Genomic DNA, 56,141 nt, shown 5'->3' on the forward strand with positions numbered 1-56,141 from the left:
CCCACCAGCCACAACACAACGACAGGGAACATAACCCCGCCGTCCGCCTAATGCCGCTTATCGTGAAGTCTCGGTGCCGAGGGCGCGCCCCGGTCCCGATACCGGCGTTGTTGACGAGCTTCCGGAACGTCTGGCTGACGACGGTGTAGCAGAGCCGTTTGTGTGTCAGGGACATGAAGAAGCTTGGTTCCTTCGGTCGCGGTTGCAGATTATCGCGCAGTGCAGCGTATGCGCTCAGTGCCTGCATGGCGGTGCTGTGAAGCGGAACGAGGCGGGACTTGCCGAACTTGGACTCGCGGATCAGCAGCACGTTCCCGGACCAGTCAACGTCGCTGCGGTCGAGCTTGATGGCCTCGCCGATCCGCAGACCTCCCGAGGCCAGCAGCCCGATCAGTGTCTCGTAGGTCGCGGCCCGCAGCGGGGAGGTGATCGATTGGTGGGCCTGGTTCATCAGTGCCTCGATGTCGGCGGTGGAGTAGATGAATGGTTGACGCCATCGTTGCCGGTGTGGCATCAGACCCGACGGCGGGATCTCCGTGCCGGGGTAAATGCCGGCCAGGTAGCGGGCGAAGCCCCGGGCTGCCGTCATCCGTCGCGGCCCTACGGTCGTCACCTGGCCTGTCGGGGATTGCTGCGCCCATTCCAGCGCTGCTTGGATCGTCACGGTTGGCGATCCGTGAGCGTCGAGGTAAGCCACGAAGCCTGGCAGCAGCCAGCGGGCCTCGGCCAGTTCGTGTCCGAGCGATCGGCGCAGCTGCAGGTAGTCCGCGAGATCCTGCTCCAGCGCACTCACCGCACGGCCCCCGGCCACGGCTGGGCCACCCGGCGCAGCGCTACCAGGTCAACCTTGGCGTAGAGGGCGGTGGTGGCCAGATCCTGATGGCGAAGGACCTGGCTGATCGCTACCAGGCCGGCGCCCCTGCGGAGCAGTTCACCGGCCAGCGCGTGCCTGAGCCCGTGCGGTCCGACCTTGGGCAGGCCTGCGCGTTTGCAGGCCCGCTCGACAACATCACCGACCAGATCGGCGCGGATCGGTCCGCGGGGAGCCCGGCAGGTCAGGAACACATGACGGGCAGCAGCAGGGTTCCGTTCACAGGACAGATAGGCTGCCAGGGCTTCGCCGACCTCGGCTGGCAACGGCAACCGGTCTTGCCGGCGCGCCTTGCCGCGGACCATGAGTTCCCCGGACCGCCAGTCCACGTCACGCAGTTCCATCCGGGCGACCTCGATGGACCGTAACCCCAACCGCGACACCAGCATGACTATCGCGAAGTCCCTGACACCGACCAGCGTGCTGCGGTCGAAGCTGTCGAGCAAAAGCTGCACATCCTCCGCGGACATCCCTGGTGGCGGAAGGGTCGCGAAACGCCATCCACCCACCGCAGGAACGGATGCCCCCAGACTCAACCCGGTGATGCCGTCCAGGTAAAGAAAGCGCAGGACTGAACGCAGCTCGGCCACCCGGCCCTTCGCCGAACCGGCAGACACCCTGGCGAATTCCCGCAGCAGGAACGCATTGATGTTCGCCCCGGTCAAAGCCTCCGGAGCGAACACACCACCGGCCGAGGACTCCTCAAGGAAGCGCCGGGCGGTGTTCTCATACCGCAGCACCGTGCTCGAGGCCAGGCCCCGCTCATGAACCAGCCACGACCGGTACTGAATAAGCAGCGCACCCAACTGCGTCACCAACGGCGTGGCCTCAGGGGCGATGCCCGTCTCCCGCAAATAGCTCAACAGCGGCACCAACGCGCGGGGACCCGGGCTCCTGCTCCGGCCAGCCCTTCGCCGGGCAGACTGGAACGCTGCCAACCGTTCCTCGTTCAGATCCTCTGTCCTCAGCCGTTCAGCAAAAAGCCACAGGCCGACCTGGCCCAAATCCTTCAGCATGTTCACGATCGTGCCCGGTGTGTAGCCCCGCTGCGCCAACCAGGCCCGATAGCCCTCGACCTGCGGCCCGAGCTGACCGGCCTTCCTTCTCGTTCCCGACACTGCACTTCGCCTCCTTCACGCAAGCACGGTTGCTCCCATGATCAGGCTCCACCCCCAGGAACTATGCCGACACGAGAACGCCCGCCCCGACGAGAAAACCCAGCGCCCGCACCCGATTTACCAACCGCCCCCGGATTGCCTCGGCATAGTCACGGGCTCGGCATAGGTCGACCACCAGGAGGCTGTAGCGGCGGAGTTTGACTAGTTCCTGGGCGAGTTTCCCGCGGGAGCGGGCTTCCTGGAGCCGGGCCACCCAGCCGGTCGCGGAGTCGAAGAGAACCCTGTGACCGGCTTTGGCTGCCTTGATGCCGATGCCGACCGCGAGGTGGGTTTTGCCGGTGCCGGGTGGCCCGAGGAGGACCACGTTTTTGGCTTCGGAGAGGAACACCCCGGTTCCCAGGTGCGCGATGAGGTTCCGGTCCGCGGAGGGCTGGTGGTCGAAGTTGAACTTCTCAAGGTCCTTGTGGGCCGGGAATCTCGCGGCCTTGATCCGGGTCGCGGCTCCGGAGGCTTCGCGTTCGGAGACTTCTCGGGAGAGGACGGCGGCCAGGTACTCCTCATGGGACCAGCCGGCGTCTCTGGCCTGGTCCCCGAGACGGCGGAAGCCGTCGCTGATCCGTGGTGCGCGCAGGGCCCGGGCGTAGTACTCGATCTGTGACGGTGTCCCGGTCATGAAGCCGCTTCCAGAAGGGCCGGGTGCTGGCCGAGGTCGATGCCGAAGATCTCGTCGTAGGCGGCCAGATCCCGCACCTGTACCGCTTCTTCGGGTTCGGGGCGGTGCACCCGCTGGGTTCGGAAGTCCCGGCGCATCACCGCTGCGCGGGCCACGTGGGCGGGATCGGTCAGGACCAGGTGCCGGGCCCAGACCCGGACGTTGGTGGCGATGATGACGCCGTCATTGGTGACCCAGACGGTATCCAGATCGGCGGTGATATCCACGATCCGCCCAATGAACGACGGGTCCACGGAATAGTCGTTGGAGAACACCCGCACGTAGTAATCGCGTGGCAGCTGAGTATTTGAAGGTTTGGAAGCCACCCGATATTGCCTTTTGGGGCCATTGATATTGCCGGTGGGGCCAGCGGCCGGGGTTGTGGGGGCCACCGGCTCCCACCGACGTTTGGGCATGCCACGAACAGATAAACGGTCCTGGCCTTGCCCGTGACCGGATCGGCCAACTGCATCGTTGGCCCTGACCAGTCGACCTTGACCGTCTGCCCGGCCTTGTGTCCGACACGGGATGCCACCCCCGTGACCAACACGTGGCGTTGGTAGGTCCGGCAGAACCGGTCATAACCCATCGCCGGCTCACCGGTAGCAGTGCATGAATCGGCGTACTCGTTATGCAGCAGCTTCAGCGTCACCCCGACCCGGGCCATCTTCCGGTGGACCTGGTCCCAGTCCGGCTGCGCGAACACGCTTTGATGCTCACCGCGCCCCGGGAACAACCGGGCATACACCTCGCGGTCCGTGCTGTCGGCGATATCGTCCCACACCATACCGGTCGCGTCGGCAGCATCCAGCACCGCCGTGATGCTCTTCCGGGACATTCCCTGCGATGCCGCAATTGCCCAATTGCCCGGCCTGACAGGCCCTCGGCGCGCAACTGCAACACGAGCTTCGCTCTGATCTTCCGTACCATTGATGATTACTCCTTCCGCCGTGCGCCCTATACACACGACGGAAGGAGCCTAAACTGGGTGGCCCCCACACACGCCACTACCGGCACCCAAGACCGCTACTGCGCGCTCTGCCAACCGGCCCCCAAACACACGACAGATGGACCCCAAAAGCGCAAATATTCAGGCAGCCGCACGGCGTTGCCGAAGACGGCTTCCGGGGTCACCGGCGGCAGTTCCCGCATCTTCTCCCGGTCCGGGACGATCAGCTCGTCCGGGCGGCCGTGGCGGGACCGCGAGTACCGGTGATTGGCCTTGGGCAGCCAGTCCTCCAGCTGGCCGTTGAAATCCGCTGGTGACCGGAAGTCCCGGCCCGGCATGAAGCGTTGCCCGAAGAACCTGTTTATCCGCTCGACCATGCCCTTGGACTCCGGAGCCCGCGGCGGAAGCAGCTTGATCTCCAATCCCAGGGACCCGGCGAACGCGGCCACCGGCTCCGTGGGCCGGCGCCTACCGATGCCGGACTCGTTGTCCCACAAGCCTGGACGGAACCGCCTGCGCGTCCTGCAACAGAGTCCACATTCCGGGCCCTTCGCATTTAGGCATGGTTGGTCGATTTGGTCCGGTAGGGCCGGTGGCCGCCGGCGGCGAGTAGGCATCTGAGTCTGTAGTTGGTGAAGTTGCGGAAGCCGCGGGCGATGCGGCGGGTGGTTTCGATGACGCCGTTGATTGCTTCGGTGGGCCCGTTGGAGGCGCCGTTGGTGTCGAAGTAGGCGAGGACCGCGGTCTTCCATTGTTTGAGTGTCCGGCCGAGCCGGGCCACTTCCGGGATCGGGCACGTCGGGAATGAGGAGATCACTTCGGTCACGAGTTCCCGTCCCCGCGACGGAAGGGCATGGTAGATGTTGCGGACCTTCTGGTAGCACTGCCAGGCCAGAGTGACTTCGTGGTCCGGATCCCCGGCGGTGAGTTTGGCATCGAGTCTTGCGGTTTGTTTGTCGGTGAGGTGTTCGGCGCCTATCTGCAGGGTCCGACGGATCCCGTAGAGCGGGTCCCCCTTGCGTCCGCGGTGCCCGAGGGTGTCCTGCTGGACCCGGCGGCGGACCTCATCGACCATGGCCGTCCCGAGCTTGACGACGTGGAACGCGTCCAGGACGGTGATGGCTTCGGGTAGTTCGTCGCGGATCGCATTCGCGTAGCCGCGGAACGGGTCCAACGCAGCGGTCTTGATACCGGCAGTGAACTCCTCGCCGCGCGCTCTGAGCCAGTCAGCGTAGGCCTTCCCGGACCGTCCCGGCACGAGGTCGAGAAGCCGTGCATGGACAGTGCCGTTGGCGTCGCGGGTGTGGTCCACGATGCCGGTGACCATGCCCGATCCGGGCGGGCCAGTGTGGGACCAGACATGCTCGTCGACGCCAAGCGCGTCCACGCCGGCGAGCCGGTCCGTGATTCCGATGCGTCTGGTGGCCTCTGCCTTGACGGCGTCCCAGACGGTGTGCCAGGAGACGCCGAGCTGGTGGGCCAGGGCTGAGACTGAGGTGTCGAACCGGGCCAGCGCGTCGGTCGCCCATGCCACTGCTCGGGCGGTGAGTTTCGCCCGCGGCCCTGCCAGTGGGTGTTCCTCGGTGAAGGTGTTCCCCGGACAGTCTGGGTCCGGGCAGCGCCAGACCCGCTTTGCCCACAGCAGCCGCACCGGCCTGCCGAAACAGGGAATGTCATGAAGCTGGACCTGCCGGCGTCCGTGGCCGATCGCGATGACGCCGCAGTCCGGGCAGCCGCTGAGGGTTTCCCCGGTTTCGACGCGCAGAACCAGGCCGTTCTCGGTTGCCGTGACGGAGCTGATGTGGATGCCCTCGACACCGAGCAGAGCATCAGCGCGCGTGCACCAGCGGCCACCGGAACAAGACATAGAGTTATTCATGTCAGGGTCTCTTTTGGGTATTGGTTTGCTTGGTCGCTACCAATTCAAAGAGGCCCTGACCTCTTTCCAGCCGCACCACGCCGCACCGCTCCGCACCATGCCACGCGGCGGTGCTCTCAGCCAGCCCTAACCATGCCTAAATGCGAAGGGCCACATTCCGCCCAGAAGGTCCGGCGTCGTCCGCGACGGCAGCACCCGCGCCTGGATGAAACCGGAGAACGCCGAGGGATTCCCCTGCACCGGTGGCGTGTCAGTCTGGCCCGCACCAACGGGCAGCGGCTCGTGCGGGAACCAGAGATCGCACTGGACCTGGAACCCCGGCTCGTGGACCAAACGGTCAGCCGGGTCAGCCGGCGCGTATTCAGGCCGGATCACGGCGACCTTCGCCCGGAACAACGACGCGGAACCGGACCAGCCCACCCGCTCCGCCAGCGTCGCGGCCGGCATCGTCGGCGTCTTCACCAACAAACTCCCGCACCCTGGGAGCAAAGTCATTAAAACTCGATACCCGGATGCCCGCTGATACTTCGGCGCCCGGTCCGACGCCAGCGCCCGGTCCACCGTTCCGGGGGAAACACCCACGATCCTGCCGATCGCACGCTTCGAGTGCTTACCCGTCGAAAACAGGTGGCGTATCTCCGCCCAATCATCCAAATTGACCACCTTCCATAATGGTCGGTGGCCCTATTTTCAGTTGGCGTTCCTGGCCCTATTTTCGGTTGGCGTTAACAGTCTCCCTGTCTCCCTGCGGACCGGCCGCCGGCCACGTCGTCGGAAGGAGCAACGCACCAAGCGCTTCCCGGACATGGTCATGATCCGGGACTGCCCCGCGGAAGTGATCGGGAGATTGGGACCAGGGCACTGGGTATCTCAATCGACGCGCCTACCAGTCCAACACCTCAACTCCGAAGATCAAGTAACGCTTCCCCAATGGGCCTTGCATTCCGGACGGTGCCTGCCCCGTCCAGGGCGTGCCTACCCTACAAACACCAAGTAAACCTATGCCACCCAACGGCGAGTCATCTCGCGCCTACCGGCACACGGGGAGCTATCCCCGGCTTTGCCTTTTTGTAGAGCACATACCACACGATAATTGCCGTCATCGATGGAACCACGACGTTTGTCATGTCACCTCGCAGCAGGTTCAGGCCGCGAATCAATAGAATTATCCCAACCATCCACAAGATGTCATCTCGAGACGCCAAAAATCTCGAGCACAAGAGCAAGAAGATGATCATTAACCCAGCAGCAATCATGGGTGCCATCCAGCCGACATTAATGAACGCTTCGCCCAACAGACCAGCGGTCGTTTCTGCCCCCGTTAGGAAATATCGATCGGGTGTCAGCACCATGCTGCTGACAACATTGCCCGGCAACGGCTTTTCTGCCCAAAGACTCCTAGGTACAGCAGAAGTTATGGAAGCCAGGTAGGTCGACCCGCCGGCTACTCCGCCAGCATCGGATGCAATTAGGTCCACGAATACATCCGCTTGACTTACATCTGTTCCATTCAGGAAGGAGGCGCTTTCGACCAGGCCGCGGGTGTTTGCCAAGTAAACGCCACCGCCGAGTACCGGAACTGCAATAAGTGCTGCCACCAGGAAGACGCGTTGCAAGTCCCGTTTTACCGATCGCGCGGAAGCTGCGATCTTTTTCCAATAGAGAGCGAGGACTGGAATGACTGCGCCTAAAAATAGCCCCGAACGACTGCCAGTGAGGGCGGTGACACCTAAGAGACCTGCCAGCGAAATCCACATAATCAGAGCCCGAGCGCCCCGAATTTGTACAGCGCGCGTGAGTCCGAGAGAGACCAAAACCGGCAATACGAAATAGCCTAAAAGGATCAAAAAATTATCGGAAAATACTGATTGACGAAGCTCAAGGGTCTGAGCGATACCAACACTCAGAATTTTAGAGAGAACGGCGCCTCCGAAAGTCCCGGAAAGTGCGAGAAATCCAAAAAGACTAAAATTTCGATCGATTAGAACTAAACTATCAATGCGCTGACTCTTCCATCTAGCCGAGATGATCTCGACTCCAAAGGAATACAATATCCAGGTAGTGACGAGGAAAAAAATGGCAACTGAAATGGCTTCCGAGCTTGCAGATCTGGCGCCTATTGAAGCGGCAATATAAGTTACCCCGCTAAATGAAATATTCAGGATATCGCAAAGATACACCACGACATAGGCGGCACCGAATACTGCAGCGGCATACTCGGCGCGATGGACCCAGGTCACGATCTGAACCAGTGCGGCAATTATTGTAAGGATAAGTATTAGTTGAAGGAATTCCATTGCCGCCTCCGGAAAATAAGAATCAGCAAGATTATTATCGAACCGATAACCACGTTTTCGAGCACTATTACCATTCGGGCATCAACATGCAGAACCAAAGCGAGTGACAGTGTTCCAGCGCCCAAGACACCCGCGAGGTAAGGGGCCCAACTTATCTCCACTACGTGGGAAAGTCCGGATAGTATGCCGACTATTCCCGCCAACAAAGCGCTTCCAAGTACGGACTGGATTATCGGAAGTGCGGGAAGTAACAAGATAGCAACAGCTACGAGAATCGCCCATACTAATGCGAACCTGAAACCGAATCTAAGGCACCAACCCTGAACGCGAATTTTCCACTTCTGCCTGTGCGAGAAAAAGAGCTGAACAACTAAGAAACCCACTATTCCCTGCACGGCGCTGTACGCTATAAGTCCGTAATGCCAAACAATGAAGTCATCAGAATCAGCCAAAGCTGTCCGAACCCAATTGACGTCATTCCGGTAGAACAGAGAAGCCAGGAGACCCATCGTCACCGAAAGGCCTGTGCCCCTCGTCAGCGGTTCTGGTTTGGAATATCCCATTCGCCGCCTCCCCACCCGAGGCCGGAAAATAGCAAGGAGGCCGACAGTAAGTGTTGCGACCAAGGGTCCGAATCCAGGCAACACTCTATCTGCCAGGGCAGCCGCACATGCCGCGGCCACAAATCCTAATGCTTTCATCGCCTGGAAGGCTTGGAAGGCCGTGCCTCCCTTGCCGCCCAGCACTAGCAGACCTGCACGTCCGAGGAGGAGCCCGAGGAACGATCCCGACACTGTCGACAGAACAGCGTCAACCACCGGATCCGTTGCCGTTAGCATCTCCAGAACCCCGAATATCGCAGCGGGAATCGCGAGCAGCCAAGGCCGGCCACAAAGCGCGGAATCTAGACTCCGTCCAACCTGAATAACGCTTGACTGCGCTGCTTGGACACCGACCACGAGTGCCGCAATGTGGAGTAGGAGGTTAGTGTCTGCCCCAATAAGTGCGGGAACCACCAGCACTAATGACACGCAAACAAACGTCGTTCCCGCGAAGGCCAATCCACGGGCCGCTCGTGCCAGCCTAGGGAGATCGAATGACATCAGAACCAGACACGGACCTCGTCACCACGCAATTCGCGCCTATGACGGCTCCCGGGCCGATCACTAAATCGCCCGCCACTACAGCTCCGCTGTAAAGCGTCACCCCGTTCCCAACAGCGGGATATTCTCCCTTTCTCGAGGAACCGATCGTAACGTTCTGGAAGATGCGGACGTTCGAGCCAACACGCGCTCCCCGCCCAATGACGATACCTGTTGGGTGCGGGAACTCCACGGCTCCCTCAAACACTGCACCAGTCGAAATATCGCTCGCGAAGACAGATAAACAGAGCCATCTGCAAAAACTATGGGCCAGGCCGGAAGTGGAAGCAGTCAACCTGAAAAGGCAGGCTGCCAGCAACGAGGGGTTAGCGAGCGAAACGCATGCTCTCACACCATTAGGCGGTGTGCGGTCCGAATTGCGATAGTGAAAATCTCGGTCCAGATTCCAATCGGCCAAGCTTGAGGCAAAGGACTTCATTACGCGACTCTCAATACTTCGCGATACGCAGCATCCAATTCCACTGAGCATTCACCCCAATCACGATTCGCGGCACCGGATACTTTGGTGGCCACGTCAAACAACTCCAAGAGTCGGTCACTTGCCCCACTCCCCAGAAGGCCAATAGGGTCAAAGCGCTGTACCTCAGTTCCAAGTGCGTCCTCCAGATAGCTGTGACGCGTGGACACGATTCGGAGACCCATACAGGCAGCCTCGACGTCGGCCTGGGAAACGACTTCGAACCATGCGGGGTTGATGTAGACGTCGCAGCGCTGGAGAATTCCCATAATTTCGTTATGATCTTTTGAGCCGAGATATTCCAGATTTTCGTGCTCCGCGATCTGCTGCAAAAAATTGTCAGCATAAGCTTTGTGATTGGTATTCAGCGAGCCCACGAAGGCTGTCCGGAGACCCGTTCCCGCGGCCGCTTGCGCCAACATCAGAGAGTTCTTTCTCGGTTCAATTCGACCGACACTTACCAAATCAAAATCGGTCACCGGCCTCGAATCCGATCCGGCTGTGGGTGAAAAAGAGAAACCGTTGCGAATGATCTTCTGTTTCGTTCCCGCGTCGAGGTCACTGCGGATGGCGTTCGCTTCGCCAGTGGCCATGGGGAAGACGATCGATGCCTTTTTGACGAGTTGCCTCTGCAGCGACCGATATGTGCCACGGATCAAGGCCGCAGGAACATTCTTCTGTTTCAGAAGTTTGACTTGTTCCCTAAATCCGATGCCGGTTTCTGCTTCAATCCCCAGCCGACCTAGTTGCCTGTAGAAGCGGTCATGTCCAAATTCGTACATTGACAACATGCCGTCGAAAGGATGTCTGATCGTCGAGATCACGAAGGGACGCCCTGAACGCTCCGCAATACTTGCATAGTGCATGTTCTCGCGTGGTGTATCGAGATTCATCAAGTGAACGATGTCGGACGGAGTCGCCAACAACTCACGAGCCGAAGTAACGACCTCTGATTCCCAGCCTAGAAGGTTCAGTCCAGTCCGGTACCGTTCAACCTTCTTGCTGTCGCCGCCAGGTTTCGTAAACGCGTCGGCACGAAGTGCAAATACTACTTTCACTTGACTTCTTCCTTTACGACAAATGTTAACCCGCTTTGGTCAAAGGCTGTTTGGTTCGGTTTGCTCGGCGACGAGGTGAATAGAAGTCGCGGCTCCCGACGGTAGAAGGTGAAAGCCGAAGAAATCTCGCGTTTCCAAGGCGCCCACGCGAAATGCTTCGTTGCGCGGGCCCACGAGTGCGTCCACAACGTATTCCCGTCAAGAAGGACGGGTACACCCTCGCGCCATGCACGAAGGGACAGGTCTTTATCTTCGTAGTAAAGAAAATAGCTCTCGTCCCAGCCGCCAAGCCTCCGGAAGGTCTCTGCCCGCCCTGCGACAACTGCCCCGATGAGCCAGGCCACGTACCTTACTTGGCCCTGTTCGGCAATCACTTGGTACGTAGACGCATTGGCACGCCCAAGTCGATTCCGTACTTTGCTCATCAAGCTCGGCGCTCCACGTCCGTTAGGCTGCCGCGATCCGTCGGGGTTTAGGAGCTGGGGGAAACAATCGCACCGCTCGCATCGATGAGTGTCTCAAGCTGGACCAAGCTGTCCCACTGGACAAATACATCCGGGTTCACGAAGCCGATGTACTGCCCAGTTGCAGATGCCATACCCGAGTTATTAGCTGCCGAAAATCCTGCGTTTCGGCCGAGCTCGATGACCTTGGCTCCCAACTCCCGCGCTGTTTGGACGCTGGAGTCAGCGGAGTTGTTGTCTACTACAATCCACTCCACATCGTCTGGAATCGGCGAGCTCCAGTGACGACGTAGTACGTCTGCACTGTTGTACGCCACAGTGATGATGGACCAACGTATATCTCGGTCTCCCTGGTTGACCATGGCAAATACCCCTCTACTCCCGGAACTCGATGACGCAATTAGCGCAGCACGCGAATGGGGTCACGTCAGAGCAGCTGCAACGACAGTCGATTAGTCCCCCGCGATCGTTCTTGCTGCACGCTTAGTGTACCCACTGACAAAGGAATGAAGGTCAAGACCGTAACAGGCCGGCGGTTGACCACAAGAATTCGCTACTTCTGAAAAGCCAGAACTGTCTCCGCGCAGATGCCCTCCGCCATCGCGGAGGGCATCTCCGGATGAAGCAGACAACCCTCTCACTTCTCCGTAAAAGAGACGCCCCCCTATGCGCCATTGCAACGGCGTCCTGGAATTTATCGGCCGGCGCTGTGAGCTCGGGCACTTTCGTGAGGGCAACTCCGAAGCGGCAGCTGTCCAGGCAGCCGAACGGTCTTCAAACCAGGACGTAATGTACGCCCCGCTGATTGTATGTTTCGAGAGCTTGGGCAATCTGACGGTAAGATAACCGCCAGACACGATGACCGTACCTGAAGTGCGATCGGTCTCTCTAAGTCTTTTTCGCAATTTTTGGGGGCACATTGACTACACACGAATTCGAAGTGGGTATTCTGAGCGTGGCGGTACTTCATCTGCCAACTATCTTTCGATTGAAACTTTCCGGCTCCGGCGCCCGCGAGAAGGGCGACACCGTGCGCTCCCACCCGCTGCCGTCGTGGTCGAATCTGATCATCGAGCAGTATGTCTCGCAACGGATGCCGCGTTGACTCGGATGTTGGCCCCAACTTTCAAGGAACCGTTCTGCCCTTCTATTCCGAGCCACACTGCACTCTTGGATGCATGTCGCGGAATTACCTGGACATGCAGGGCGGCATATACAACAATCATGGCGCATTTATAGCAGGGGTGGGAGTAACTGTGGGGGCAAATGAACGAGTGCAAGTCAGCCCGGAGAAAATTGGCGGGCACCCATGGAGCGGAAATTGGCGCAGAAGATACTCAATGCGCCTGCGGATCGTCGACGCACTAGTCGTTCTCTGGGCTATGGCTGGGGCGTTCGGGGTCCGTTTTGGTTTCTCGGACCTCAGTAACGGTGGTGTTAAGGACGTTGACTACCTGGCGTTAGCAGCCGTGCTTGGTATTAGCTGGTGGTTCATGCTTCAAATATGGGGCTCACGAGAGGCAAAGGTTCTCGGTTCAGGCTCGGAGGAATACAAGCGCGTGATCGCCGCTTCCGCCTGGCTCTTCGGCTTTGTGGCAATATTTTCCTATGCGCTGAGGATCGACACAGCGCGAGGATTCGTTGGACTGGCATTTCCGGCTGGCGCGTTGGGGCTCTTAGCCGGCCGATGGCTCGTGCGGCAGCATCTAAGTCTCGAGCGAGCGCACGGCAAGAGCAGTCTGCGTGTACTTATCATCGGCGGCCCCTACTCCGCAGCCCACTTGACACTCTCGCTTCAGAGCGCTCCGGCGGCAGGCTACTTGCCGGTTGCGGCGCACTTACCTGGCGCAGCCGCGGGCTGGGACAAAGTCCCAGGGTTGTCCGTACCTGTGACTGGAGTCCAGTCCGACTTCGAGTCAATCTTCGACATCATTCTTAAAACGAAAGTTGACGCCGTTGCAGTTTCGGCCGGAGTTAACATGCACCCCAAAGACCTTCGCCGACTGGGGTGGGAATTGGCGGCCAGGGACATAGGCATGATCCTTGCCCCTGCTCTTACTGATATCGCAGGACCTCGAATTCATACACAACCGGTGGCCGGTTTGCCACTAATTCATGTGTCGACACCCAAGCTAACTGGGGTAAGAAAGTCGCCAAGAGGGCTTTCGATATCATCGGCGCCGGCCTGCTGGTCTCAATTCTTTCACCCGTCTTTGTGATTCTAGCCCTGTTAGTCCGCATCACGGATCCCGGTCCGATTTTCTATCGGCAGGAAAGAATTGGTTTGCGCGGAACAACGTTCAACATGTTGAAATTCCGTTCAATGAGAGTAAATGCCGACGCTGAGCTCCAGGCTTTACTAGAGGCTCAAGGCTCCGGTGAGACGCCATTATTCAAAGTCGAAAATGATCCACGAATAACACGCATCGGACGAGTTCTGCGGAAATACTCTTTGGACGAACTTCCGCAACTTTTGAATGTATTGGGCGGCAGCATGAGCCTAGTTGGGCCTCGACCACAACGTGAAGGCGAAGTCGCGCTTTACGATGACGCCGCTCACCGCCGGCTATACGTGAGTCCTGGAATGAGCGGGCTATGGCAGGTAAGCGGACGATCGAACCTTAGTTGGGAAGAAAGTATCCGACTCGACCTCTACTACGTAGAGAATTGGTCAATGATGGGTGATGTTGTGATTCTTTTCAAGACTTTCAAGGCTGTATTCGCCAGCACCGGGGCATTCTAACCACTATTAGCACGGCTTAATTCTGGCGGCATTTTGTCGTCGAACTTTTCTGGGGAAGGTAATAACAATGAGAATCTCGGTTATCGGATGTGGATACCTCGGGGCCGTGCACGCTGCGTGCATGGCAAAACTTGGCCATGAGGTTGTCGGTATTGACGTTGACGACCTAAAAATTGCGGATCTTTCAAACGCAACAGCGCCTTTCTACGAGCCTGGTCTGGAAGCTCTTCTTAGAGACGTGCAAGACACTGGTCGCCTCTCCTTCACAACAGACATGGCTGCGGCCGCAGGCAGCGACGTTCACTTTATTTGCGTGGGAACACCACAGAAAAAAGGCGAAAATGGCGCAGACATGACATATGTCGATGCCGCCCTTCACACCCTGTTGCCGTACTTGGCTCCGGGAAATATCGTGGTAGGAAAATCGACAGTTCCAGTCGGAACTGCTGCCCGGCTGGCGCAACTTGTCGAGTCACGGGAGCCGTCGGCTCACCTAGTTTGGAATCCTGAGTTTCTTCGAGAAGGGCATGCACTCGCTGACACACTGAACCCAGACCGTTTGGTGTACGGCGTAAGCGACGGTCTCGAGGATCACCCGGCAGTAGCTGTGCTGGACGACGTTTACGCGGGCTCTTTGGCCAGTGGGACGCCGCGTCTGGTAACGGACCATCCGACGGCAGAACTCGTCAAAACGGCAGCTAATTCCTTCCTTGCAACCAAAATTTCCTTCATCAATGCAATGGCAGAAGTTTGCGAGGCCGCTGGCGCCGATGTCACGCGTCTGGCCGATGCCATCGGTCTTGACGACAGAATCGGTCGCAAATTTCTTCACGCCGGTATCGGCTTTGGCGGCGGATGTCTCCCCAAAGACATCCGCGCATTCATGGCTAGAGCTGGCGAGCTCGGCGCCGACCAAGCCCTGACCTTCCTCAGGGAGGTGGATGCGATCAACATGCGGCGTCGGACACGTGTGGTGGAGCTCACTCGGGAGCTGTGCGGCGGGATGCTCCTTGGGAAACGGATAACAGTCTTGGGCGCGGCATTCAAGCCGGAAAGTGATGACGTCCGAGACTCCCCTGCCCTCAGCATTGCAGCACAGCTCCAACTGCAAGGTGCAGTCGTGACGGTAACCGATCCGAAAGCACTGGCGAATGCGGCCCGAAGGTTCCCGGAACTCCAATATGTACCCGATCTTGACGCGGCGATAGCGAACGCTGACGCATTGCTGCTACTTACAGAATGGCAGCAATACCGCGCCATTGACCCCTACGAAATAGGGGCACAGGTTTCCAGTTTGCGCATTCTCGACGGCCGAAACGTGCTCGATGCCGCCAAGTGGCGGGCGGCTGGCTGGACCTATCGCGGTTTGGGACGACCCTGAGTATGGGAATTCCGGGCAGCGAAGCAAAGGCGTCTGGGGACGAGTCAGCCCCAGCCAAAGTACAAATGTCCAGCAAACGAGGGCCTCGTCGGCATTCCATTACGTGGGCCCTCGTTGCGATTTTTGTTGCCGTCATAGCGGTGGCGTCTGCCGGATGGCTGGCGGTCAAGGCCAGTGTCGTCAAGAACGAGCTCACTGCAGCCAAACAACTCATCCCTACGCTTCAGCTAAACCTGTCCCAGGATCAGCCGCAAGAAGCAGCCACGACCGTTGAGCAAATCCAGGTGCATACTGGCGCAGCCCGCCAAGCGACAGACGATCCACTTTGGACGCTGGCGTCAGCTTTTCCCGGACTCGGACCGAATTTTAGTGCAGTAGCGGAGGTTGCACGATCGGCTGACGACGTATCAACGCTGGCGGCTGTACCGCTGGTCGAGGTGTTCCAGTCCCTTAACTGGAACACGCTCATGCCGGGCAGCGAAGCAACGGACCTTGGTCCTCTCCAGGGCGCTGCGCCGCGCGTTGCGTCCGCTGCCCACGCCGTACGAGTCTCGGCGGAGCGACTTGGCACCATAGATTCGAGCAATCTCTTGCCGCAGGTAGCAGAGCCCTTGGCAGCGGCACAGGCACAGTTGACCTCGGTAGCTGGGGTCATAAGCATGTCGGCCGACGCCTCACGACTTGTTCCAGCCATGCTCGGCGCAGACGAGCCACGCAATTACCTCATAATGGTCCAGAACAACGCGGAGGCCCGAGCGTCTGGAGGCATACCCGGCGCCTTGGCGGTCGTCACCGCAAAGCACGGCAAGTTGACTTTGGGCGCCCAGAGCAGCGCCGTAGACGTGGGCATCATGTCACCGGTTCTCCCCGTGGACGCGCAACAACAGCAGATTTACTCTGGGCGGCTCGGCAAGTACATGCAGGATGTAAACCTGACGCCTGACTTTCCGACTGCTGCAAGCACGGCTCAGGCAATGTGGGAAAAGAAAACGGGACAACTCGTTGATGGCGTAATTTCCGTGGATCCTATTGCGCTTAGTTACATCTTGAACGCCACCGGGCCAGTCAAAGTTGGCAGCGCCGACCCTGCCACTGTGGCGGTTGCTGGACTTCCGACAGAGCTCAGTAGTAAGAACGTCGTATCAACCCTCCTTTCAGACGTCTATTCCAAGATCGAACAGCCGAAACTTCAGGACGCATACTTTGCAAGCGCTGCACGGGAGATCTTTTCGGCATTGTCCAGCGACAAAGCAGATGCCAAGGGACTCGTCGAGAGCATAACGCGAGCCACATCCGAGAGCCGGATCCTAGTTTGGTCTGCTAAGCCAGACGAACAATCCGTCTTGGCAACGTATCCGTGGAGCGGCTCAATTGATGGCACTAGCGTCGCGCCGGCGCAGTTTGGCGTCTACTTCAACGACGGAACTGGCGCGAAAATGGATTACTACATGAAGCGCACTGTGCAACTCGTGAAGGAGTGCACCGGGGATGAGTACGGGCAGGTGAAGGTCCGCATCACCAGCACTAATACGGCTCCCAGAGACTCAGCAACATCGCTGCCCGAGTACGTCACAGGCGGTGGGAACTTCGGCGTGCCGGAGGGAACTGTGCAGACAAACGTCATCGCGTACGGCCCGGTTCAATCAAATGTTGAAACGGCGATTATAGACGGCAAAAAGACCGATTTTGCTGCTCACCGACACGGCAACAGACCCGTGGGCTCCGTGACGGTTACCTTGGCACCCGGACAAAGCAGCACAGTCGACCTGACTTTTGGCAAGATTGTGCAGCACACCGAACCTAACTTGGTTGTCACACCCACCGTCCAGCCGGTAAAAGACGTGGCTCTCGCAACGGAACCCGCCGAATGCATTCCGAGCAAGTAGACATCGCGTTAACAGTATGTAAAGCGACTTGATTCACTTTGGTAACACCCGTCACGGAGTGCTATCTTCTACTTGGGCAGCAAATGAGATTTCAACCTACGGTCACTCGGGGGATCGGAAATCTCCACCTAATGCGTGACAAAAATCGTAATACGGTCTCAGGGGGACTCATGAAGAAATCAATCGCGGCACTCGCACTTGCGGGAACCATCGCACTCATCGGCGCAGCTCCTTCCATGGCTGCCACTTACCCGGCACCGCCGGCCAACGCCGCAGTTTCTGACGGCACTGTTGGCCCCGGCGAGCAGTTCGTCTTCCGCGGCAACGGCTTCCTTGCTGGCGAAGGCCTGTCTATCACCGTGACTCCGGGAAACCCGCCCGCAGCCAACGGCTCCAGCGTTTCCAACGGTAGCCGCACGGTTCCGACCAAGATCACCCTGCCGCTGGCAACCCAGACGTTCTCCGCAACGGCTGACGCCAACGGCTCCTTCGCCGTCCCGCTGACCATCAGCGAGGCCGGCACCTACACCATCACGGCAACCGGCCTGACCTCAGGCAAGACCGCAACCTCAGTAGTAACCGTGGCCGGCACCGGCCTGGCCAACACCGGCGGTGCCCCGCTGGCTAACACCGGTGCCGGCCTGGCCAACACCGGTGCAGACGCAAGCCTCGTCCTGTGGTCCCTGGTGGGCGCAGGCGCACTGGCCGCCGGCGCAACCTCGGTAGTTGTGGTTCGCCGCCGCGCCAAGGCTGAGGCCGCAGCGTAAGGCTAAACCAACAAGCACCAAAGAAGGTGGGTGGTTCTCCGGGAAACCGGAGAACCACCCACCTTCTGTCTTAACAAGAACCGCAGTGCAAACCTGTGACCTTGTGGTATTCATTAGAGCTATGGGGAGACATTGGCGCACACCTCGCTGGCATTTCGACTTTTCCGTGCCGTTACCGCCGCTCCATTCGCTCCCGTACATCTTCCTGACGCTGCTGGCGATCGCTGCCATCTCAGTGTCCGTCCTGGCCATTCTGAAGACGTCCTGAGGTCTGCTTGAAGCGCCTGGAACAGCCACGCCTGTGGCGAGCAATCCTCATAGCCATGCTGGTTCCGCTGGCGTTGATTGCCTTTTGGCCCACCCCCGTGGACGAGCCCGTCAGCGGTGAACTCGCCGCCTTCCTGAAAGCCATCCATTCGCTGGGATTTCCGCGCTGGATCAACTACGCCTTTGTGGAAGCAACGGCAAATGTTGTGCTTTTCGTTCCCCTCGGCTGTGTTGCCGCGCTGGCGTTCCCAAGCAAGCGATGGTGGCAGGTGGCAGCCTTCGGGCTATTGGTGTCTGGCTGCATTGAATTAGGGCAGGAACTGTTCCTGCATGATCGTTTCGCCAGCCCTTCAGACGTTGTCACAAACACGGCTGGCTGTGTCATTGGCGTGTTCGCAATCCGGGCCATAGTCCGGCACCTTAAACGGCGACAGGCCCAACGCCAGCCAGCGATGAACCTGTCAAAAAACGGACAGTGAACGGAGTTATTCGTTCACGAATTCCTTCATCCAGGCCTTCAGGTCTTCGCCGAAATCCACGCGCTCCGAAGCGATGGAAATAACCGCCTTGATGTAGCTGAGTTTGTCTCCGGTGTCATACCGGCGCCCACGGAACACCACGCCGTACACGCCGCTTCCCTCGCCGTCAGACGTCGCGAGCGTCTGCAAGGCGTCCGTCAGCTGGATCTCGCCGCCACGGCCGGGCTCTGTCTCCTCCAGCACGTCGAACACAGCGGGGTGCAGCACGTACCTGCCAATGACGGCCAAGTTGGACGGAGCCTCGTCCACGGAGGGTTTCTCCACCAGGCGGTTCACCCGGAAGTAGTTCTCCCCGTCCACCGGCGAGATGTCGGCGCAACCGTAGGCACTGATCTGGGACGGCTCCACTTCGATCAGGGCAATGACAGAACCGCCCGTCTTGGCCTGGACATCGATCATGGTGCTGAGCAGCTCATCACGCTCGTCGATGAGGTCATCGCCCAGCAGGACAGCAAACGGCTCGTCCCCCACGTGCTGGCGGGCACACAGCACTGCGTGGCCCAGGCCCTTGGGGTCACCCTGCCGCAGGTAATGCAGCGGCGCAAGGCTGGAAGCGTGACGGACGGCCTCCAGACGGTCCAGGTCGCCCTTGAGCTCCAAGGTGCGCTCCAGGGCCGGTGCGCGGTCAAAGTGGTCCTCCAGGGCCCGTTTCTGGCGTCCCGTGATCATGAGGAGGTCCGTCAGCCCGGCCTTGACGGCTTCTTCCACCACGTACTGGATTGCGGGCTGGTCAACAACCGGCAACATTTCCTTCGGCATTGCCTTGGTGGCGGGCAGGAAGCGAGTTCCCAATCCGGCAGCAGGAATGACGGCTTTTCTTACTCTTTTCCCCAAAGTCATAGCTGAACCATACAAATCGTTTTAGGAATCTGGCAATTGGTGGCAGAGATTACGCGCCAGATGGGCAGCCCTGCCCATCGCGGGCCTTCCGTGTTCCGGACATACTTCGAGGTGCAGCTTTCACAAATATTGGGGGAACATCTTGAACAATGACCAGCAGCCCGGTGTGCCGCAAGAGCCGGACCTCCAGGGCTGGCAGCAGCCAGGCCGGCGCCCCGGTGACGGTGGTGACCGGGCGCCGACTCGCTCTACACCAAGGCTCCGGAAGGCCGACGGCAACGTGATCGAACTCCAGGAGGCCGAGCTGCGCTTCAAGAACAGGAGCGACGTGGACCTGGTTTACCGGATGGCGGTGCGTTCCATGCCCGCCGGAGATGGACTGATGGAACTCACCCTTGCCTGCCCCGCGAACATGCCGACAGAATCGGACCTCTGGACCGAACTGACGGACAGTGTGATCCTGGCTGACGATCCGGCTGCCTGATTTCGACGGTCTCGACAAGCTCGACCAGCGCTACGCGCCCTTGAACTCCGGCGAGCGCTTCTCCTGGAACGCGCGGAAACCCTCCGCGTAGTCCTCGCTCTTGCACAGCCGGGCCTGCTCCGCGTTTTCCTCCTCCATGGCCTCCCAGAGGCCAAGGCGCTGGTCGCGGATGTGGGCCACCAACTCCTTGCTGGCGTTGAAGGCACCCGTGGCGCCCGTGGCAACCTCGGCCACGATGCCGCGGGTGCTTTCCAGCAGTTCGCCCTTGGACATGGCACGGCTGAACATACCCTGCGCCACGGCCTCGGCGCCGGTCATCAGCTCGGCCGTGTAGATCAGGTCCAGCGTGCGGTGCATGCCCAGCCGCTCGGTGAAGTACCAGTGGCCGCCGGAGTCCAGCGTGGCTCCCAGCTTGGCGAACGGCGAGCCGAACTTGGCGTCCTCCGCGACGTACACCACGTCCGTGGCCAGCAGCAGGCCCAGCCCCACACCCAGGCAGGCGCCCTGCGCCGCCGCGAACGTCGGAGCGGGGAAGGCCGTCATCTTCTTGAGCAGCGGCTGCAGCAGCCCGCCCAGGTATCCCTGGACATCGTCCGTTTCCGGCGTCACGCCGGCGATGTCCCGGCCCGCGCAAAAGGCGCGGCCCTCTCCCCTGAGCAGCAGCGCCCGCACCTCACCGCGCGAGGCGGCGTCAGCGGCGTCGTCGTACGCCTGTGTTAAATCCTTCAGCGCCTGCTCGTCCAGTGAATTCAGCTTGTGCGGGGCGTTGAGGACAACTTCGGCGACGCCGTCGGCGATGGTCAGGGAAATCATGCGGCTCCTGTTCGTGGCCGTGACAGCCGGGTTGGAAAGGCTTAGACGTCGAAGTCGACGGTGACTTCAGAGGTGGTGGGGTGGGACTGGCAGGTGAGCACGTAGCCCCTGTCCAGTTCATCCTGCTCCAGGGCGTAGTTCTCGTCCATGGTCACCTTGCCCGTGACGAGCTTGGCGCGGCAGGTGCCGCACACTCCCCCGGCGCATGCGAACGGCACGTCCGGGCGCACACGGAGGGCGGCGTTGAGGATGGATTCGCGCGCATGGGTGGGGCTGGCCACCTTTCCCTCGAGGCCGTCCAGCTTGAACGTGATCTTGTAAGTCTCCTTGGACTCGTCCTCAATCACCGGCCGGCCGATGTTGCCCTCCGGGCGGTCCGGCTTGCCCGACGTGAACAGCTCAAAGCGGACGTGCTCCGGCTTCACCCCGCGGGCGGCCAGGGTGTCCCGGCACAGCTGCACCAGCTCGAACGGCCCGCACAGGAACCACTCGTCCACATCGTCCGCGTGGATGGCCGTGCCCAACAGCTGCTGGAGCTTCTCGGCGTCGATCCGTCCGCTCAGCAGCGGCGCGATCCGCTGCTCGCGGGACAGCACGTGGTGCAGGGCCAGCCGCGACGGGTACTTGTCCTTCAGGTCCGCCAGCTCCTCCAGGAACATCACGTCCATGGCGGCCTTGTTGGCGTAGATCAGGTCGAAGCGGGTGTCCGGGTTCGCCGCCAGCAGCGTGCGGGCAATGGCGATCACCGGGGTGATGCCGGAACCGGCGGCGATGGCCACGAAGCTGCCGGGCTCCCCCGCCAGATCCTCCGGATGGTTCATGGAGTTCATGACGTTCTGCTCCACGGCCTTGCCGTCCCGGCCGTGCTTGGAGACGAACGCACCCATCGGGCTCATCACGTCCAGCACATCGCCGGCCTTCAGCTCGGCGTTGGCCCACGTGGAAAACTGGCCGCCCAGGTCCTTCTTGATGGCCACGCGGATCTCGCTGCTGCCGTCCGCGAAGCTGCGCGGCTCGGCGCAGATCGAGTAGCTGCGGCGCACCTCATGCGGCTCGCCGTCCTCATCCGGCATGGTGGTCCGCAGCGCCACGTACTGGCCCGGCAGGTAGTCGTACTGGCCGGCCAGCCCCGCGGGGACGCCGAACGTCACCTCGATCGCATCGTCCGTGAGCCGGCGGACTTCATCCACGGTCAGGGTGTGGAAGGACGCACGACGGCGGCCGGTGGCTGCCGCCTGCTCGGCGGCGGTCTGGCGGACAACAGTCATGGGAGCACCTGTTCCTTACAAAACTTTGAAATAGTCGAACGGTTCCTTGCAGTCCTGGCAGACGTACAGCGCCTTGCAGGAGGTGGAACCGAAGCGGGTGAGTTCCTTGGTGTTCAGGCTGGAGCATTGGGGACACTTCACAGCCATTTGCAGGCGGATGGGCCCGGCATGCCTTGCTGCGTTGGAGTGGCCGGACGGCGGCGCGATGCCGTATTCCTCCAGCTTGGCCTTGCCGGATTCGGTCATCCAGTCCGTGGTCCACGCGGGGCTGAGCACCAGCTCCACATGGACGTTCGGGTAGCCCGCCTTGGCGAACACGGCGGTGAGGTCGTCACGGATGGCGTCCATCGCGGGGCAGCCCGAGTACGTGGGCGTGATGGTGACCTGAACGGCGGGCACCATGCCGCCGTCGTCGAAAAGCTTCACATCCCTCAGGATGCCCAAATCCGCGATGGTGAGCACCGGGATCTCCGGATCGCACACCGTGGCCGCGAGGTCCCAGGCTTTTTGCTCTGCGGACTGTTCGTTCGGGGTGCCCCCGAGGGTGCCGGCGTCCGCGGTGGGGTGGCTGACATACATGTCCGGCATGGCTACCAGCTCGCCCCGGGGAACTGGCGGGCCAGCACCTGCATCTCGGCCAGCAGGTAGCCCAGGTGCTCGGAGTGCTTGCCCTGGCGTCCGCCGCCGTGTGCGGCCGGAACCTGCGGAACGTCCAGTTCCGCTTCGGCCAGGACCTCGCCGGTGAGGCGGTCAAAGTCCGCGCGCAGGCTGGAAGGCTCGACGGCGGCACCCGCCGCCGCGAGGCGGGCGGTGAGTTCGTCGTCGCGGAACAGTTCGTCAACGTACGGCCAGATGACCTTGAAGCCGTGGATCATCTTTGCGCGGGACTCGTCCGTGCCGAGGGCCAGGCGAAGCACCCACTGGGCGCTGTGGTCCCGGTGGTAGTCCACTTCCTTGACGGCCTTGGCGGCGATGCCGGCCAGGGTGGCGTCCGTGGACTCGGTGAGCCGGCGGTAGAGCTCGAACTGGTAGTAGCTCACCACGAACTGCCGGGCGATGGTGACGGCGAAGTCCCCGTTGGGCTGCTCGAACAGCTCCACCGAGCGGAACTCCTCTTCATCGCGGAAGTAGGCAAGATCGTTCTCGCTCTTGGCTGTTCCGTCCCCTCCGAGGGCTCCGCCGGCGTAGCTGAGGAAGGACCGGGCATGGCCCAGCTGGTCCAGGGCGATGTTGCCCAGGGCCACGTCCTCCTCCAGCTCGGGGGCGCGGGAGATCCAGTGGCCCAGCCGCTGGGCCAGGACCAGGGCGTCGTCGCCCAGGCGCAGTGCGAACTCGGCAGCATCTTTACTGGGCCTGGCGGTGCCGCGGCTGACCGCGAGCGCGATGTCCTCCGGGCGGAGTGCGTTGCCCGGCGTGATGCGGGTGGCGCTGGCGGTGGCGTCTCCGCTGGTGCCCGCTGTGGTGACGCCGACGGAGATGTCCCCGTGGCCGACTGTTTCTTCTGTTGTTGCTTCGGGGGTGCTCACAGGTGCTTCACGCCCTCGCTCTTGGTGTAGTACGTGGCGTGGCGGTAGTCCTTGCCCTGGGGCGATTCGAAGAAGGCGCCCTTGGCGTCCGGGTCGCTGGAGGCGATGGCGTCCGCGGGGACAACCCAGATGGACACGCCCTCGTTGCGGCGGGTGTACAGGTCGCGGGCGTTGCGCAGCGCCATCGCTGCGTCCGGCGCGTGCAGCGAACCGGCGTGCACATGGGACAGGCCGCGGCTGGAGCGGACAAAGACTTCCCAGATGGGCCAGACGTTGCCGGCGGGGGTTTCGGGAGCGTTGGGGCTCATGCTGCGGATTCCTTCTCTGCTTGCTTGCGGGCCTGCTTCTCGGCATAGGCGGCTGCGGCTTCGCGAACCCAGGTGCCGTTCTCGTGTGCTTCGCGGCGCCGTTCCAGGCGCTGGGCGTTGCAGGGGCCGCGGCCCTTCAGGACCTCGTGGAATTCGTCCCAGTCCAGCGGGCCGTGCTCCCACTTCTTGGTTTCCTCGTTGAAACGGATGTCCTTGTCAGGGAGGGTGAGGTCCAGGACCTTGACCTGCTCCATCATCATGCCGACGAAGCGGTTGCGGAGCTCATCGTTGCTGAAGCGCTTGATGTTCCAGGCCATGGACTGCTTGGAGTTGGGTGAATCGTCATCCGGCGGGCCGAACATCATCAGCGCCGGGGCGTACCAGCGGTTCACGGCCTCCTGGGCCATCTGCTTCTGCTCGGGGGTGCCGTGGGAGAGCTCCAGCAGGATCTCGAAGCCCTGGCGCTGGTGGAAGGACTCTTCCTTGCACACCCGGACCATGGCCCGGCCGTACGGGCCGAAGGAGGCGCGGCACAGCGGCACCTGGTTGGCGATGGCGGCGCCGTCCACCATCCAGCCGATGGCACCCATGTCCGCCCAGGTGCGGGCGGGGTAGTTGAAGATGGAGGAGTACTTGGCCTTGCCGTCCATCAGGTCCTGCATCATCTGGTCGCGCGGCTGGCCAAGGGTCTCGGCGGCCGAGTACAGGTACAGGCCGTGGCCGGCCTCGTCCTGGACCTTGGCCATGAGGATGGCCTTGCGCTTCAGGCTGGGGGCGCGCGAAATCCAGTTGGCTTCCGGCTGCATGCCGATGATCTCCGAGTGTGCGTGCTGCGAGATCTGCCGGATGAGGGTCTTGCGGTAGGCAGCCGGCATCCAGTCGCGCGGCTCGATGCGCGAGTCCTCCGCCATGACCCGGTCAAAGTACGCCTGGCCTTCCGCCTCGTACCGGGCTGCCGCTGCTGAACTGTTTTCATGCCGTCCCGGCGTTAGCTCAGCGGGCACTGACTGCAGGCTCTGCGATGCCATGGTTGCTCCTATGCATATCCGATAAATAATTACCGACCGTTCGTTCAGGATATGCGGAAGCCGAGAGATGCGTCAAGCAGCGGGCGTGAACTAGCGGTGGCCCAGCGTCAGCCTGTGCTGAGCCTCCGCCGGGCAAATTCAATTCCCCGGCATTGCCTGTAAGAATCCCGCGGTTCGCGGAAACATGGGGTGTATAGGGAAACCCAGGGCCTCAAACGAGCGAGGGCAGCGTGATGTTGTTGCAGCGGGAAGCCGAGTTCATCTCCCTTCATGCCGCCCAGCACGAACGCGTCCTGCACTACATCCTCCGCCGCGTCGGCGATCTGGAAGTAGCTCGGGAGCTCGCTTCGGACGTCTTCCGCATTGCTTGGCAAAAATCCCGGTATGAGCCCACTACCGAGGTGGGATGGCTGTTCGCCGTGGCGCGGAACGTCATCGGAAATGAGTACCGCGGCAGACGGCGCAGGCGCGAGTTGATCCTCAAGCTCGCAGCAGGTGTCCGGGCCGCCGCCGAACCTGCCGGTGATGAGGTGGAGGCCGCCGTCGCAGAAACGCTCGGAAAGCTGCGGCCAAGGGAGAGGGAGATTCTGATGTTGCATTTCTGGGACGAACTCTCCACCGCAGAGATCGCGGCTTCACTTGGATGCACGGAAAACAGCGTTGCGGTCCGCCTTCATCGGGCCAAGCGTGCCTTCGCCGCTGCCCTGCCCGCAAGGCTCACAGCCGGCCATAAGGACAAGGCAGGTGAACACTCCCATGGACAGGATTGACGAATTACTGAAAGCAGCCAATCCCGTGCGGCCCTCAAACGCGCCGCGGCTGGATGCCCGGGCCGAGTTGCGTACAGCGCTCGACGACGCAGCCGCCCTGCATGTCACCGGTCCGGACTTTGTTGACCGTGACAGAAACCGGAACCCCTGGAACAGACTTGCCCGAAGGCCCTGGACTGTTGCGGTCGCTGTGGCTGCGTTGTCTGCGCTGGTGATTGCCGCCGTCGTACTGACCCAAGTCCTGGCCCCACTGCAGCCGGCACCGCCTGCGGTCAGCCCATCACCGAGCGTTAGCGGCACGGTGTCCGGATCGGACGGATGGCGGGTGGTGCGGTTATCCACCAAGGAAACCGGCGGAGCCACCGGTCCGCAGATTCAGATCGACGTGGCCCCAGGATTTACGACAATCAGCGACGTACCCAACGAAAGCTACGACTCCCTGTCCATCAAGATCGTGCGGGACACCCCAACCCAGGACGTCCTTGCGCAGATCTACTACGGGAGGGTGCTCCCGCAGCGCGACCCCCAGGCCTGCGTTGCTACGCCCGAGGACTATGTGGAGTTGGATAGCATCCCGGTGGATGTGCCCTTCAACGCAGAAACACCCGGAACAACATCGCCGAGGTTCGTCTACCGAGTTGTCACAGGCACGCGGCTGAAGGCATCGTTCGGAATCACTTCCCTGCCGGCCGGGACCGCAGTGGACGGATGCACGGAGTACCACCACATCGAGTCCCTTCCCAACGGCACCATGCTGACTGTTTCAGACCACTTCCAGTTCAACGGCGTGGCTGCCGGGTGGTTGTCCACATCGACGACGTCCTTGACCCCCACATTCGCCTCGCTCGACGAAGCCACGGCGTTCAAGGGCACGGACGAATACCAGGCGTACAAACGGATGCTGTCGTCCGTGCGCATCATCCAACCGGAATAGGGGGCGGGCCATGCCCAGCCAGACGGGTGACTCTCCAGCAGACTTCCACAGACTCAGCTTGTTCCTGGCCCGCAGGACGGGTGATGCCGACTACTCCCAAGTACTTGCCATGGACGCGTTCCGCTGGGCCCAGAGCCAAACGCAGGACGTCCCGTTTGGAGCACTGCTGGCCGCGTCAGCACGCCCGGCGGCCGCAGCCATTCGGGAGAGGGACAACGAGGTGGCACAGCAGGCATCCATCGCCGGGATCATCGCGTCCCTCCGCCCCATGGAGCGCGAAGTGCTGAGGCTCGTCTACTGGGACCACCTCAGCATGGGCGAACTTGCCGACTACCTGGGTTGCTCCATGACGCGCGCGGGAGCGCTCTTGGAGAAGGCCTACAGGCACGCGGACCGCCGGGCCCGGCGGCTCGGCTACGCCCTGGCGGGCAGCACCGATGAAACCGCTTGAGCAACAGATTTCTGACGCGGCGCCGCGCGTCCAATCGCCATTGTTTCCCATCGATGCCGGTAAAAGGGTTGCATCCGATGGGGTCGAAACGCTTGGACCCGGTTTGCCGAAGACCCCGTCGCGGCCAGGAGGCCTTGGGAGGAACCTCATGCACGCCGTCCTGGCGTTCACCCTGTTGGCCGCAGGAGGACTGGGGGTGGCTGTCGCACTCACGCCGGCGTCGAAGCAACAGGGCGGCGACGACGGCGGAGGCCGCCCCGCGGGGAGTGCCGCAGCCGCCGCCGGCTCCCCGGCCGCCTCCTCCATGGAATGGCGTGCCGCCGCCTTGGTCACCCCCTGGGCCGATGCCTCCAGCGCGATCGAGGCAAGCATCGAGCTGCCGGTCGCGTGGAGCGTGCACCGGCAGGAGCCCTCGGCCGGGTATCCCGGACTGCACGCCACCGTGTTTGACGAAAACTCCTTGCCCGTTGCCATGCTCTATTTCGGTCCATCGCCCGGCCCACAAGCGTGCCCCCTCCCCTTGGAACCCGCACTGCAATTGCAGCGGACTGACGTCACCACAGGCGCAGAACTGCTGGATCCCGCCCTGGCGTCCGCATTCTCGTATGGGCTGACAACCGGGAAGGAACCCAGGGGATCCTTCGGACTCGTGCCGCAGACATCCGGCGGGAACGCCTGCGGGGATTCTGTCCGTGTTCCCGGGGCGCCACCGTTTCCTGGGGCGCCACCGTTTCCTGGGGCGCCACCGTTTCCTGGGGCGCCACCGTTGATCCTCAGATTCGGTGATGTCCTGGGACTCGACACTCCAGGCCATGCCGCTGCTGCACCCAGATCCAGCTATGCACGCACGTTCTCATCAGCTGAGGATGCGCGGCGCTACGTCCAGTCACAGGAATTCGCCGCGCTCAAACGGCTCATCAGTTCCCTGAAATTCTCGTTCCCTGCGGATCGTTCGCGGCTCTGGCAGCTGCCGGACCCTAGACGCCCATCGAACTGAGGCGACCAGGGGAATAGCGGGCGCCTGTTCAGGCGTGCCTGTTCAGGCGCGGCGGATGTCCTGGGGCTGGGTTGCCGCGGCAAGGTCCTGGATCCGTTCGGTTTCGGCCCAGCTGGCCAGAAGGCGGAGGCGCTCATCGGACGGGGATCCGGGCACGGCCGGGTAGACGGTGAGGGTAAACCCGGGATCTTCGGCAAGCTCCATGGCTTCGTAGGCGAGTTCGAGTTCTCCGACCACCGGGTGGCGGAAGACCTTGGTCCCGGCGTAATGGCGCCGGACGTTGTGGGCTGCCCACCGCGTCCGGAATTCCTCGCTGCGCATGGACAGTTCCCCCACGAGGTCCGCCAGGCGCTTGTCGAACGGGTTGCGTCCGCTCTGCGTGCGCAGGATGGCGACGTTGGTGTTGGCCGCCAGCTCCCAGTTGGGGTAAAAGTCCCGCGCTTTGGGGTCCAGGAAGATGAACCTGGAGTGGTTGGCGGGCCGCGCGGGGTTCCGGTACATCTCCGAGTACAGGGCGTAGCCCAGCTGGTTGGCCGCCACGATGTCCATGTGGTGGTTGCCGATGAACGCCGGCGAACCAGTGATGGAGTCGAGCATGAACTGCAGGGTGGGCCGGACGCTCCCGCTCTGCAGGGGGCGGCGCCGGCTTCTGCCGGCCGGGCTGGCCGCGCGGGCAAGGTTGTAGAGGTGGTCCCGTTCAGCCTCGTCCAGCTTCAGCGCCCTGGCGATTGAGTCCAGGACGCTCTCTGAGGTGCCGGCGAGGTTCCCGCGTTCAAGCTTGGTGTAGTAGTCCACGCTGACCCCGGCGAGCATGGCCACCTCCTCGCGGCGCAAGCCGGGGACCCGGCGTCGTCCGCCATAGAGCGTGAGCCCTGCCATTTCGGGAGTGAGCTTGGCCCGTCTCGAGGCGAGAAACTCGCGCACTGCCATCCTGTTGTCCACTCATCCACGCTACCGCGCACCGGCATCCGCAGGGAGGTACTGGCAGAACCCGGATAAGCGGAGCCCTCGCTAAGGCTGCGGCGACGCGGTTGCATTGAACTCAGCTGTTGCATTGAACTCAGGGCTCCTGCCCCGCCCATCCCACCCCCACAGGAACGGAGCCAGCGTGACCGCCATTGGCGCCCCTGCACCCGCACGTGAACTGACCGTGGGCCGCCCGCTCGCGGTGGTCCTCGGCCTGCTGACAATCTTCGGTCCCATCTCCATGGACCTCTACCTGCCCGTCCTGCCGGCCCTCACCGGGGAGCTTCACAGCACCACATCGGTGGCCCAGCTGACCATCACGGCCTGCCTGCTGGGACTGGCGATGGGCCAGGTAATCGCCGGCCCGCTCTCGGACCGCTTCGGCCGGCGGATGCCGCTGCTCATCGGAGTCGTGGCCTACACCGTCACCTCGGCACTGTGCGCGATCAGCCCCACCATCGAAACCCTTGTGGCCGCAAGGTTCGTCCAGGGCCTCGCCGGCGCCGTGGGCATCGTGATCGCGCAGGCTGCCGGCCGGGACGTTTACTCCGGCGGCAAGCTGCTCCGCTACTACGGCCGTCTGACAGTGCTCGGCGGACTTGCCGCCATCATCGGCCCGGTGATCGGCGGCCAACTGGCCGCCGTCACGGACTGGCGCGGAGTCTTCCTGTTCCTCGCAGCCGTGGGTGTGGCCATCCTCGTGGCCTGCCTGCTGGTTTTCCGGGAGACCCTGCCCGCCGACCGACGGACCACCGGAGGGCTCTCCCACACGCTTCGTGACTTCCGCACGCTCCTTGCCGACCGGGTGTTCATCGGGGCCGTGCTGATCACCGGCTTCACGTACTCCGCGATCTTCGCCTACCTGAGCGGGGCAACCTACATCCTGCAGGGCATGTACGGCCTCTCCCCGCAGGGCTACTCGTTCGCGTTCGGCCTGAACTCACTGGGCTTCGTGATCTTCGGATTCATCGGCGGCCGCCTGGCCGAACGGTGGTCCGAACGGGGAACGCTCGCCGCAGGCCTGGCCATGACGCTCGCCGGCGCCCTGGGCCTGCTGGCCACGGCACTCCTGCACCTGCCGTTGATCGCCATCATCCTGTCCCTGTTCACCATGGTCAGCGGCGTGGCCGTGACCAGCCCGCCGGCCACGTCGCTTGCGCTCAAGGACTACCCCGGCATCGCCGGAACGGCTTCCTCGCTCCTGGGGCTGGCCCGGTTCGCCTTCGGCGGCTTCGCCGCACCCCTGGTGGGCATCGGCGGAGCCAACGATCCTGTTCCGTTCGGCGTCGTCGCAGCCGTTGCGGCAGGTGCGGCCGCGCTCTGCCTGGGGCTGGTGCGGAGGCGCCGCACGGCCTAGCGATGCCTCGGGCCGGCGCTTTTTAGGCCAGTTGAGTGAGAATGACGGGTCCGGCTTCCGTGACGGCAATCGTGTGCTCGGAGTGCGCAGTCCGGCGGCCATTTGAGCTGCACAAGGTCCACCCGTCAGGAGCTGTAACGAGTTTGCTGGTGCCGTCCATGATCCAGGGTTCTATTGCCAGAAGCAGTCCGGGGCGCAGCACGTATCCGCGTCCAGGCTTACCGATGTTCGGAATATGCGGGTCCTGGTGCATGGTGCTTCCCACCCCGTGTCCGCCAAATTCGGTGTTGACCTGAAAGTGCGCTGATTCGAGCACTGAGCCGATTGCATGGGAGATATCCCCAATACGCGCTCCGGACTGGGCTGCATGGATACCGGCCAAAAGCGCTTTCTCGGTGGTTTCGATCATGTACCCGTCTTCAGGGGCAGAAGAATCCCCTACAACGAAGCTGATTGCGGAATCAGTGACCCACCCGTTAACACTGGCTGCGAAATCAAGGGTAAGCAGATCCCCCTCCATCAGAACGTAGTCATGAGGAAGGCCGTGTAAAACGGCATCGTTGACGGACGTACAGATGACTTTCCCGAAGGGGCCGCGCCCAAACGACGGGGCGTAGTCGACATAACACGAGCGGGCTCCTGCGATCCGGATCATCGAAGCTGCCCAGTCGTTTATTTCCAAGAGATTCGTTCCGGGCTCGATTCTCTCCCTCAAGTCCGACAGTGTCTTCGCCACGAATTGGCCGGAGAGACGTGCCTCGTCCACTTCGCGAGGCGTGAGTAGCTCAATCAATGATTCCTCCAACATAGGACCGTTATTATTATAACGGTACTATGCTTGGAAGATGGTTAGAGTTCCCCTAAGCCCCGAAGACATCCGAGCAGGGCGGCTGCTCGGAGAGATGCTCCGTAGTGCGCGTGGTGAGCGGACCCTGGTCCAGGTGGCCCTTGGCGCGGGGATATCCCCTGAGACACTCCGGAAGATCGAGACGGGTCGAATCGCGACACCGTCCTTCATGATCGTGGCTGCCCTTGCCGAAGAACTGGCTCTCTCCCTGGATGCCATCCAGGGAACGCTACGAAGGTCATCGAATGAGAAGTTCGATGTAGCTTCCTGAGCGCATCTCCCGGTTCTTGCTGAGTTCGTTGATTTTCATGACCCGTTCGATTTGGGTGAAGAGAGGGCCGTTGAGGGGTAGCTAGGGACGAGGATCACGGCGCGGTGCCGGTCTTCTCGAGGGAAAGCCTAGGAGCGCGGGTCAGTAGTCGGCCGGGTTCTTAAAACGCCGTGTGAATTGCCGGGGTGCGGGAGGGGTGGCTGGAAGAATCGGGAGTATGAATTCCGGTTCCCAGGATGGCCTTTTTGATGAAGCTCTCGTGGAGCGGGTGGAGCGTTTTGATGACGGGATCGTTGAGGCCGGTGCTGGTGTGAAGAAGCGGTTCAAATCCTTTGAGCCGGACGCGGTGATGCTGGTCCCGCCGTCGCTGGATGAGTGGTTGCCGGGCAATCATCTGGCCCGGTTCATCGCTGATCTGGTGTCCCTGGAGCTGGATCTGTCCCGGTTCTACGGCTCGTATGGGAAGACGAAGGGCCAGCCGCCGTATGATCCGCGGTTGATGGTCCGGGTCCTGCTTTACGGTTACTGCGTCGGGGTGCGTTCCTCCCGGGAGTTGGAGCGGGCGTGCGTGGACGTGGTCGCGTTCCGTTGGCTGGCCGGGCAGCAGGCACCGGATTTCCGGTCCATCGGCCGGTTCCGCAAACGCCATCTCGCGGCGTTGGGGAACGTGTTCCTGCAGGCGCTGGAACTCTGCCGGGCCGCGGGCATGGTCTCCTTGGGCCGGGTTGCCCTGGACGGGACGAAGGTCCGGGCCAACGCGTCCCGGCGAAAGGCGATGAGCTACGGACGGCTGACCGAAAAACAGAGGATCCTCGCCGCGGAGGTCTCGGACATGCTCGCCGACGCCGAGGCCGTGGACAGGGAGGAGGATGCCCGGTTCGGGGCGGATACGCGCGGCGATGAGCTCCCGCCGGACCTGGCCGACCGGCAATCGCGGCTGGCGAAGATGGCCGCGGCCCGCAAACAGCTCGAAGAGGACGCAGCGGCCAAAGCACGCAAAGAGGCGGAGCAGAAAGCCCGGGACCGCGGCGATGACGACGGGGCGGCTGCGGCCAAGGGCGAGGAAGCCGCGGCCAAAGCGGAGGTCAGACCGAGGGCCCAGCGCAATTTCACGGACCCCGACTCCCGGATCATGAAGACCGCAGACGGCTCGTACCACTATTGCTACAACGCCCAGGCCGTGGTCGACGCGGACCATCAGGTCATCGTCGCCACCGATCTGAACAACACCGCGGTGGACGTGCAGCAACTGGTCCCGATGACCGAACGCACCGCCGAAACCCTGGGCCGGATGCCCGCCCAATGGACCATTGATGCCGGATATTGTTCAGCAGCCAACCTCGAACACGTGAAGGAAATCGAGGCCGCCGGCGGGACCGAGTTCTTCATCGCGACCGGCCGGCTCAAACACGGCGAAAAGGTTCCCGAGACGCCCCGGGGCAGGATCCCGGCCACCGCCACACTCCGGGAACGGATGGCGAGGAAACTCAAAACCAAGAAGGGCCGGTCCGTTTACGCGCGGCGCAAGGCGATCATCGAACCGGTCTTCGGGCAAATCCACACCCGCCAGGGCAAACACGTACTCCTGCGCGGCCTCGAACAGGCCAAACACGAGTGGGAACTGATGGCAGGCTGTCACAACCTGCTGAAATTGTTCACTTTCAAAGCCAAAGCCGGTCTCAACGCGCCGGCCGGAGCCTAACCCACGGGCCAAGGCGGCCACGGCTGCCCGGCCATCAAGATGGCAACGTGTCACCGGTCAGTAGACAGGACCACCCCTGGATGACGGAAACCACTACCGCCCCACGCTCCTAGATTCCTCAAACCGGCAGCAACACGCTCGCTCGATGGCTGGCACCTCCCCGCAACAATCGGTTCCGCACTGCTCCGCGGCACCGCAACTTCACCAACACAGGAAAGAACACCAACAAAAATGTCGAATACTCTCAGCGCTACCTCCCACATCGAGCGCCGGCTCCAGGCACTCGGAATCGAGCTGCCTCAGGTAGCCCCGCCGGTAGCCGTATATGTCCCGGCCATAGGGAGTGATAATCATGTCTTCACGTCCGGCCAGCTGCCGTTTATCAACGGTGAGCTCCAAGGCCGCGGGAAAGTAGGAGCCGGGGTCAGTGCTGACGATGCAAAGGCATATGCCGCAACCTGCGCAATCAACGCCCTGGCTGCTATCAAAGCGCAAATCGGCGATCTGGACCGGATCAGCCAGATCATCAAGGTAGTCGGATTCGTCGCCTCGGATCCCGCGTTCACGGGACAACCCGGCGTCATCAATGGCGCTTCCGAACTGCTGGGCGAGATATTCGGTGAAGCAGGAAAACACGCACGATCCGCCGTCGGAGTCGCGGTTCTTCCACTGGACGCACCTGTGGAAGTCGAAGTAACCGTCGAGCTATTTCCGGACTCTGCCCGGCCTGTAGGCTGGACGTCCGCCCCATTGCCCACCTCGTAGCCAGGTTGCTGAAGTACGCAGTCTGACGGGGAAGGGGCCCACATCATCAGCTGAAGACCCCTTTCCCTCAATGCCGGTGACTGAAAATTTGAGAGGGAATCTTCGTTAATGCCGTCCTGCGCTGCCGCCCCGCCTGAGAAGACAGTTTCCTGTTGGACATTGCCCCCGCCTGTCACAGAACGAACCAATAGCCCTCGGAAGGGCTGCGTCCAGAATTGCGAGGTCTAAGTGAACAAAGTTATTCCCGATGAGATCGTCACCCCGGAAATCATGATTGATATCGATGTGCTCGACCGGAACATCGAACGGATGGCCGCAAGTATGCGCACCAGGGGGCTCAAGCTGCGCCCGCATGCGAAGACCCACAAAACGCTTGAAATTGCGTCCAAACAGCTTGCTGCCGGTGCGGTCGGCCTGACCGTCGCCACGATCGGGGAGGCCGAAGTCTTCGCCGAGGGAGGGGCCAGCGATATCTTCATCGCCTACCCGCTCTGGGTAGATACCCATCATGCTGATCGCCTACATCAGCTGGCAACAGTGGCCACTATCGCAGTCGGAATAGACTCCGTGGAAGGCGCCACCGCAATGGGACGAAGCCTCGGCGCCGACGCCGGGAGCATCAACGTACTCATCGAGGTCGACAGCGGACACCACCGCAGCGGGGTCCTGCCGGGGGACGCCAGCCTCGTCGCCCGGGCAGCCGCCAATTCGGGCTTGACTGTAACCGGCGTATTCACGTTCCCCGGGCACAGCTACAAGCCGGGCATGCCGATGGGTGCCGCACATGATGAGAACCGGGCTCTAACCCAAGCAGCAGCGGAGCTGGCCTCTGCGGGGTTCGACGTCAAGGAAATCAGCGGAGGCTCCACACCAACGGCGCTCCTCGAGGGTGAAACTGTTGCCACAGAGCTCCGTCCTGGTGTTTACGTCTTCGGGGACGCACAACAGCTGGAACTCGAACGGTGCACCTGGAACGAGATTGCTTTGACCGTCGCAACAACTGTCGTCAGTCGCCATGAGGCACACTCCGGCAACCTCAGGCGCATCGTTGTCGACGCCGGCAGCAAAATCCTGGGGAGTGACCGTCCCGGATGGGCGACCGGCTACGGCCGGCTACCCGACTTTCCTGACGCGAGGATAACGGCACTGTCCGAACATCACGCCACCGTCGAATGGCCCGAAAACGCCGACCTGCCCACGCCGGGGCAGCGGCTAAGGGTCATACCCAACCACGTGTGTCTGGCCATGAATCTCGTTGATCAGGTCACAGTGGTTCAGAACGGCTCGGTAGTGGACCGGTGGGCGGTGGCAGCGCGCGGCAGGAACAACTAAACGACGAGTACGGAGACGCGGTCGGACCCAGACTCGGTTCGAGGACATTCCGGCCACAGACACCGTCGCCGTTGATACATCGTTTCTCCAGTACTGGACAACGCAGCCCCTGGCACTGACCCCGGCGCCCGCCGCCAACCCGGACGGAATGGTACCGGTCGTGATCTTGCTCGGCACCGACGGGACATCGGAGGCCATGGACCGTGCCCGGACAGCATTAAACGGTTCAGGCATCACGGCCATCCCGGCCACTTCCCCGTTGGACCTCAAACTGCAGTCCACCGGCCGCCTGCTTCAGGGTCTGGCCGTGCTCGCTTGCCTGGGCACGTTTGTCGCGATCGCCATCGCCGGCCTGTCCCTGGCCGTCGCCACCGCCTCCGCCATCCTGGACCGGAAGAGAGTTCTCGGCCTGATGCGGCTGATGGGAATGCCGGTGTCCGTCCTGCGCCGGATCATCACCCGTGAAGCCGCCGTCCCGCTCCTGACCGTGCTGCTGCTCTCGGTCGGCCTCGGATTCCTTGTCGCCTGGCTGATGGTGACCTTCATTGACGACAGCTATCGGGTAGCCTGGCCGGCACCCGACTACTTCATGGCCCTGGGTCTCAGCCTGCTCCTGGCCCTCGGAGCAGTCACCGCGACATTTAGTCTCATTCGGAGCAATACGGCAATGACGGCTACCCGCTTCGAGTGAAACACGCACTCAAGACGAGCCAGTGAAGCGTCCGGTGGAGGATCGGCGAATTCAGGCGGTCGTTGCAACGGCGGGTTTTTCTGGTTCAGATATTAGCCGTTGCATTGCCTGGGCGGGGGTTATGCCGCCCAAGGTCTTGCGGGGCCGGGCGTTTAGTTCTGCGGCAACTTCGAGCAGCCGCTCGGGTGAGTGCGCGGACAGGTCGGTGCCCTTGGGGAAGTACTGGCGCAAGAGCCCATTGGTGTTCTCGTTGGTTCCGCGCTGCCAGGTTGGTGCGGGTCGCAGAAGTAGATGTCCATCCTGGTCGCCGCGGTGATCTGGCGGTGCTGGGCCAGCTCGGTGCCCTGATCCCAGGTCAGCGACTTACGCAGGTGCCCCGGCAGGGTCTTGATTGCCGCCAGCAGACCGTCACGGACAGCTATGGCGCCGTGGTCATCGGGCAGGTGGACCAGCATCGTAAACCGGGTCTGGCGCTCAACCAAGGTGGCGATGGCCGAGCGGCAGTTCGACCCCAGCACCAAATCCCCTTCCCAGTGCCCCGGCACGGCGCGGTCGGCGACCTCGGCGGGTCGTTCGCTGATCAAGATCATGTCCGGGATCTTCCCGGCCCGTTTGCCGGTGGAGCGTCTTGGGCGCCTCACGGCGCGGCCCGTGCGCAAGTGTTGGTGCAGCTCAGCGCGCAGGTGACCACGGCCCTGCACATACAGCGCCTGATAGATCGTCTCGGGACACACCCGCATCTCCTCCCGGTCCGGGAACGTCATGGCATGGTCATCACTGATCTGTTCAGGGCTCCACTTCAGGCACAACTTGGCCTGCACCAGGGATGCCAGTTCCAGGTCATCGAACTTGCTGGCCTTGGGCCGGCGTCCGCGCAGCTCGGCTCGTTTCTGCGCCGCATACGGGGCGTACTTCCCCCGGCTCCGCGGGCCCGTCTCGGGTCCGTTACGGCGCAGCTCACGGCTGACCGTCGAGGCCGACCGCACACTGGTCCCGGAAAGGTGCAGATCCGCGATCTGCAGCCGGTCCTCCAGACACAGGTATCGGCCCGAGGGTTCGGGTTTCTTCCGCGGGATCCGCCCGCCGGTCGCCTGGCGCCAACGCCGCCCCGTTCGTCGATCCACTCCCACAGCCTCGCACGCCGCGATCAACGTCGAACCCTGGGCCATCAACACCCAGAACCGGGCCTCCTTATCGATCCGTTCCTTCTTCGACAACATGCGCAACACCTCACAATAAAAGGGGTGTTGCAACGACCGATTGAACTCGCCATCGGCTTACGGGCGCTCGTGCGACACCGTCCCGTGGTCAGAGGTGGCCGTGCTGTTCACAGATGCGTGATCACTCAACTCTTCGTCTCGTTGGGATGGCTTGTATGGACCTGCTCAAGAAAGACCACTTGCTCCACGACGTAGAACCAGATGCGGGCATCACCCTTGAGTGTGGGCTTGTGCTGCCACCGCTCATGGGTGGCCCCGCCACGCGTCACAAGACCCAGATCACCGCGTAGAGGGTAATTGAAGGGTGTGATCTGCTCAGGGGTCCGCGTCAGAAAATCCCAGGCGTCGACCAGGGGATTCCTGATCGTGGCCTTCAGGTCTATCCAGCCACGCTGCGCCTGAACAGAGGCAAACCGAAGTTCGTACTCACTCTTCTTCGTCGGCCGCTCGACCTTTTCGCTCTTCCCACTCTTCGGCATGTTCTACGGACGCTCGACGGCTTCCGAGTCGTCGAGCCACTCCACAGGTTCCTTGCCGAGGCCGGCTGCGATGGCCGTGGCAGTCTCACGCCATGAGGTCAGTTCTGCAATGGCCAGATGGGGCTGATTGGTAGCAAAGGACGCCCTCGCTGCCGCCAGGACATCATCGGCACAAGCCTCCTGGTCAGCTGGGCTCAGGGCAAGCATCCACGGGAAGCGGTCGCTCATCCGGGCTGCAAGGGTTCCCTCCGTGCTTGTTGAGACTGCAACGAGCTGAGCTGCCAGTTCCAGCAGTGAAATGCGTGCCGCATCTGCGCTCTCGGACATCAGCACGAGGGACTCGCCGTCACGGCGGGTGACCCGGACAGGGTGGTCTGCCGCTGCTGCAAAAACATCAGCGGAGGAGCGGCTCAGTTCAGAAGACTGGAATGACGTCCGGGTCTTGAAGGGCTGGAATGCCACTGGGGTTTTGGAAGGCTGGGGGGTCTTTCGTGATTTTGTTGCTGCGCTCATGTACCAACACTAACTCAGAACGTGTTCTGAAGTCTACGGTCGCAAAGCGCCGAAGATGACGGTTAGCGGTCCTTCCTCCAGCATCGGGACCTCGAAGTGATCGAAGTCTTCGGCGGCCAGTTCCGCCAGAACCATCCCGGTAGAGGTTCCGCCTACGGGACGGGTTGCGTTCAGCGCAATGCGCTTCGTTCAGCTCTCCCGGTCCTTGTCCGGGTGTCGGAAGGGCCGGAGCGGCCATGCTGGCCGCGACGGGGCGGACTATCTCTCCGGTTCCCTGGAAGTCCTCTTGCCACCCACCAATCAGGCAGCGCACTTGATCGATGTCCAGATTCAATGTGCCCGGGTGGCGATCGACGAACATCCTCGCCAGAGTTGACTTACCGATTCCCGGCGGGCCGTTCAGGAGAATCAGATCAGCCATGAGTGGTTCCCACCGCATCCCACCGAGCCGAACGGTCTTACTGGTATTCGCATAGACGACACGCTAGCCGTACGCATGCGCCCCAGGCCACCAGCCCGTCACGCCCGCCCGAGATAATGTCCGTTCAGCGTTCCCCAAACGGACGGACTTTGGCCAGCTTCCATCGACAAGCTGCGGACCAGTAGTTACCTGCCCTCGACGCGGCCTTAGCATACGATTTTTTCCGTTTTCTGAAGCGACCCCGTGTGGACCTGAGTGCAGGCGGACCGGCAATTGACGGATCTGCTGGATCCGCGCCTGTATGCCCTGTACACCGACAACGGAGCCGAGGGTGCGCATGCCACCCGGCCCGTCCGAGACGGCGCTGAATGAGTTGGAGGAGGACGACATCCTGGTGATCGAACCTGCTGCGGCTGGTGCGGCCGTCGGCCAACATGCGAACCTGCGGGCACCACAGCGCGGTCAATGGTCAATTAGTTTCAAACCGTTTTCTGTTCGTCTTGCTTAGAATCGATTCGCTCTTCGGCGTACTGCTCGCGGGTACTTCCATAGGGCACGTCGGGGCTCAGCGCGACGGTGAAGTCGCTGTACCCGTGCCGGGTTACGAGGATCCCGCGATGCCGGCCGTGAACCGCTCTGTATTGGGCAAACAGGACCGCTACGTTAAGTTGTTGCTCCATCTGGGTCCTTGTTAGCACACGAAACTGCGAGATTATCTCGGTCATTTTCATCCTCTCTCTAAAACCGGTGAACGCGGTTAGTCACTGCACGCCCCGGAACTGTGAATCGAAGATGGTGGTCAGCATGAATCGATACGAGCCGGGGCCCGTGAATGTCTTCACGTTGTTGCATACACTCATTGCTCCCTGCGTTATTTGGTGCCGGAAATTGCCGGTACTTCAGCGTTGGTCGGTGCACTTTCCCGTACCCTCGGATCGTTAGCAACGGGGATGGAAGCATCAACTCAGAGAGCGCAGCAGCGTATATACAGCCCAATGCGCCGCTATACAATCCAGAGCGCCGCGTGGACAAGGGCAAGCATTCAAATCGACAGGATCTACTAGCCGACCATGCGGAAGACTCATACCGGGGTGGAGCTTGCCTACTGGAGGTATCGGAAGGCGCTCCAAGGCGGAGCGACCAGCACGCAGTGTTTGTGGTGGCTCGCCGCGAACGTGGGCCTGCGCCTTTCTGCCGCGGCTCTGAAGAATGCCGGAGCGCCGCATGCAACGCAGGACAGGTTTCGACGGAGTGAAGCTCGCCAGCGGGGGTCCTTCTCGCTGAACTCCACTGCGCTTAGGTCCCGGTTGTCGACCCGGCTCAGGGCACGTTTCATGGCCGGTATTCAGGCCCCCGCGGCCAGCGGTGATTCTGTGGTGGTTCGTTGGAAGATCTTCAAGAGCAGGCCGTCTATCTGCTGCTGCGTGAGCAGTCCTCTTGAGAGGACGAGGTCGGAGACTCCCTGCCCTGTCAACAGGGCTTCTTGCGCAATAAGGGTCGCGTTTTCGTAACCGATCGCGGGACTCAGCGCGGTGATGAGTCCGATTGACTCGGCAACGCGTGTTCGGAGGAGTTCCCTGTTGGCGGTTATTCCTGTCACGCATTTGTCTGCCAGAATTGTGCTGGCTGCGGTGAGGTGATCAAGGCTGTTAAAGAGGGAGCGGGCGATGATTGGTTCGAATGCGTTCAGCTGAAGTTGACCGCCTTCGGCAGCCAAGGTGATGGTGACGTCGTTGCCGATGACTTCGAAGGCCACCTGGTTCACGGCTTCCGGAATGACCGGATTGACTTTGCCTGGCATGATGCTGGAGCCGGCCTGCCTGGCGGGGAGATTGATCTCGTTGAACCCGGCACGTGGGCCCGAAGAGAGAAGTCTGAGGTCGTTGCAGGTTTTGGAGAGTTTCACGGCCACGCGCTTGAGGATGCCGGAGAGCTGGACGAACACTCCGACATCGGAGGTTGCTTCGACCAAATTTGCCGCAGACACGAGCGTTTCCACGCCTGTGATTTGGCGCAGCGTCTCGATGGCTCGAATGCGGTATGCCGGGTGGGCATTGAGTTCTGTGCCGATGGCGGTGCCACCGAGGTTCAGCTCATGCAGCAAAAGCCGTCCTTCGCGGAGCCTGGTCTCGTCTTCTTCGAGGGTGACGGCGAAGGCGGAGAATTCCTGCCCCAGGGTCATCGGTACGGCGTCCTGGAGCTGGGTCCGGCCCATTTTGATCACGTCGTCAAATTCCATGGCTTTGGTTTCAAAGGTGCGCCGAAGGTGGGCGAGACTGTCCAAAAGGTTGCGGAGGTGGTCATCGAGGGCGAGTTTGAGGGCCGTGGGATAGACGTCGTTGGTGCTCTGACCGAGATTGACGTCCTGTAGCGGGTGAAGATGCGTGTATTGTCCGCGTTCGTGCCCGAGGTGCTCGAGCGCCCTGTTGGCTATCACCTCGTTGGCGTTCATATTCGTGGACGTGCCAGCTCCGCCCTGGATCATGTCGACGATGAACTGGTCGTGAAGCTGCCCGGCACGGACGTCTTGGCAGGCTTTGACGATTGCGTCGGCCTTGTCTGCGCTAATCAGTCCCAGATCCCGGTTGGCCAGTGCCGCGGCCTGTTTCACGGCTGCCAGTGCTGATATGAAGATCGGGTGGGATCTCAACAAGGTGCCGCTGATGGGAAAGTTGTCCGCCGCACGCGCGGCGTGGACCCCGTAGTAGGCACTTGCGGGAATTTCGAAGTTTCCCAGGAGGTCGTGTTCGATGCGGCTGGCGGTGATGGGGGATGTCGTTTCAGTCATGGTTTTGCTCGCTGTGCGTCGTTGCGGGAGTGGATGAGTCGGCCTTTGAGGGAGGTCGCCACAACTCGGTTGCGGAACTCCCTCCCATGGAAAGGGTTGTTGGCTGACTTGGAGTACCTGTCGGCACTTGTGACGGTCCAACCGGTGGAGGTGTCGATGAGGGTAAATGTTGCAGGTTCGCCTGCGGAGAGCGGGCGTCCTGCGAAGTCACTGATGCCGCCGATCCGTGCCGGTGCGGCCGACATCAGCTCAGCCACGCGCTTCCAGTCCAAGGCCTGCGCTTCTGCCATGACCGCGGCCACGACAGTCAGCGCGGTTTCCAGACCGGTCATACCGAAAGGCGCGTCGCACCAGGAGCGTGCCTTGCTCTGGTCCGTGTGCGGGGCATGGTCGGTGGCGACGGCGTCGATGGTGCCATCCAGAAGTGCTGCCCTGAGGGCGTGGACGTCGTCGGCTGACCGCAGAGGCGGGTTGACCTTGTACCGGGTGTCAGTCAGCGCGGACAGTTCGTCCGTGAGCAGGAGGTGGTGAGGCGTTACCTCGGCGGTAACAGGCCATCCCTGCGATTTGGCCCAGCGGATGATCTCCACTGACCGTCGGGTCGAGATGTGGCACACGTGCAGTCTCGCACCGGTTTCGGCAGCCAGAATGGCGTCCCTGGCGATGATGGTTTCCTCTGCAACACCCGGCCATGGCGGAAGGCCGGTGGCTTCCGCTGCGGGCCCGGCATTGATCTGGCCGTGCCCGGCGAGATCCCCGCTCTGGGCATGCTGGGCCACGACACGGCCCAGCCGAGCGGCCTCCAGAAGTGCCTGACGGGTGAGCGCCGCATCGTTGACGCACTTGCCGTCGTCGGAAAACATCCGCGCCCCTGCGGCTGCCATCTCGGCATATGGCGCCGCTTCCTTGCCCTGCAGGCCTTTGGTGATGGCTCCGACCGGATGGACGCGGCAATGGCCATGGCGTTCGGCTAGCGCCAGGATGTGCGTCACCCTGTCTGCGGTGTCCGTGACCGGATCCGTGTTGGCCATGGCAAACACATCGGTATAGCCCCCGGCTGCCGCGGACAGCGTGCCGGTTTCGATGGTTTCTGATTCCTCACCGCCTGGTTCGCGCAGATGGGTGTGCAGGTCAACGAGTCCCGGCAGCATGATCAGGTCCGTGGTGTCGATCACCCGCGCATCTGCGGGGGACGGATGTCCTGCGGGCATGAAGGATGCGAACCGGCCGTCTCTGATGAGGGCGTCGGTCGGTGGACCGCCGTAGGGAAGTACACCGGTCAGCACCACCTGTTCCAGTGTTTCCCCGGTTGTCCACTGCAACGCAGTTGCGGTCATGGCGTGCAAACCGCGGCGGACACAGGTTCCCATGAGAACACGGGGCCGTCGTTGCAGATCAGGGGGCTTTCGTCGCCTTCGCTCCGGGCACCGGAGGCGCATCCGTGGCAGTATCCGAGGCCGCAGGCCATGTGTGCTTCGACCGAGACTTGTACCCGGGATCCCCAGCGGACGGCCAGGTCCTCGCTGACTCTGGTGAGCCGGTCGGAGCCGCAGGTCATGATGAGTTCGGGCGGGTTGCTGTCCCAGTCGGTGGTGAGAGTGGCGAACAGGGCTTCGGGTGTGCTGTCGCCAGTCTGGTCGGTGACTTCGTAGACTTTGGCTCCGTGGCTGCGGTAGTGGTCCGCGCCGATGAGTGCGGATGGTTCGCGTGCACTTGTCACGGCGATGGTTTCAATCCCGTTGTCGGCGTTGGCTTGGGCGACGGTTGTGAGAGAGCAGGTGCCGATGCCCCGGCCGATGAGCAGCACTCTGCGGGTGCCCTCTTCGATTTCGAAGCTTCGGCCGAGCGGGCCGACGACAAACATTTCCTCGGCGATTTCGAAGGACTGCAGGCGTTTGGTTCCCGAGCCGACCACCCCGTACAGCACTTGGATGGTTCCGGCGGTGACGTCTGTAGAGTAGATTGCCATCGGACGTGGCAGAGCCGGAGTCTTTTCACCGCGCCGCGCTGCGGTGAGCATGACAAACTGGCCGGGCTGGGCCGTGTGGGCGATGACCGGAGCATCGAGGGTCAGTGCCATGTACCTGTCCCCGATGGGACGGTGGTCCAGAATGCGGTACTGGCCTGCTGTGGCTTTGGGGCGGGCGTTGCGCGGAAGTTTACTCAGTTCCCAATGGTCCTGGCTGTCGCTGTCACGCACGGTCGCTGTCGGTGCGTCGGAAGGGGTGGACATTGCAGTTCTCCTAGTTGTCACTGGTGCTGGGGGACGAGGCATCGAGGTGCACGAGACTGGCGGTCAACAGTTCGATGCCGACGGCCAGGTCCTCGAAATCAGTGAGTTCGTCGGGGGAATGGCTGACGCCATGGTTGCGGCTGGGCACGAAGATCATCCCGCCGGGACACACATGGTTGATCATCTGGGTATCATGGCTGGCCCCGGAAGGCATGACCCTGTACTCCAGTCCGAGGCTGGCTGCTGATGCTGTGATGGCGTTGCGAATTGTCACCGGCAGGACGACGGGCGAGGCATCAGCCAAGACTTCGACGGAGATACCGACGCCCCGGTGGGCGGCGATTTCATGGGCAGCGGCGATGAGCTCGCTGGTGGAGAACCGCTGTCGGTCATTATCGACATCCCGGACGTCGACGTGGAGCTGGCAGTGTCCCGGAATGGTCGTGATGGAGCCGGGGTGGACGTCAAGTTTGCCCACGGTGATGCGGGTGCCGTGGTGCCGGGAGTCCTTGGCGAGTCCTTCAGCTGCCAGGACAATCTGAGCCGACGCTGCCAGGGCATCGGCCCGGAGGTGCATCGGCGTGCCACCGGTGTGGGACGCCCGGCCTGTGATGTCGATGCGGATACGGGTACTCCCGGAAATCAGGTCGACGACTCCCACGGGCAGGCCGGCGTCTGTCAGAACGCTTCCCTGTTCGATGTGAAGCTCGATGAATCCGGCCCAGTCATTTTCGTCCCAGACGGCATCTGAAATCCCTTGGGGATCAATATTGATGGCTCTCATGGCGTCCGCGACGCTGACGCCATCCCCATCCATCAGGCCCGGAAGATCTTTGGGCCCGGTGAGGCCGGCCACGATGCGGCTCCCTGTGCAGGCCTGACCGAATCGGGCTCCTTCTTCGGCGGCAAAGGCCACGAACCGGATGGTGTGCCTGGTCGGTATCGGCTGTCCCACGAGCGTCCGTGCGACTTCCATGGCCGCCACGACACCTGCGATTCCGTCGAAGGCCCCGCCGTTGGGGACACTGTCCAGGTGCGATCCCGTGCCGAGGGCAGGTAGACGGGGGTCCGATCCTGGCAGTTCGGCGATGGTGTTCCCGGCCGCGTCCGTGCTGACCTGCAGTCCGAGCTCTTCCATGTACGCTGTGAACTCAGCATGGGCGCTGCGCTCCAGCGGGCTGTAGGCCAGGCGGGTTATGCCTGGCCCTTTGCCGGGCTCGGTCAGGGCTGCGAAGCGTTCAATCAGGATGCGGACGCGGTCCGCGCTCCGGCCCGGCAGGGCGGCGGTTTGCTCAGCCGTTGTCGTGTGCATGGGTTTGTTCCTTTGATGATTCCGGCCCGCCGGGTTCGCTTCCCGCCAGGGTGTAGGTGTCGATGCCGAGGCGTGCTTCCGGCCCGGGTGCTGCGACCACTGAACCGATGCCGGCGACGACGGCCCCCTGGGACTGGGTGAATCGGACGAGGGCATCGAGCCCGTGCAGTTCGGTCCAGTCGTAACTGACCGCAACGGCCCGGGAACCCGGCGCGAGGGTGCCGGAAATACCGAGCGATCCTTCGACCGAGAAGGCGTAGACCAGGTCGGCGTGCAGCTCCCTGGCCACCACATGGCCCAGGACCGCGGATTCGACCTGATCCCAGACAACGACGGTGTCCGGGGCAGCCGATGTCAGGGACGCGGCCAGGCCACGGCCCAGCGCTTCGGCGACGGCCGGGCTTTGCAGGGAGGTGATGTGCAGGGCTTCTTCGGCGCTGGCGTAGCGGCGGGCGATTTCCAGCAAACGGGCGGTGTTGTCAGACATGGTGGCTCTCCTTGTTGGCGGTGGAGAGTTCAGCCAAGCTGAAAAGCGCGTGCCGCGTCAAGGATGTACCGGCGCTGTCGTGATCGGAGCCCAGAACGGACAGGACGAGTTTCGGCCGCACCCCGGCCGCCGCAAGGACCTCCAGGGCCAGGTTCTCATCGGAATCCGGGCGGTAGCCGAGCAGCACCGACCGATCCGAGGGATGAAGTTCGCCGATAACTACGCCGGAGGGAAGATCCACGAGAGCAAACGGGATCCCGGTGTGAAGTGAGATCGCCGTGGCCAGAGCGGTGTCCCGGCCTGAGCGTGCTACAAGTCGGTCAGTGCCGGCCGGCACGCGCGGGGCGAGTGCGGCGGCGATCCGGCGAAGGACTGAGGGTCGGTTAAGGGCAGCGGAGGCGTCGGGGGAGGCAGCGTCGGGCGGCGTCAGCGCCCGGAGATCAGCGGCCAGGTCCTCGCGTTGTTGTGCTGGATCCTGGATGATGCTCGGCGGCGTGGTGGCGGAAAGCGTGGTCACGGGGGTGTCCTTCCGAGGCATTGGGTCTAGTCGAGTTCGGCGCCCTTGCGTTCCGGCACGATGAACATCGTGAGGAATGCAAGGAGGTAGATGGCCGGCAGCAATGCAAGGGCGAACGCGAATCCGTGCTCCGCCGCGATGACGGCGATGACGATCGGCGCGAATCCACCGACGCCGCGGCCGATGTTGAACAGTACGTTCTGGGCAGTGGCGCGGGCTTCGGTCGGGTACAGCTCGGCCATGAGGGCTCCGTAGCCGCCGAGCATTCCGTTGGCGAACGCGCCCATGATGAAACCGCCAGCCAGCAGGATGCCTGGATCGGTGATCTGGCTGTAGGCCAGAACGGAGACGGCGGCGCCGATCTGGAAGATCCAGAACGTCTTGCGGCGTCCGATCCTGTCGGCGAGCTGACCAAAGACGATGATGCCGGTCATCATGCCGACCACAGTGACTGCGGTCCAGATCGACGAATTCGTCAGGCTGAGGTGAAACTGGGTGCTCAGGTAGCGGGGCAGCCAGGTCATGATGCCGAAGTATCCGAAGTTCTGCACCGAGGTCAGGATGACCAGGGCAATGCTGACACGGACGGCCTTTTTGTTGCCTACCAGCAGCCGGAGAGAGTTTCCGCGGACCTTCGGGGCCCCGTGGTCAACGTTTGCGGCTTTCTCAAGGAATTTCGGCGATTCGTGCAGCCGCTTGCGGATGATCACAGCGACGACGGCCGGGAAGGCACCGACGACGAACAGGCCGCGCCAGCCGAATGCGGTGATGATGGGAGCCGACAACAGGGCTGCTGCGAGGACGCCGCACTGGAATCCGATGGCCACCCAGGATGTGGCCCGGGCCCGCATTCGAGCCGGAACGGCCTCTGCCGCCAGCGTCATGCCGATGCCGAATTCGCCGCCGATGCCTATGCCGGCAATGAAGCGGTAGATGGCGAGGTCGGTGAAGCCCATGGCAAGAGAGGAAAGCCCGGTGAAGACCGCGAAAAGGATCACGGAGTAGGTCAGCATCTTGACACGGCCGAAGCGGTCGCTGAGGATGCCGAAGACAATTCCGCCCAGGACGGCACCTAGAAGTGTCAGGGTGGTCAGGGCGCCCGCTTCGGTGTCGGTGATGTGGAACGTGGCAATAATGCCGGAGAGGGCGAAGCTGAGAATCAGCAGGTCGAACCCGTCCAGGCCGTAGCCGATGGCGGAGGCGAAGACAGCCTTGCGGCCGTAACTGTCCATTTTGGCGTCTTGCGTCGCTTCAGGCCCTGGTGTGGCTTCGGTCGTGGACGGACCGTGGGTGTTGTTGCTCATGAGAGGCTCCGGGAGGGGATCGGGGTGTCCAGGGTTCCGATGAGTTCGGAAATTTTGGACACGTTGAGGCGGTGGCAGAGTGGTGTGAGATCGGCGATGATTTCACTCATTGCTGTGGGCCGGGTGAATGTGGCGGTTCCGATCTGGACGGCGGTGGCGCCGGCGATCATGAATTCGGCCACGTCTTCTGCGGTGGTGATGCCGCCGCAGCCTATGATGGGGATCTTGACGGCCTGGGCCGCGTCGCGGACGAGCTTGAGGGCGAGCGGCTTCACTGCCGGACCCGTGTAGCCGCCGGCGCCGCTGCCGAGGACGCTCGTTCGTTTGTAGATGTTTACGGCCAGGCCGGAGAAGCTGTTGGAGACGGTTAAGGCGGTCGCCCCGGCGTCTTCTGCTGCTTTGGCGATTTCGCCGATGGAACTTACCGTAGGTGTCAGTTTGACGAAGAGTGGACGGTTCGTGAAGCGCCGGATGCCCTCGACAACCTCAGCCACGCGTTGCGGCGACGTTCCAATCGGAAGGCCACCGTGTTCAAGGTTGGGACACGAGACGTTGACCTCGAAGGCGGCAATATCCTCGTCGGCCAGATCCTCGGCAATCGTGTAGTACTCCTGTGTGAAGAGTCCTCCGATGCTGACGACAACGTGGGTTCCGCTCTCCTGGTACTGACGCAGCAAGCCGTTGCGGAAGCCTTCACTTCCCGGGCTGGGAATGCCGACGCTGTTCAGCATGCCGAACGCTGTTTCCGTCAGCCGGTGGGCCGGGTTCCCGGCCCGCTCCACTGCGAAGACCGTCTTCGTCACGACAGCTCCGAGATTCTCCAGCGGCAACAGCGGAGCCAGCTCCGGTCCGAAGCAACCTGATGCTGGCATTACCGGGTTTGCCAGGCTGAGCTCGCCCAAGGCGACTGTGAGGTCGACACGAGCGGAAACGTCATCGGGCTCCCATCGCTCGGGTGCCTTGTCAACCACGACTCCGTTTTCCATTTGGCGAACATCCTTCATCCGTGTAGTGAATATTCCTACAGCATGAGCCACATCACACAGCCTTGTCAACGGCCCGGTTGCCAGTGGCGGAACGGATCATGCGTGGCAAAGTGGGTGCGTTTTCCGTCTAGTAGCCAGGTCGCCTGATTTCGCTCCGCGCCACGGAATATTTGTCCCGAATGATGCGCATCTTTTGGAAATGATCGAGCATCGCAGTCAAAGTAAATTTTGTGTCTAATCGGCTACAGAAGCTCGCGAATGACCCCTCGCATCCCAGCCTTTAGCCCTGTTCCTGCGCGAGGGCCGCGTCATTGACTTCCGCATAGTGGACCCTTAATTTTCGTGGCACGGAAATTTGGAATATTCCTTTCGGTACGGTGTGCAGGTTCGGAACTGCTGCTTTCACTGTGGAGAAACGGGTGGCCGACTTCCTGGTCGCGCCCAGATGCACTATAAGGAAGCACCCATGACCGTAGATCCTCAGACAACAGCACTTATCAACACCGACGAAATACTCAAGGCACACGAAGGGGGGAAACTGGCAGTGGTTGGGACGGTTCCTCTGGCCACCACGAGGGATCTCTCGACGGCCTACACATCCGGGGTTGCCGAGGTCAGCCTGGCATTACACCCCCCTTTGCTGACGACCGCCACGAGGCGGCCCGCCCAGGTGTGCGTGTTCAGCATGGCTGGGTCCGCGTGCCGTTCTGGGGGCTCGGCGGCATCGGTCCGGGCGCCTCCTTGCCTGTTATGCAGTGCAAGGCCGCGCTTTTCAAAGCGTCCGGGCCCTGAATGCCATACCGCTGGTCATGGACACGACCGACGTCGACGAAATCGTGGAGACACTTGTACGCCTGCGCCCCAGTTTCGGAGCAATCAACCTCGAGGACATTTCGGCCCCGCGACCCTTCGAGCTGGAGGCCAAACTGATCGAGGCGCTTGAATGCCCTGTGATGCATGACGATCAGCACAGGACGGCCGTGGTCGTCCTGGCTGCTCTTACCAACGCAGCAAAGCTCACGGGTCGGTCGCTGCAATCCATCAAGATCGTCATTTACGGTGCCGGCTGTCGGAGTCACCTGTGCCCGGATCCTGACAGAGGCAGCAGTCCGTGGCTCCAAGGGGCTTATCGGCCCCGGCAGGAGTGACCTAGGGGCCGTAAAGGAGGAACTCCTGCGTCGGACGAATCCGCGCCGGCTGAGCGGCTCGGTGGAGGATGCGCTGTTTGGCGCCGATGTCTTTATCGGCGTGTCTTCCGCGACTCTGGATGAAAGAAACCTGACCTTGAGGGCTCCGGATTCGATCATTTTCGCTTTGTCGAATCCAACACCTGAAGTAGACCCTGAGGCTGCGGCCCGGTAGGCCAGCATCGTCGCGACGGGTCGGAGTGACTATCCGAACCAGATCAACAATGTACTGGCTTTCCCTGGCGTATTCCGGGGAGCCCTTGACGCCGGGGCGCAAAGAATCACTGCCAGAATGAAAGTCACCGCCGCCGTGGCCATCGCGGATCTCGTCGGCGATCAGCTCAGCACGGATTACATCGTGCCAAGCCCGCTCGACCCCCGCGTGACACCGGCCGTGACTGCGGCCGTGTGAACCACAGCGCATAGAAAGCGCCGGGTAGGTGGTACCGATTACTCCCGTTATTTCGAGGAGGAGGGCGGCCGTGAAGCCTTCCTCCTGCTCGGCACGGCGGGAGTTAGCTGGCTTGGGGAACCCATCCCAGGTCAGCAGACATCTCATGAGCTGCCGCAAGGATAATGTCAGTGGCTTTGCGGCGCGCCTCTTCATCAGCCATGCGCTGGGATGGGGCCGCCAAAGTGATGGATGCGACCACCTCTTCCGTAGAGGAGCGGATGGGTGCCGCGACGGCCCAGACGTTTTCATCCAACTCGGATTCGCACACGTCATATCCCGCTTCCCGGACACCTGCCAAGTGATCCAGCACCGCGTTGACGGTGTGGGGCGTTTCGGGTGTGTAGGCGGTCAGCTGGGCGTCTGCAAGCAGTTTTCTGACCTTCTCGGCAGGCTGCCATGCCAGCAGCGCCCGGGCTGCCGCTGCTGCATGCAAAGGCATTGTCTGCCCCACGCGGACGAACAGCCGCAGCGGAAACGACGACTCGGACAGAGCCAGACACACGACCTTGTCGCCGGCAAACTCAGACAGGAAGACTGTTTCACCTGACCGCCGGCTGGCCTCCGCCACGGCCTGGTGTGCGGTGACGAGCGGTGACTCCCGGGGAAAGTCGGCCTGCGCCAACTCCCGTGCGGCCGGGCCAAGGAAATACCGCCGGTTGGAGCTTGAGCGAGTGATGAACCGCTCCTCTTCCAGGACGGCAGCGGTCCTGTGTGCACTCGCAACGGGAAGCTGCAGCCGCTCGCTGATCTCGCCGAGTGTGAGCCCCTTAGGGGATCTGGCCAACAGCTTCAACACGCTTAGTGCCCTAACCACAACCTGCATTTTTGACCTCGTGATTCGTCAGGCGGAAATAACTGTTTCATATTAAGCCAGAATTCTGACCAATCCTATCCGCGGGGCGAGCATTTCATCTCGCAAGCGGCGCAGCAGTAGGACTACTGGCCGATCTTGAATTTCTGGAAGGGAGTGCCAGGTGGAGGCGCTGTACGGTTCCGGTCGTCGGGCCTGGGCTGGCAATCCGTGCCATTTGCCCACAGCGGTCTGACTGCGAAGCGGCTCCTGCACAGTGAGACCGCCCCCAGTACAGAACCGGCGACGGCCAACCGGCAGACATGGCGGAAGTAACGGGCAGGCCCAGAAAAGCGTTTCGCCTAGCCTTCTAGGCAATATCGGAAACGTTACAACTACGCCACCCCGAATGAGAGACTAAAGACCCTCGCTGTTGCGATGACCGCTTGAACCTGCCGTCGGATATTTGACGAATCCACAAGCGACCCCAACAGGATCGGTCAGGGATTAAGAGCCGCCACGCCGACCTAACTAAGTACTACTAGGGGTTGCAGACTCACAAAACCCGCAACGAAATCTAGACAACGAAACAGGCCGGGATTCATGGATTTTGTTAGATTGGCAGGCATGGGACACAAAATCGGGTACGCCCGGGTCAGCACCACCGACCAGGACCCGCAGCTGCAGCTCGATGCACTCAACGCCGAAGGCTGCCTGAAGATCTACAAAGACACAGCGACCGGCACCAAAGCTGACCGGCCACAGTGGGCACTGTGTCTGGATGACTTGCGCCCCGGCGACACCCTGGTTGTCTGGAAAATCGACAGACTCGGACGAAACCTGCGCAACCTCATCGACATCGTCACCACCCTCGACGAACGCGGCATCGGCGTCCAATCACTGACCAACGGGATCGTGGACACCACTACCGCACACGGCAAACTCGTCTTCGGCATGTTCGCCTGAGCTGCTGCGGGGATTTCGGACAGCGGAATTAGTGGATTCTTCTACGCTGCCAAGGCTGGCTGTTGATAACCATAGTGGACTTCGTTGGGCCGCCGGTAACCGAGCGCGGAGTGACGGCGCCGGCTGTTGTAAAACCCCTCGATGTAGCGAATGACGTCGCTCCGGGCTTGTGATTTTGTCGCATAAACGGTCCGGTACACACGCTCGTTTTTCAGGGCTGAGAAGAACGATTCGGCCATGCTGTTGTCCCAGCACACGCCGGTGCGTCCCATCGAGGAGCGCATACCGAGGCTGGCCACCAGGGCCCTGAACTCGGTCGAGGTGTAGACGCTGCCCCGGTCGGAGTGCCAGATCGCGTCAGGCTCGATCCGGGTTGTGGCGGCGGCGTTCTTGAGCGCGTCGGCGACGAGCTCGGTGCGCATGTGATCGGCGATGGACCAGCCGACGACTTTCTTTGAGTAGCAGTCGATGACGGTGGCGAGGTAGACGAATCCTTGCCAGGTGTGGATGTAGGTGATGTCGCCGACGAACTTCACCCCGGGGCGGTCGGCGGTGAAGTCCCGCTTGACGAGATCGGGCATGCCCGCGGCAGCCTCAGCATCAGCCTCGGTGGTGATGCGGAACGGCCGTGGCTGACAGGCCACCAGGCCCTGGCAGCGCATGATCTGCCGCACCAGCTCGGGTGAGCACTCGGTCTGTTCCGCGGCGAGGTCGGCATGGATGCGCCGGTAGCCGTAGGTGCCCTCGGACTCCTCGAAGAAGTGCTGGATCCGCGCGGTCAGGCCCTGGCGGCGGGCCGCGGTGGCCGATTGCGGGCGTGTGGCCCAGTGATAGAAACCGGACGTCGAGACGGCCAACCAGCGGCACATTTTCACGACCGAATTGAGATTGGCGGGCTGAGCTTTTTGGGAATCGATGAATTCGTACTTGCTCACTACCGCTGCTCCCGCGCGAAGTAAGCGCTGGCTTTTTTCAGGAAGGCAGTCTCCGCCCGCAGCTCTTGAACTTCACGCTCGAGCTCCTTCAGCCGGGCCCGTTCCGACACCGTCAGATCCACCTCCGTGCCGCCGTTGGCCGCCCGGTACTTGACCAGCCAGTTGCGGAGCGTTTCGGGGCCGACACCGTACGCGGTGGCCACGTCCTTGATCGGCTTGGACGTGTTGATCACCTCGCGGCACAGCTCGTCCTTGAACTCCTGGGTAAATCGCTTGCGTGATGCGGTCATGCTGATCTCTACTTTCGGTAGACCCCCATTTTAGGAGGGCCCGCTGTCCGAGATCTCTGTGGCAGCTCAGCCCTCATGGCCGAATACGAAGCCGCCCTCATCCGCGAACGCACCCAGGCCGGACTCATCGCAGCCCGGACCAGAGGACGCAAAGGCGGACGCAAACCCAAAATGACCCCAGAGCTCATCAACAAAGCCCAGCGCATGTACGACGCCCGACAATTCACCATGGCCGAAATCGCAGCCTCCTGCGCCGTCACCCCCATGACCATCTATCGCAACATCCAAACCACCAAACCCATACCGGAACATCCTTAGCGCCAACGGCTGTACGGAAACTACAACCCCCAAACCGGCAAGCCAACGGCCAGACCGGAGGGCTTTGGCCACAACCAGCTCCGACACATCAGCGAACTCTAACCGCGGGCGCCTCCACGAGGGCTTACCCGCGCGCGGGACCAGGGGATACAGGTCCTATCCTTGGAATAGTGGCCACCGTACCGACTGATTGAGCATCCGCCGGCACGGTGGCCATTATCTCAAGGCAGAACGTACACGCAGGCCGGGTTCCCAGGGAACAGCTGCCGTGATCGCGTGTAGGCGGTTATTGCTTCGCTGCCACCAGATCACAGGCCTACCCCGGATGTTGAAGTGTATGACACGCTGCTGAACCGGTCCGTTCAGTAGTCGCGGAGGTCTTCAGGTTCGGTGGCCATGAGGGATTCTAGGAGCTGATGGAGCTTTTCGGCCTGTTCCATCAGCTCAAAAGCCGCGCTTTCGAGGTCTTCTACGTCTTCGTAGAGCTTGACGAGGTCTTCCTTGGAACCATTCGGATAAGCCTCCATCGCTAGTTGATGCAGGTCAAGGAGCTCACCGCGCATCGGCGGCCTGGCGATACCCATGTCGTTCAGGTGCGTGCGCATCTCATCGAAGACATCAACCGCGGCAAGCAGATCACGGGTCTCAAATTCGCGCTCGACCTCGACGTCGTTCTCCTCATCCTCAAACAGATCCTTCACGCCGGCGACTCTACGTTCCCGGAGCCGGCCCCCGGCCCCATTTAGATTGCCCCTGGGGACACGCTCAGGAGTACTGGGCCCTGTACGAATTCACCGACTCCTACAAGCGCCCGTTCGCGCTGCTGCATGTGCCTTCCACCAGCCACTACACCGTGATTTTCTCCACCGAACCCGACGGTGCGTCCCTGGTGGACCCGGAGCAGGTCGATGCGTGGGTGGCGAACTGGGGCGGCTGGCTCGCCGGCCTCGGCGATGAGGCCGGCCTGGACGCCGCCGCCGTAACGGTCGAGACCGCACCGGATTCCGGCTACCGGCTCCGCAATGAGGTCATGATGAACATTGATCCGAACGCCCCGGAGTTTGCCCGGAACGTGCTCAGCGAGGTCGTCGACACGTACCCGGAAGGTTCGGCCACGGTCCGGGCCTGGGTATCCCTGTCCTTCAACGCCTCCCTGCGGGCCGGATCGAAGAAGCGCACACCTGAAGACGTGGCCCGGGACCTCGCGTCCCGGATCCCCGGGCTGTCGGCCCGGCTGCAGTCCACCGGTGCCGGGATCGCCCGTCCGATGTCCGCTCAGGAACTCTGCGAGGTCGTCCGGATCGCCTACGATCCGCCCGCTGCCCTGATCATTGACGAAGCGCACGCCGCCGGATCCCCGGTGTCCCTGACCTGGGGCGAGGTCGGCCCGTCCGCGACGCAGGCCAGCTGGGATGACTACCGGCACGACAGTGCCTTCTCAGTTTCATGGACCATGACCGGCGCCCCGCGCGGTTCGGTGAACTCCTCGGTCCTGTCCCGGCTGCTGGCCCCGCACGGGGACATTGACCGTAAACGGATCTCGCTGCTGTACCGTCCGATGGATTCGGCCCGGGCCGCAGCCGTGGTCGAGCGGGACCAGAACAACGCCAACGTCCGCATCACCTCCGGGAACCGCCCGTCCGCCCGTGCCCTGGTCGATGCCCGCTCCGCTGTGCAGACCGCGCAGGAGGAAGCCCAGGGCGCCGGGCTGGTGAACTTCGGCATGGTCGTCACAGCCACCGTGACCGACAAGGAACGCCTCCCCGATGCCGTGGCCGCCGTGGAACAGACCTCAGGTACCGCCCGGGTGTTGCTGCGCCGGGCCTACGGTTCCCAGGACACCGCGTTCGCCGCGTCCCTGCCGCTAGGGCTGGTCCTGCCCAAGCACATCCTGCTGCCCTCCGAAATCAAGGACGCCCTGTAATGGCCCGCATGAAACTCTTCACCCGCCCCGCCACGGCTGCTGGAGCACCGGTCAAGGCCGCGCCGAAGAAGAAGACGGAGAAGGAGCCCCGCCAGCCCGGGCCGGCTGCCCGCGGCTGGACCGGACGTGGCGGCGGCATGGCAGCCCTCGTCCCGTCCGTGACGGAATACCGCGGAACCACAGTCCAGGTCTGCGGGCTGTGGCCGTTTTCCTCCGGCGCGTCCTCGCCCATGATCGGCGTCCCGCTCGGACGCCATGAGGAAACCCAGGCCACGGTCTGCTGCGACCCGATCAGCTGGTTCCAACGCGCACGGCTCATTTCCAACCCGTCCGCGTTCATCCTGGGCAAACCGGGTCTGGGAAAGTCCACCGTGGTGCGCCGCATGTTCATCGGCCTCTCCGCCCAGGGCGTCCACCCCCTGATCCTGGGGGACCTGAAAGGCGAGCACGTCAAAGCGGTCCAGGCACTCGGCGGACAGGTCATCAGGCTCGGCCGCGGCGTCGGCTACCTGAACATCCTCGATCCCGGCCAGGCCGTCGAAGCAGCGCAGCTGCTCGAAGACAGCGGCCACCATGAGGACGCCGCCCGGGTCCGCGCCGACGCGCACGGCCGGCGCCTGACCATGGTTGTCTCCCTGATCACCATCAGCCGGAACAACCCGCCCACCGATCAGGAACAGACAATCCTGGACCGTGCCCTGCGGGTCCTCGACGACCGGTTCGACGGTGTCCCGGTCCTCAAAGACCTTCTGGACGTGATCATCTCCGCACCCGATGAGCTGCGGCAGGTTGCACTGGACCGCGGCGATATGGCCGTCTACCTGCAGGAAACCCGCGCACTGGAAGCAACCCTGCTCGGCCTGACCGGAGGCGGGAAGCTCGGAGAAATCTTCTCCCGGCACACCACCAACCCCATGATGCGCGACCGCGCCGTGGTCTTCGATGTCTCCAGCATCGACGAAACCGAAACCGACCTCCAAGCTGCAATTTTGCTCGCGTGCTGGTCCTACGGCTTCGGGACCGTCAACGTCGCCAACGCCCTCGCGGACGCCGGTCTGGAACCGCGCCGGAACTACTTCGTGGTCTTGGATGAGCTGTGGCGGGCACTGCGTGCCG

Annotated in this window: 57 protein-coding genes and 4 pseudogenes (2 of these 61 running past the window's edge); 24 read left to right on the top strand and 37 right to left on the bottom strand. The window is 62.2% G+C overall.

Annotated elements, in window-relative coordinates; all coding sequences use genetic code 11:
* The 8 genes and pseudogenes from FCN77_RS20170 to FCN77_RS20205 all read right to left on the bottom strand — a co-directional run.
* Positions 1-793 carry the 5' portion of a tyrosine-type recombinase/integrase gene (locus FCN77_RS20170; RefSeq protein WP_137323695.1) on the bottom strand. Its footprint begins 101 nt before the window's first position, so the window shows 793 of its 894 coding nt (coding positions 1-793); it begins with the start codon at positions 791-793; its stop codon lies beyond the left edge, outside the window.
* Complete coding sequence (locus tag FCN77_RS20175; protein ID WP_137323696.1) at positions 790-1,989, bottom strand: tyrosine-type recombinase/integrase; 1,200 nt, start codon at positions 1,987-1,989, stop codon at positions 790-792. Before FCN77_RS20175 ends, FCN77_RS20170 begins: the two co-directional genes overlap by 4 nt.
* Before the next feature lie 61 nt (positions 1,990-2,050).
* Positions 2,051-2,662, bottom strand: a complete 612-nt coding sequence (locus tag FCN77_RS20180; RefSeq protein WP_254678652.1) for an ATP-binding protein — start codon at positions 2,660-2,662, stop codon at positions 2,051-2,053.
* On the bottom strand, positions 2,659-3,027 hold the full coding sequence (locus FCN77_RS20185) for a hypothetical protein (RefSeq protein WP_175417333.1): 369 nt from the start codon (positions 3,025-3,027) through the stop codon (positions 2,659-2,661). The genes FCN77_RS20180 and FCN77_RS20185 overlap by 4 nt, the downstream gene beginning before the upstream one ends.
* 86 nt (positions 3,028-3,113) lie before the next feature.
* A pseudogene (locus FCN77_RS27100) lies at positions 3,114-3,631 on the bottom strand (IS21 family transposase); the annotation flags it as partial.
* Positions 3,632-3,727: 96 nt separating this feature from the next.
* A complete protein-coding gene (locus tag FCN77_RS20195) occupies positions 3,728-4,147 on the bottom strand; it encodes a transposase family protein (protein WP_137323698.1) in 420 nt (139 codons plus the stop codon).
* Positions 4,148-4,206: 59 nt separating this feature from the next.
* On the bottom strand, positions 4,207-5,529 hold the full coding sequence (locus FCN77_RS20200; RefSeq protein ID WP_175417334.1) for an ISL3 family transposase: 1,323 nt from the start codon (positions 5,527-5,529) through the stop codon (positions 4,207-4,209).
* 126 nt (positions 5,530-5,655) lie between these two features.
* Positions 5,656-5,991 (bottom strand): hypothetical protein, encoded by a 336-nt coding sequence (locus FCN77_RS20205; RefSeq protein ID WP_137323699.1) that lies wholly within the window; start codon positions 5,989-5,991, stop codon positions 5,656-5,658.
* A gap of 280 nt (positions 5,992-6,271) precedes the next feature.
* On the opposite strand from FCN77_RS20205, the pseudogene FCN77_RS27105 reads away from it, so the two are divergent.
* A pseudogene (locus FCN77_RS27105) lies at positions 6,272-6,394 on the top strand (IS30 family transposase); the annotation flags it as partial.
* 154 nt (positions 6,395-6,548) lie between these two features.
* Here the strand turns inward: FCN77_RS27105 and FCN77_RS20215 are convergent.
* The 5 genes from FCN77_RS20215 to FCN77_RS20235 form a co-directional block, all read right to left on the bottom strand.
* A complete protein-coding gene (locus FCN77_RS20215; protein ID WP_137323700.1) occupies positions 6,549-7,826 on the bottom strand; it encodes a hypothetical protein in 1,278 nt (425 codons plus the stop codon).
* Positions 7,808-8,857 carry a hypothetical protein gene (locus tag FCN77_RS20220; protein ID WP_137323701.1) on the bottom strand — a complete coding sequence of 350 codons (1,050 nt, stop codon included), beginning with the start codon at positions 8,855-8,857 and terminating at the stop codon, positions 7,808-7,810. The genes FCN77_RS20215 and FCN77_RS20220 overlap by 19 nt, the downstream gene beginning before the upstream one ends.
* A gap of 52 nt (positions 8,858-8,909) precedes the next feature.
* Positions 8,910-9,458 (bottom strand): serine O-acetyltransferase, encoded by a 549-nt coding sequence (locus FCN77_RS27815; protein ID WP_137323702.1) that lies wholly within the window; start codon positions 9,456-9,458, stop codon positions 8,910-8,912.
* A complete protein-coding gene (locus FCN77_RS20230) occupies positions 9,407-10,504 on the bottom strand; it encodes a glycosyltransferase (RefSeq protein ID WP_137323703.1) in 1,098 nt (365 codons plus the stop codon). The genes FCN77_RS27815 and FCN77_RS20230 overlap by 52 nt, the downstream gene beginning before the upstream one ends.
* Positions 10,505-10,976: 472 nt before the next feature.
* The gene (locus FCN77_RS20235) at positions 10,977-11,330 is read right to left on the bottom strand and encodes a glycosyltransferase (RefSeq protein WP_137323704.1); all 354 of its coding nucleotides are present in this window, start codon (positions 11,328-11,330) and stop codon (positions 10,977-10,979) included.
* 557 nt (positions 11,331-11,887) lie between these two features.
* Here FCN77_RS20235 and FCN77_RS26075 point away from each other — a divergent pair.
* From FCN77_RS26075 to FCN77_RS20260, 7 genes are all read left to right on the top strand, one after another.
* Positions 11,888-12,073, top strand: coding sequence for a hypothetical protein (locus tag FCN77_RS26075; RefSeq protein ID WP_217496168.1), 186 nt, complete (start codon positions 11,888-11,890; stop codon positions 12,071-12,073).
* Between the two features lie 388 nt (positions 12,074-12,461).
* Entirely contained in the window at positions 12,462-13,187 is a 726-nt protein-coding gene (locus FCN77_RS27820; RefSeq protein ID WP_368074344.1) for a nucleoside-diphosphate sugar epimerase/dehydratase, read from the top strand.
* Positions 13,142-13,711: a sugar transferase gene (locus tag FCN77_RS27825; protein ID WP_368074345.1), complete on the top strand. Its 570-nt coding sequence runs from the start codon at positions 13,142-13,144 to the stop codon at positions 13,709-13,711. The genes FCN77_RS27820 and FCN77_RS27825 overlap by 46 nt, the downstream gene beginning before the upstream one ends.
* A 67-nt stretch (positions 13,712-13,778) precedes the next feature.
* On the top strand, positions 13,779-15,092 hold the full coding sequence (locus FCN77_RS20245) for a UDP-glucose/GDP-mannose dehydrogenase family protein (protein WP_137323705.1): 1,314 nt from the start codon (positions 13,779-13,781) through the stop codon (positions 15,090-15,092).
* Positions 15,093-15,751: 659 nt separating this feature from the next.
* Positions 15,752-16,978 carry a DUF4012 domain-containing protein gene (locus tag FCN77_RS20250; protein ID WP_254678653.1) on the top strand — a complete coding sequence of 409 codons (1,227 nt, stop codon included), beginning with the start codon at positions 15,752-15,754 and terminating at the stop codon, positions 16,976-16,978.
* A 170-nt stretch (positions 16,979-17,148) separates the two neighbouring features.
* On the top strand, positions 17,149-17,745 hold the full coding sequence (locus tag FCN77_RS20255) for an LPXTG cell wall anchor domain-containing protein (protein WP_137323707.1): 597 nt from the start codon (positions 17,149-17,151) through the stop codon (positions 17,743-17,745).
* Positions 17,746-18,020: 275 nt separating this feature from the next.
* A complete protein-coding gene (locus FCN77_RS20260; RefSeq protein WP_254678654.1) occupies positions 18,021-18,491 on the top strand; it encodes a VanZ family protein in 471 nt (156 codons plus the stop codon).
* A 6-nt stretch (positions 18,492-18,497) separates the two neighbouring features.
* Here the strand turns inward: FCN77_RS20260 and galU are convergent, their stop codons facing one another.
* On the bottom strand, positions 18,498-19,391 hold the full coding sequence (gene galU, locus FCN77_RS20265) for a UTP--glucose-1-phosphate uridylyltransferase GalU (protein ID WP_137323708.1): 894 nt from the start codon (positions 19,389-19,391) through the stop codon (positions 18,498-18,500).
* 142 nt (positions 19,392-19,533) lie between these two features.
* Here galU and FCN77_RS20270 point away from each other — a divergent pair, with 142 nt between their 5' ends.
* Entirely contained in the window at positions 19,534-19,875 is a 342-nt protein-coding gene (locus FCN77_RS20270; protein WP_137323709.1) for a hypothetical protein, read from the top strand.
* A gap of 30 nt (positions 19,876-19,905) precedes the next feature.
* Here FCN77_RS20270 and FCN77_RS20275 read toward each other — a convergent pair whose 3' ends face one another.
* Genes FCN77_RS20275 through paaA form a run of 6 tightly spaced genes read right to left on the bottom strand, consistent with a single transcriptional unit; the run spans position 19,906 to position 24,818 of the window.
* Entirely contained in the window at positions 19,906-20,688 is a 783-nt protein-coding gene (locus tag FCN77_RS20275; protein WP_137323710.1) for an enoyl-CoA hydratase/isomerase family protein, read from the bottom strand.
* 41 nt (positions 20,689-20,729) lie between these two features.
* Positions 20,730-21,956 carry a 1,2-phenylacetyl-CoA epoxidase subunit PaaE gene (paaE, locus tag FCN77_RS20280; protein ID WP_137323711.1) on the bottom strand — a complete coding sequence of 409 codons (1,227 nt, stop codon included), beginning with the start codon at positions 21,954-21,956 and terminating at the stop codon, positions 20,730-20,732.
* Positions 21,957-21,971: 15 nt separating this feature from the next.
* Positions 21,972-22,535 carry a 1,2-phenylacetyl-CoA epoxidase subunit PaaD gene (gene paaD, locus FCN77_RS20285; RefSeq protein ID WP_137324882.1) on the bottom strand — a complete coding sequence of 188 codons (564 nt, stop codon included), beginning with the start codon at positions 22,533-22,535 and terminating at the stop codon, positions 21,972-21,974.
* Positions 22,536-22,546: 11 nt separating this feature from the next.
* On the bottom strand, positions 22,547-23,482 hold the full coding sequence (gene paaC, locus FCN77_RS20290) for a 1,2-phenylacetyl-CoA epoxidase subunit PaaC (protein WP_137323712.1): 936 nt from the start codon (positions 23,480-23,482) through the stop codon (positions 22,547-22,549).
* On the bottom strand, positions 23,479-23,790 hold the full coding sequence (gene paaB / locus FCN77_RS20295) for a 1,2-phenylacetyl-CoA epoxidase subunit PaaB (protein WP_137323713.1): 312 nt from the start codon (positions 23,788-23,790) through the stop codon (positions 23,479-23,481). Before paaB ends, paaC begins: the two co-directional genes overlap by 4 nt.
* Complete coding sequence (paaA, locus tag FCN77_RS20300) at positions 23,787-24,818, bottom strand: 1,2-phenylacetyl-CoA epoxidase subunit PaaA (RefSeq protein ID WP_137323714.1); 1,032 nt, start codon at positions 24,816-24,818, stop codon at positions 23,787-23,789. Before paaA ends, paaB begins: the two co-directional genes overlap by 4 nt.
* 233 nt (positions 24,819-25,051) lie before the next feature.
* On the opposite strand from paaA, the gene FCN77_RS20305 reads away from it, so the two are divergent.
* From FCN77_RS20305 to FCN77_RS26080, 4 genes are all read left to right on the top strand, one after another.
* Positions 25,052-25,588 (top strand): RNA polymerase sigma factor, encoded by a 537-nt coding sequence (locus tag FCN77_RS20305; protein WP_137324883.1) that lies wholly within the window; start codon positions 25,052-25,054, stop codon positions 25,586-25,588.
* Positions 25,563-26,522 carry a hypothetical protein gene (locus tag FCN77_RS20310; protein WP_137323715.1) on the top strand — a complete coding sequence of 320 codons (960 nt, stop codon included), beginning with the start codon at positions 25,563-25,565 and terminating at the stop codon, positions 26,520-26,522. Before FCN77_RS20305 ends, FCN77_RS20310 begins: the two co-directional genes overlap by 26 nt.
* Positions 26,523-26,532: 10 nt before the next feature.
* The gene (locus FCN77_RS20315) at positions 26,533-26,973 is read left to right on the top strand and encodes a sigma factor-like helix-turn-helix DNA-binding protein (protein ID WP_137323716.1); all 441 of its coding nucleotides are present in this window, start codon (positions 26,533-26,535) and stop codon (positions 26,971-26,973) included.
* A 148-nt stretch (positions 26,974-27,121) separates the two neighbouring features.
* The gene (locus tag FCN77_RS26080; protein ID WP_175417338.1) at positions 27,122-27,970 is read left to right on the top strand and encodes a hypothetical protein; all 849 of its coding nucleotides are present in this window, start codon (positions 27,122-27,124) and stop codon (positions 27,968-27,970) included.
* A gap of 42 nt (positions 27,971-28,012) precedes the next feature.
* Here the strand turns inward: FCN77_RS26080 and FCN77_RS20325 are convergent, their stop codons facing one another.
* Complete coding sequence (locus FCN77_RS20325; protein ID WP_175417339.1) at positions 28,013-28,912, bottom strand: helix-turn-helix transcriptional regulator; 900 nt, start codon at positions 28,910-28,912, stop codon at positions 28,013-28,015.
* 175 nt (positions 28,913-29,087) lie between these two features.
* On the opposite strand from FCN77_RS20325, the gene FCN77_RS20330 reads away from it, so the two are divergent.
* Complete coding sequence (locus FCN77_RS20330) at positions 29,088-30,293, top strand: multidrug effflux MFS transporter (protein WP_254679046.1); 1,206 nt, start codon at positions 29,088-29,090, stop codon at positions 30,291-30,293.
* 22 nt (positions 30,294-30,315) lie between these two features.
* Here the strand turns inward: FCN77_RS20330 and map are convergent, their stop codons facing one another.
* Positions 30,316-31,086, bottom strand: coding sequence for a type I methionyl aminopeptidase (gene map, locus FCN77_RS20335; protein ID WP_137324886.1), 771 nt, complete (start codon positions 31,084-31,086; stop codon positions 30,316-30,318).
* A gap of 52 nt (positions 31,087-31,138) precedes the next feature.
* Here map and FCN77_RS20340 point away from each other — a divergent pair, with 52 nt between their 5' ends.
* The 5 genes from FCN77_RS20340 to FCN77_RS20360 all read left to right on the top strand — a co-directional run bounded on the left by FCN77_RS20340 (position 31,139) and on the right by FCN77_RS20360 (position 35,901).
* Entirely contained in the window at positions 31,139-31,411 is a 273-nt protein-coding gene (locus tag FCN77_RS20340; protein ID WP_137323718.1) for a helix-turn-helix domain-containing protein, read from the top strand.
* A 217-nt stretch (positions 31,412-31,628) separates the two neighbouring features.
* A complete protein-coding gene (locus FCN77_RS20345) occupies positions 31,629-33,113 on the top strand; it encodes an IS1182 family transposase (RefSeq protein WP_137323719.1) in 1,485 nt (494 codons plus the stop codon).
* Between the two features lie 231 nt (positions 33,114-33,344).
* Positions 33,345-33,878 (top strand): RidA family protein, encoded by a 534-nt coding sequence (locus tag FCN77_RS20350; RefSeq protein WP_137323720.1) that lies wholly within the window; start codon positions 33,345-33,347, stop codon positions 33,876-33,878.
* 270 nt (positions 33,879-34,148) lie between these two features.
* Positions 34,149-35,210 (top strand): D-TA family PLP-dependent enzyme, encoded by a 1,062-nt coding sequence (locus FCN77_RS20355; RefSeq protein ID WP_137324887.1) that lies wholly within the window; start codon positions 34,149-34,151, stop codon positions 35,208-35,210.
* A 160-nt stretch (positions 35,211-35,370) separates the two neighbouring features.
* A complete protein-coding gene (locus FCN77_RS20360; RefSeq protein ID WP_254678655.1) occupies positions 35,371-35,901 on the top strand; it encodes an FtsX-like permease family protein in 531 nt (176 codons plus the stop codon).
* A 51-nt stretch (positions 35,902-35,952) separates the two neighbouring features.
* Here the strand turns inward: FCN77_RS20360 and FCN77_RS20365 are convergent.
* From FCN77_RS20365 to FCN77_RS20420, 12 genes and pseudogenes are all read right to left on the bottom strand, one after another.
* Positions 35,953-37,025: pseudogene (locus FCN77_RS20365) on the bottom strand (IS30 family transposase).
* Between the two features lie 221 nt (positions 37,026-37,246).
* Complete coding sequence (locus FCN77_RS20370) at positions 37,247-37,600, bottom strand: hypothetical protein (RefSeq protein WP_137323721.1); 354 nt, start codon at positions 37,598-37,600, stop codon at positions 37,247-37,249.
* Between the two features lie 3 nt (positions 37,601-37,603).
* Positions 37,604-38,113: a prevent-host-death protein gene (locus tag FCN77_RS20375; protein WP_254678656.1), complete on the bottom strand. Its 510-nt coding sequence runs from the start codon at positions 38,111-38,113 to the stop codon at positions 37,604-37,606.
* A gap of 900 nt (positions 38,114-39,013) precedes the next feature.
* On the bottom strand, positions 39,014-39,259 hold the full coding sequence (locus FCN77_RS20380; protein WP_175417340.1) for a hypothetical protein: 246 nt from the start codon (positions 39,257-39,259) through the stop codon (positions 39,014-39,016).
* Between the two features lie 620 nt (positions 39,260-39,879).
* Positions 39,880-41,322, bottom strand: a complete 1,443-nt coding sequence (locus FCN77_RS20385; protein WP_137323722.1) for an aspartate ammonia-lyase — start codon at positions 41,320-41,322, stop codon at positions 39,880-39,882.
* Positions 41,319-42,659: a dihydroorotase gene (locus FCN77_RS20390; RefSeq protein WP_137323723.1), complete on the bottom strand. Its 1,341-nt coding sequence runs from the start codon at positions 42,657-42,659 to the stop codon at positions 41,319-41,321. The genes FCN77_RS20385 and FCN77_RS20390 overlap by 4 nt, the downstream gene beginning before the upstream one ends.
* Positions 42,656-43,555: a dihydroorotate oxidase electron transfer subunit gene (locus FCN77_RS20395; protein ID WP_137323724.1), complete on the bottom strand. Its 900-nt coding sequence runs from the start codon at positions 43,553-43,555 to the stop codon at positions 42,656-42,658. The genes FCN77_RS20390 and FCN77_RS20395 overlap by 4 nt, the downstream gene beginning before the upstream one ends.
* 10 nt (positions 43,556-43,565) lie before the next feature.
* The gene (locus FCN77_RS20400; RefSeq protein WP_137323725.1) at positions 43,566-44,867 is read right to left on the bottom strand and encodes a Zn-dependent hydrolase; all 1,302 of its coding nucleotides are present in this window, start codon (positions 44,865-44,867) and stop codon (positions 43,566-43,568) included.
* Positions 44,848-45,354 (bottom strand): hypothetical protein, encoded by a 507-nt coding sequence (locus FCN77_RS20405; protein WP_137323726.1) that lies wholly within the window; start codon positions 45,352-45,354, stop codon positions 44,848-44,850. Before FCN77_RS20405 ends, FCN77_RS20400 begins: the two co-directional genes overlap by 20 nt.
* Positions 45,347-45,871: a hypothetical protein gene (locus FCN77_RS20410; RefSeq protein ID WP_137323727.1), complete on the bottom strand. Its 525-nt coding sequence runs from the start codon at positions 45,869-45,871 to the stop codon at positions 45,347-45,349. The genes FCN77_RS20405 and FCN77_RS20410 overlap by 8 nt, the downstream gene beginning before the upstream one ends.
* Positions 45,872-45,897: 26 nt before the next feature.
* Entirely contained in the window at positions 45,898-47,175 is a 1,278-nt protein-coding gene (locus FCN77_RS20415) for an MFS transporter (RefSeq protein ID WP_137323728.1), read from the bottom strand.
* Positions 47,172-48,161 carry a dihydroorotate dehydrogenase gene (locus FCN77_RS20420; protein ID WP_137323729.1) on the bottom strand — a complete coding sequence of 330 codons (990 nt, stop codon included), beginning with the start codon at positions 48,159-48,161 and terminating at the stop codon, positions 47,172-47,174. The genes FCN77_RS20415 and FCN77_RS20420 overlap by 4 nt, the downstream gene beginning before the upstream one ends.
* 466 nt (positions 48,162-48,627) lie before the next feature.
* Here FCN77_RS20420 and FCN77_RS20425 point away from each other — a divergent pair.
* Positions 48,628-49,760: pseudogene (locus FCN77_RS20425) on the top strand (NADP-dependent malic enzyme).
* A 103-nt stretch (positions 49,761-49,863) separates the two neighbouring features.
* Here FCN77_RS20425 and FCN77_RS20430 read toward each other — a convergent pair.
* Complete coding sequence (locus FCN77_RS20430; RefSeq protein WP_254678657.1) at positions 49,864-50,598, bottom strand: IclR family transcriptional regulator; 735 nt, start codon at positions 50,596-50,598, stop codon at positions 49,864-49,866.
* A 621-nt stretch (positions 50,599-51,219) separates the two neighbouring features.
* On the opposite strand from FCN77_RS20430, the gene FCN77_RS20435 reads away from it, so the two are divergent.
* A complete protein-coding gene (locus tag FCN77_RS20435; protein WP_137323731.1) occupies positions 51,220-51,558 on the top strand; it encodes a recombinase family protein in 339 nt (112 codons plus the stop codon).
* A gap of 41 nt (positions 51,559-51,599) precedes the next feature.
* Here FCN77_RS20435 and FCN77_RS20440 read toward each other — a convergent pair.
* Positions 51,600-52,783 (bottom strand): IS3 family transposase gene (locus tag FCN77_RS20440; protein WP_137323732.1). Its coding sequence is split into 2 segments (ribosomal slippage): positions 51,600-52,522 and positions 52,522-52,783, totalling 1,185 coding nucleotides; the frame shifts between segments, so codons are not numbered across the junction.
* A gap of 75 nt (positions 52,784-52,858) precedes the next feature.
* On the opposite strand from FCN77_RS20440, the gene FCN77_RS20445 reads away from it, so the two are divergent.
* Complete coding sequence (locus FCN77_RS20445) at positions 52,859-53,101, top strand: helix-turn-helix domain-containing protein (RefSeq protein ID WP_217496169.1); 243 nt, start codon at positions 52,859-52,861, stop codon at positions 53,099-53,101.
* Positions 53,102-53,463: 362 nt separating this feature from the next.
* Here FCN77_RS20445 and FCN77_RS20450 read toward each other — a convergent pair whose 3' ends face one another.
* A complete protein-coding gene (locus FCN77_RS20450) occupies positions 53,464-53,802 on the bottom strand; it encodes a hypothetical protein (protein ID WP_137323733.1) in 339 nt (112 codons plus the stop codon).
* Between the two features lie 128 nt (positions 53,803-53,930).
* On the opposite strand from FCN77_RS20450, the gene FCN77_RS20455 reads away from it, so the two are divergent.
* Positions 53,931-55,025: an SCO6880 family protein gene (locus FCN77_RS20455; RefSeq protein ID WP_254678658.1), complete on the top strand. Its 1,095-nt coding sequence runs from the start codon at positions 53,931-53,933 to the stop codon at positions 55,023-55,025.
* A protein-coding gene (locus FCN77_RS20460) for an ATP/GTP-binding protein (protein ID WP_137323734.1) crosses the window boundary here: on the top strand, positions 55,025-56,141 show its 5' portion. It continues 440 nt past the right edge of the window; the window shows 1,117 of its 1,557 coding nt (coding positions 1-1,117); it begins with the start codon at positions 55,025-55,027; its stop codon lies beyond the right edge, outside the window. The genes FCN77_RS20455 and FCN77_RS20460 overlap by 1 nt, the downstream gene beginning before the upstream one ends.

The organism is Arthrobacter sp. 24S4-2 (assembly GCF_005280255.1).
GTDB lineage: Bacteria > Actinomycetota > Actinomycetes > Actinomycetales > Micrococcaceae > Arthrobacter.

Excerpts from the sequence above, each read along its gene's own strand:
- FCN77_RS20180 (WP_254678652.1), bottom strand. The coding sequence starts at position 2,662 with ATGACCGGGACACCGTCACAGATCGAGTACTACGCCCGGGCCCTGCGC.
- FCN77_RS20200 (WP_175417334.1), bottom strand. The coding sequence starts at position 5,529 with ATGAATAACTCTATGTCTTGTTCCGGTGGCCGCTGGTGCACGCGCGCT.
- paaE (WP_137323711.1), bottom strand. The coding sequence starts at position 21,956 with ATGACTGTTGTCCGCCAGACCGCCGCCGAGCAGGCGGCAGCCACCGGC.
- FCN77_RS20435 (WP_137323731.1), top strand. The coding sequence starts at position 51,220 with ATGGGACACAAAATCGGGTACGCCCGGGTCAGCACCACCGACCAGGAC.
- galU (WP_137323708.1), bottom strand. The coding sequence starts at position 19,391 with ATGACTTTGGGGAAAAGAGTAAGAAAAGCCGTCATTCCTGCTGCCGGA.
- FCN77_RS20215 (WP_137323700.1), bottom strand. The coding sequence starts at position 7,826 with ATGGAATTCCTTCAACTAATACTTATCCTTACAATAATTGCCGCACTG.
- paaD (WP_137324882.1), bottom strand. The coding sequence starts at position 22,535 with ATGTATGTCAGCCACCCCACCGCGGACGCCGGCACCCTCGGGGGCACC.
- paaA (WP_137323714.1), bottom strand. The coding sequence starts at position 24,818 with ATGGCATCGCAGAGCCTGCAGTCAGTGCCCGCTGAGCTAACGCCGGGA.
- FCN77_RS20245 (WP_137323705.1), top strand. The coding sequence starts at position 13,779 with ATGAGAATCTCGGTTATCGGATGTGGATACCTCGGGGCCGTGCACGCT.
- paaB (WP_137323713.1), bottom strand. The coding sequence starts at position 23,790 with ATGAGCCCCAACGCTCCCGAAACCCCCGCCGGCAACGTCTGGCCCATC.
- FCN77_RS20250 (WP_254678653.1), top strand. The coding sequence starts at position 15,752 with ATGTCGGCCGACGCCTCACGACTTGTTCCAGCCATGCTCGGCGCAGAC.
- FCN77_RS20420 (WP_137323729.1), bottom strand. The coding sequence starts at position 48,161 with ATGGAAAACGGAGTCGTGGTTGACAAGGCACCCGAGCGATGGGAGCCC.
- FCN77_RS20385 (WP_137323722.1), bottom strand. The coding sequence starts at position 41,322 with ATGACTGAAACGACATCCCCCATCACCGCCAGCCGCATCGAACACGAC.
- FCN77_RS20355 (WP_137324887.1), top strand. The coding sequence starts at position 34,149 with ATGATTGATATCGATGTGCTCGACCGGAACATCGAACGGATGGCCGCA.
- FCN77_RS20405 (WP_137323726.1), bottom strand. The coding sequence starts at position 45,354 with ATGTCTGACAACACCGCCCGTTTGCTGGAAATCGCCCGCCGCTACGCC.
- FCN77_RS27820 (WP_368074344.1), top strand. The coding sequence starts at position 12,462 with ATGCTTCAAATATGGGGCTCACGAGAGGCAAAGGTTCTCGGTTCAGGC.
- FCN77_RS20255 (WP_137323707.1), top strand. The coding sequence starts at position 17,149 with ATGAAGAAATCAATCGCGGCACTCGCACTTGCGGGAACCATCGCACTC.
- FCN77_RS20345 (WP_137323719.1), top strand. The coding sequence starts at position 31,629 with ATGAATTCCGGTTCCCAGGATGGCCTTTTTGATGAAGCTCTCGTGGAG.
- FCN77_RS20350 (WP_137323720.1), top strand. The coding sequence starts at position 33,345 with ATGTCGAATACTCTCAGCGCTACCTCCCACATCGAGCGCCGGCTCCAG.
- FCN77_RS27815 (WP_137323702.1), bottom strand. The coding sequence starts at position 9,458 with ATGCTCAGTGGAATTGGATGCTGCGTATCGCGAAGTATTGAGAGTCGC.
- FCN77_RS26080 (WP_175417338.1), top strand. The coding sequence starts at position 27,122 with ATGCACGCCGTCCTGGCGTTCACCCTGTTGGCCGCAGGAGGACTGGGG.
- FCN77_RS20445 (WP_217496169.1), top strand. The coding sequence starts at position 52,859 with ATGGCCGAATACGAAGCCGCCCTCATCCGCGAACGCACCCAGGCCGGA.
- FCN77_RS20275 (WP_137323710.1), bottom strand. The coding sequence starts at position 20,688 with ATGATTTCCCTGACCATCGCCGACGGCGTCGCCGAAGTTGTCCTCAAC.
- FCN77_RS20395 (WP_137323724.1), bottom strand. The coding sequence starts at position 43,555 with ATGTCCACCCCTTCCGACGCACCGACAGCGACCGTGCGTGACAGCGAC.
- FCN77_RS20375 (WP_254678656.1), bottom strand. The coding sequence starts at position 38,113 with ATGAGCGCAGCAACAAAATCACGAAAGACCCCCCAGCCTTCCAAAACC.
- FCN77_RS20370 (WP_137323721.1), bottom strand. The coding sequence starts at position 37,600 with ATGCCGAAGAGTGGGAAGAGCGAAAAGGTCGAGCGGCCGACGAAGAAG.
- FCN77_RS20340 (WP_137323718.1), top strand. The coding sequence starts at position 31,139 with ATGGTTAGAGTTCCCCTAAGCCCCGAAGACATCCGAGCAGGGCGGCTG.
- FCN77_RS20415 (WP_137323728.1), bottom strand. The coding sequence starts at position 47,175 with ATGAGCAACAACACCCACGGTCCGTCCACGACCGAAGCCACACCAGGG.
- FCN77_RS20400 (WP_137323725.1), bottom strand. The coding sequence starts at position 44,867 with ATGCACACGACAACGGCTGAGCAAACCGCCGCCCTGCCGGGCCGGAGC.
- FCN77_RS20305 (WP_137324883.1), top strand. The coding sequence starts at position 25,052 with ATGTTGTTGCAGCGGGAAGCCGAGTTCATCTCCCTTCATGCCGCCCAG.
- FCN77_RS20380 (WP_175417340.1), bottom strand. The coding sequence starts at position 39,259 with ATGACCGAGATAATCTCGCAGTTTCGTGTGCTAACAAGGACCCAGATG.
- FCN77_RS20390 (WP_137323723.1), bottom strand. The coding sequence starts at position 42,659 with ATGACCGCAACTGCGTTGCAGTGGACAACCGGGGAAACACTGGAACAG.
- FCN77_RS20315 (WP_137323716.1), top strand. The coding sequence starts at position 26,533 with ATGCCCAGCCAGACGGGTGACTCTCCAGCAGACTTCCACAGACTCAGC.
- FCN77_RS20235 (WP_137323704.1), bottom strand. The coding sequence starts at position 11,330 with ATGGTCAACCAGGGAGACCGAGATATACGTTGGTCCATCATCACTGTG.